Annotated in this window: 61 protein-coding genes and 1 riboswitch (1 of these 62 cut by a window edge); of the genes, 39 read left to right on the forward strand and 22 right to left on the reverse strand. The window is 37.7% G+C overall.

The window, feature by feature from the left end:
* Nucleotides 1-98: 98 nt before the first annotated feature.
* From BMW36_RS11340 to BMW36_RS11365, 6 genes are all read right to left on the reverse strand, one after another.
* Nucleotides 99-407, reverse strand: a complete 309-nt coding sequence (locus BMW36_RS11340) for an ArsR/SmtB family transcription factor (RefSeq protein ID WP_089741170.1) — start codon at nt 405-407, stop codon at nt 99-101.
* A gap of 11 nt (nt 408-418) precedes the next feature.
* Nucleotides 419-1,339, reverse strand: a complete 921-nt coding sequence (locus tag BMW36_RS11345; RefSeq protein ID WP_089741172.1) for a cation diffusion facilitator family transporter — start codon at nt 1,337-1,339, stop codon at nt 419-421.
* Nucleotides 1,340-1,476: 137 nt separating this feature from the next.
* A complete protein-coding gene (locus tag BMW36_RS11350; protein ID WP_089741174.1) occupies nt 1,477-2,478 on the reverse strand; it encodes a TIGR00341 family protein in 1,002 nt (333 codons plus the stop codon).
* Between the two features lie 36 nt (nt 2,479-2,514).
* Nucleotides 2,515-3,237: an SDR family NAD(P)-dependent oxidoreductase gene (locus tag BMW36_RS11355; RefSeq protein ID WP_089741176.1), complete on the reverse strand. Its 723-nt coding sequence runs from the start codon at nt 3,235-3,237 to the stop codon at nt 2,515-2,517.
* Nucleotides 3,238-3,243: 6 nt separating this feature from the next.
* A complete protein-coding gene (locus BMW36_RS11360) occupies nt 3,244-4,644 on the reverse strand; it encodes an ATP-binding protein (RefSeq protein ID WP_089741178.1) in 1,401 nt (466 codons plus the stop codon).
* Nucleotides 4,631-5,338 carry a response regulator transcription factor gene (locus BMW36_RS11365; protein WP_089741180.1) on the reverse strand — a complete coding sequence of 236 codons (708 nt, stop codon included), beginning with the start codon at nt 5,336-5,338 and terminating at the stop codon, nt 4,631-4,633. Before BMW36_RS11365 ends, BMW36_RS11360 begins: the two co-directional genes overlap by 14 nt.
* Nucleotides 5,339-5,599: 261 nt before the next feature.
* Between BMW36_RS11365 and qoxA the strand changes: the two genes are divergently transcribed.
* From qoxA to qoxD, 4 genes are read left to right on the forward strand one after another with little or no spacing between them, the layout of a single operon-like run.
* Nucleotides 5,600-6,598, forward strand: coding sequence for a cytochrome aa3 quinol oxidase subunit II (gene qoxA, locus BMW36_RS11370; protein ID WP_175480434.1), 999 nt, complete (start codon nt 5,600-5,602; stop codon nt 6,596-6,598).
* Between the two features lie 20 nt (nt 6,599-6,618).
* On the forward strand, nt 6,619-8,565 hold the full coding sequence (qoxB, locus tag BMW36_RS11375) for a cytochrome aa3 quinol oxidase subunit I (protein ID WP_089741182.1): 1,947 nt from the start codon (nt 6,619-6,621) through the stop codon (nt 8,563-8,565).
* Nucleotides 8,562-9,158 (forward strand): cytochrome aa3 quinol oxidase subunit III, encoded by a 597-nt coding sequence (gene qoxC, locus BMW36_RS11380; protein WP_089741184.1) that lies wholly within the window; start codon nt 8,562-8,564, stop codon nt 9,156-9,158. The genes qoxB and qoxC overlap by 4 nt, the downstream gene beginning before the upstream one ends.
* A gap of 1 nt (nt 9,159) precedes the next feature.
* On the forward strand, nt 9,160-9,468 hold the full coding sequence (gene qoxD, locus BMW36_RS11385; protein WP_089741186.1) for a cytochrome aa3 quinol oxidase subunit IV: 309 nt from the start codon (nt 9,160-9,162) through the stop codon (nt 9,466-9,468).
* Nucleotides 9,469-9,507: 39 nt separating this feature from the next.
* Here qoxD and BMW36_RS20740 read toward each other — a convergent pair whose 3' ends face one another.
* Complete coding sequence (locus BMW36_RS20740) at nt 9,508-9,642, reverse strand: hypothetical protein (protein WP_281243037.1); 135 nt, start codon at nt 9,640-9,642, stop codon at nt 9,508-9,510.
* Between the two features lie 447 nt (nt 9,643-10,089).
* On the opposite strand from BMW36_RS20740, the gene BMW36_RS11390 reads away from it, so the two are divergent.
* From BMW36_RS11390 to BMW36_RS11425, 8 genes are all read left to right on the forward strand, one after another.
* The gene (locus tag BMW36_RS11390) at nt 10,090-11,094 is read left to right on the forward strand and encodes a DoxX family membrane protein (protein ID WP_089741188.1); all 1,005 of its coding nucleotides are present in this window, start codon (nt 10,090-10,092) and stop codon (nt 11,092-11,094) included.
* An 88-nt stretch (nt 11,095-11,182) separates the two neighbouring features.
* Nucleotides 11,183-12,025: a DegV family protein gene (locus tag BMW36_RS11395; RefSeq protein ID WP_089741190.1), complete on the forward strand. Its 843-nt coding sequence runs from the start codon at nt 11,183-11,185 to the stop codon at nt 12,023-12,025.
* Nucleotides 12,026-12,136: 111 nt separating this feature from the next.
* Entirely contained in the window at nt 12,137-13,273 is a 1,137-nt protein-coding gene (locus BMW36_RS11400) for a trans-sulfuration enzyme family protein (RefSeq protein ID WP_089741192.1), read from the forward strand.
* A gap of 12 nt (nt 13,274-13,285) precedes the next feature.
* Nucleotides 13,286-14,044: an SDR family NAD(P)-dependent oxidoreductase gene (locus BMW36_RS11405; RefSeq protein ID WP_089741194.1), complete on the forward strand. Its 759-nt coding sequence runs from the start codon at nt 13,286-13,288 to the stop codon at nt 14,042-14,044.
* A gap of 83 nt (nt 14,045-14,127) precedes the next feature.
* Entirely contained in the window at nt 14,128-14,232 is a 105-nt protein-coding gene (locus BMW36_RS11410) for a YjcZ family sporulation protein (RefSeq protein WP_089741197.1), read from the forward strand.
* Nucleotides 14,233-14,434: 202 nt separating this feature from the next.
* On the forward strand, nt 14,435-15,196 hold the full coding sequence (gene map / locus BMW36_RS11415) for a type I methionyl aminopeptidase (RefSeq protein WP_089741199.1): 762 nt from the start codon (nt 14,435-14,437) through the stop codon (nt 15,194-15,196).
* An 11-nt stretch (nt 15,197-15,207) separates the two neighbouring features.
* Nucleotides 15,208-15,921: an AzlC family ABC transporter permease gene (locus BMW36_RS11420; protein WP_089741201.1), complete on the forward strand. Its 714-nt coding sequence runs from the start codon at nt 15,208-15,210 to the stop codon at nt 15,919-15,921.
* Nucleotides 15,918-16,211 (forward strand): AzlD domain-containing protein, encoded by a 294-nt coding sequence (locus BMW36_RS11425; protein ID WP_089741203.1) that lies wholly within the window; start codon nt 15,918-15,920, stop codon nt 16,209-16,211. The genes BMW36_RS11420 and BMW36_RS11425 overlap by 4 nt, the downstream gene beginning before the upstream one ends.
* A 106-nt stretch (nt 16,212-16,317) precedes the next feature.
* On the opposite strand, the gene BMW36_RS11430 is transcribed toward BMW36_RS11425, so the two are convergent.
* Nucleotides 16,318-17,190 carry a cation diffusion facilitator family transporter gene (locus BMW36_RS11430; RefSeq protein ID WP_089741205.1) on the reverse strand — a complete coding sequence of 291 codons (873 nt, stop codon included), beginning with the start codon at nt 17,188-17,190 and terminating at the stop codon, nt 16,318-16,320.
* Nucleotides 17,191-17,419: 229 nt separating this feature from the next.
* Here BMW36_RS11430 and BMW36_RS11435 point away from each other — a divergent pair, with 229 nt between their 5' ends.
* The 6 genes from BMW36_RS11435 (at nt 17,420) to BMW36_RS11460 (ending at nt 21,766) form a co-directional block, all read left to right on the forward strand.
* Nucleotides 17,420-17,665: an IDEAL domain-containing protein gene (locus tag BMW36_RS11435; protein WP_089741207.1), complete on the forward strand. Its 246-nt coding sequence runs from the start codon at nt 17,420-17,422 to the stop codon at nt 17,663-17,665.
* Between the two features lie 97 nt (nt 17,666-17,762).
* Entirely contained in the window at nt 17,763-18,695 is a 933-nt protein-coding gene (locus tag BMW36_RS11440; RefSeq protein ID WP_245711662.1) for a D-alanyl-D-alanine carboxypeptidase family protein, read from the forward strand.
* 98 nt (nt 18,696-18,793) lie between these two features.
* Nucleotides 18,794-19,636, forward strand: a complete 843-nt coding sequence (yabG, locus tag BMW36_RS11445) for a sporulation peptidase YabG (RefSeq protein WP_089741400.1) — start codon at nt 18,794-18,796, stop codon at nt 19,634-19,636.
* Between the two features lie 114 nt (nt 19,637-19,750).
* A complete protein-coding gene (gene fumC, locus BMW36_RS11450) occupies nt 19,751-21,136 on the forward strand; it encodes a class II fumarate hydratase (protein WP_089741209.1) in 1,386 nt (461 codons plus the stop codon).
* Between the two features lie 92 nt (nt 21,137-21,228).
* Nucleotides 21,229-21,432 carry an alpha/beta-type small acid-soluble spore protein gene (locus BMW36_RS11455; RefSeq protein ID WP_089741210.1) on the forward strand — a complete coding sequence of 68 codons (204 nt, stop codon included), beginning with the start codon at nt 21,229-21,231 and terminating at the stop codon, nt 21,430-21,432.
* 76 nt (nt 21,433-21,508) lie between these two features.
* Entirely contained in the window at nt 21,509-21,766 is a 258-nt protein-coding gene (locus BMW36_RS11460) for a hypothetical protein (RefSeq protein WP_175480436.1), read from the forward strand.
* A gap of 41 nt (nt 21,767-21,807) precedes the next feature.
* On the opposite strand, the gene BMW36_RS11465 is transcribed toward BMW36_RS11460, so the two are convergent.
* The 4 genes from BMW36_RS11465 to BMW36_RS11480 all read right to left on the reverse strand — a co-directional run bounded on the left by BMW36_RS11465 (nt 21,808) and on the right by BMW36_RS11480 (nt 26,351).
* Nucleotides 21,808-22,908 (reverse strand): ABC transporter ATP-binding protein, encoded by a 1,101-nt coding sequence (locus tag BMW36_RS11465; RefSeq protein WP_089741212.1) that lies wholly within the window; start codon nt 22,906-22,908, stop codon nt 21,808-21,810.
* A 165-nt stretch (nt 22,909-23,073) separates the two neighbouring features.
* Complete coding sequence (locus BMW36_RS11470) at nt 23,074-23,979, reverse strand: PucR family transcriptional regulator (protein WP_089741214.1); 906 nt, start codon at nt 23,977-23,979, stop codon at nt 23,074-23,076.
* A gap of 836 nt (nt 23,980-24,815) precedes the next feature.
* Entirely contained in the window at nt 24,816-25,001 is a 186-nt protein-coding gene (locus tag BMW36_RS11475; RefSeq protein ID WP_089741216.1) for a hypothetical protein, read from the reverse strand.
* Between the two features lie 45 nt (nt 25,002-25,046).
* On the reverse strand, nt 25,047-26,351 hold the full coding sequence (locus tag BMW36_RS11480) for a YheC/YheD family endospore coat-associated protein (protein WP_089741218.1): 1,305 nt from the start codon (nt 26,349-26,351) through the stop codon (nt 25,047-25,049).
* A 96-nt stretch (nt 26,352-26,447) separates the two neighbouring features.
* Between BMW36_RS11480 and BMW36_RS11485 the strand changes: the two genes are divergently transcribed.
* From BMW36_RS11485 to BMW36_RS11515, 7 genes are all read left to right on the forward strand, one after another.
* Complete coding sequence (locus BMW36_RS11485; RefSeq protein WP_175480437.1) at nt 26,448-27,584, forward strand: DUF445 domain-containing protein; 1,137 nt, start codon at nt 26,448-26,450, stop codon at nt 27,582-27,584.
* 115 nt (nt 27,585-27,699) lie between these two features.
* Complete coding sequence (locus tag BMW36_RS11490) at nt 27,700-28,050, forward strand: YlbF/YmcA family competence regulator (RefSeq protein ID WP_089741222.1); 351 nt, start codon at nt 27,700-27,702, stop codon at nt 28,048-28,050.
* Nucleotides 28,051-28,339: 289 nt separating this feature from the next.
* A complete protein-coding gene (thpD, locus tag BMW36_RS11495; protein ID WP_089741224.1) occupies nt 28,340-29,266 on the forward strand; it encodes an ectoine hydroxylase in 927 nt (308 codons plus the stop codon).
* Nucleotides 29,267-29,437: 171 nt separating this feature from the next.
* The gene (locus BMW36_RS11500; protein ID WP_089741225.1) at nt 29,438-30,337 is read left to right on the forward strand and encodes an ABC transporter ATP-binding protein; all 900 of its coding nucleotides are present in this window, start codon (nt 29,438-29,440) and stop codon (nt 30,335-30,337) included.
* Complete coding sequence (locus tag BMW36_RS11505) at nt 30,330-31,607, forward strand: ABC transporter permease (protein WP_089741227.1); 1,278 nt, start codon at nt 30,330-30,332, stop codon at nt 31,605-31,607. The genes BMW36_RS11500 and BMW36_RS11505 overlap by 8 nt, the downstream gene beginning before the upstream one ends.
* Nucleotides 31,608-31,783: 176 nt before the next feature.
* Complete coding sequence (locus BMW36_RS11510; protein ID WP_175480438.1) at nt 31,784-33,025, forward strand: metallophosphoesterase family protein; 1,242 nt, start codon at nt 31,784-31,786, stop codon at nt 33,023-33,025.
* The gene (locus BMW36_RS11515; protein WP_089741231.1) at nt 33,022-35,877 is read left to right on the forward strand and encodes an ATP-binding protein; all 2,856 of its coding nucleotides are present in this window, start codon (nt 33,022-33,024) and stop codon (nt 35,875-35,877) included. The genes BMW36_RS11510 and BMW36_RS11515 overlap by 4 nt, the downstream gene beginning before the upstream one ends.
* A 64-nt stretch (nt 35,878-35,941) precedes the next feature.
* Here the strand turns inward: BMW36_RS11515 and BMW36_RS11520 are convergent, their stop codons facing one another.
* The 5 genes from BMW36_RS11520 to BMW36_RS11540 all read right to left on the reverse strand — a co-directional run bounded on the left by BMW36_RS11520 (nt 35,942) and on the right by BMW36_RS11540 (nt 40,287).
* Entirely contained in the window at nt 35,942-37,042 is a 1,101-nt protein-coding gene (locus BMW36_RS11520) for a mechanosensitive ion channel family protein (protein WP_089741233.1), read from the reverse strand.
* A gap of 15 nt (nt 37,043-37,057) precedes the next feature.
* Nucleotides 37,058-38,287 carry an HD domain-containing protein gene (locus BMW36_RS11525; protein ID WP_089741234.1) on the reverse strand — a complete coding sequence of 410 codons (1,230 nt, stop codon included), beginning with the start codon at nt 38,285-38,287 and terminating at the stop codon, nt 37,058-37,060.
* 57 nt (nt 38,288-38,344) lie between these two features.
* A complete protein-coding gene (locus BMW36_RS11530) occupies nt 38,345-39,358 on the reverse strand; it encodes a peptidylprolyl isomerase (RefSeq protein WP_089741236.1) in 1,014 nt (337 codons plus the stop codon).
* Nucleotides 39,359-39,474: 116 nt separating this feature from the next.
* The gene (locus BMW36_RS20580) at nt 39,475-39,654 is read right to left on the reverse strand and encodes a hypothetical protein (protein WP_089741238.1); all 180 of its coding nucleotides are present in this window, start codon (nt 39,652-39,654) and stop codon (nt 39,475-39,477) included.
* A gap of 117 nt (nt 39,655-39,771) precedes the next feature.
* Nucleotides 39,772-40,287, reverse strand: a complete 516-nt coding sequence (locus BMW36_RS11540; protein WP_245711663.1) for a DUF3267 domain-containing protein — start codon at nt 40,285-40,287, stop codon at nt 39,772-39,774.
* 256 nt (nt 40,288-40,543) lie between these two features.
* Here BMW36_RS11540 and BMW36_RS11545 point away from each other — a divergent pair, with 256 nt between their 5' ends.
* Complete coding sequence (locus BMW36_RS11545; RefSeq protein ID WP_089741242.1) at nt 40,544-40,891, forward strand: DUF1878 family protein; 348 nt, start codon at nt 40,544-40,546, stop codon at nt 40,889-40,891.
* A 25-nt stretch (nt 40,892-40,916) separates the two neighbouring features.
* Here BMW36_RS11545 and BMW36_RS11550 read toward each other — a convergent pair whose 3' ends face one another.
* Together BMW36_RS11550 and BMW36_RS11555 are read right to left on the reverse strand one after the other, a co-directional pair.
* A complete protein-coding gene (locus tag BMW36_RS11550; RefSeq protein WP_089741244.1) occupies nt 40,917-41,288 on the reverse strand; it encodes a YtxH domain-containing protein in 372 nt (123 codons plus the stop codon).
* Between the two features lie 67 nt (nt 41,289-41,355).
* A complete protein-coding gene (locus tag BMW36_RS11555; RefSeq protein ID WP_089741246.1) occupies nt 41,356-41,787 on the reverse strand; it encodes an HIT family protein in 432 nt (143 codons plus the stop codon).
* Nucleotides 41,788-41,981: 194 nt separating this feature from the next.
* Between BMW36_RS11555 and BMW36_RS11560 the strand changes: the two genes are divergently transcribed.
* Nucleotides 41,982-42,728 (forward strand): ABC transporter ATP-binding protein, encoded by a 747-nt coding sequence (locus BMW36_RS11560; RefSeq protein ID WP_089741248.1) that lies wholly within the window; start codon nt 41,982-41,984, stop codon nt 42,726-42,728.
* Nucleotides 42,721-43,938 (forward strand): ABC transporter permease, encoded by a 1,218-nt coding sequence (locus BMW36_RS11565; RefSeq protein WP_089741250.1) that lies wholly within the window; start codon nt 42,721-42,723, stop codon nt 43,936-43,938. Before BMW36_RS11560 ends, BMW36_RS11565 begins: the two co-directional genes overlap by 8 nt.
* A gap of 171 nt (nt 43,939-44,109) precedes the next feature.
* Here BMW36_RS11565 and BMW36_RS11570 read toward each other — a convergent pair whose 3' ends face one another.
* Entirely contained in the window at nt 44,110-45,285 is a 1,176-nt protein-coding gene (locus tag BMW36_RS11570; RefSeq protein WP_089741252.1) for an amidohydrolase, read from the reverse strand.
* A 112-nt stretch (nt 45,286-45,397) separates the two neighbouring features.
* Nucleotides 45,398-45,844, reverse strand: a complete 447-nt coding sequence (locus BMW36_RS11575) for a ferritin-like domain-containing protein (RefSeq protein WP_089741254.1) — start codon at nt 45,842-45,844, stop codon at nt 45,398-45,400.
* Nucleotides 45,845-45,994: 150 nt separating this feature from the next.
* A riboswitch (TPP riboswitch) is annotated at nt 45,995-46,095 on the forward strand.
* A gap of 55 nt (nt 46,096-46,150) precedes the next feature.
* Here BMW36_RS11575 and BMW36_RS11580 point away from each other — a divergent pair.
* The 7 genes from BMW36_RS11580 to BMW36_RS11615 all read left to right on the forward strand — a co-directional run bounded on the left by BMW36_RS11580 (nt 46,151) and on the right by BMW36_RS11615 (nt 51,785).
* A complete protein-coding gene (locus tag BMW36_RS11580; protein WP_089741255.1) occupies nt 46,151-46,816 on the forward strand; it encodes a thiamine phosphate synthase in 666 nt (221 codons plus the stop codon).
* The gene (thiO, locus tag BMW36_RS11585) at nt 46,800-47,912 is read left to right on the forward strand and encodes a glycine oxidase ThiO (protein WP_089741257.1); all 1,113 of its coding nucleotides are present in this window, start codon (nt 46,800-46,802) and stop codon (nt 47,910-47,912) included. The genes BMW36_RS11580 and thiO overlap by 17 nt, the downstream gene beginning before the upstream one ends.
* A 13-nt stretch (nt 47,913-47,925) precedes the next feature.
* Nucleotides 47,926-48,129: a sulfur carrier protein ThiS gene (thiS, locus tag BMW36_RS11590; protein ID WP_089741259.1), complete on the forward strand. Its 204-nt coding sequence runs from the start codon at nt 47,926-47,928 to the stop codon at nt 48,127-48,129.
* A gap of 2 nt (nt 48,130-48,131) precedes the next feature.
* On the forward strand, nt 48,132-48,902 hold the full coding sequence (locus BMW36_RS11595) for a thiazole synthase (RefSeq protein ID WP_089741262.1): 771 nt from the start codon (nt 48,132-48,134) through the stop codon (nt 48,900-48,902).
* Nucleotides 48,895-49,914 (forward strand): MoeB/ThiF family adenylyltransferase, encoded by a 1,020-nt coding sequence (locus BMW36_RS11600; RefSeq protein ID WP_089741401.1) that lies wholly within the window; start codon nt 48,895-48,897, stop codon nt 49,912-49,914. Before BMW36_RS11595 ends, BMW36_RS11600 begins: the two co-directional genes overlap by 8 nt.
* A 976-nt stretch (nt 49,915-50,890) precedes the next feature.
* Nucleotides 50,891-51,313: a disulfide oxidoreductase gene (locus BMW36_RS11610; protein WP_089741266.1), complete on the forward strand. Its 423-nt coding sequence runs from the start codon at nt 50,891-50,893 to the stop codon at nt 51,311-51,313.
* A gap of 1 nt (nt 51,314) precedes the next feature.
* Nucleotides 51,315-51,785: a thioredoxin family protein gene (locus BMW36_RS11615; protein WP_245711664.1), complete on the forward strand. Its 471-nt coding sequence runs from the start codon at nt 51,315-51,317 to the stop codon at nt 51,783-51,785.
* Between the two features lie 155 nt (nt 51,786-51,940).
* Here the strand turns inward: BMW36_RS11615 and BMW36_RS11620 are convergent, their stop codons facing one another.
* The gene (locus BMW36_RS11620) at nt 51,941-52,417 is read right to left on the reverse strand and encodes a hypothetical protein (RefSeq protein ID WP_089741267.1); all 477 of its coding nucleotides are present in this window, start codon (nt 52,415-52,417) and stop codon (nt 51,941-51,943) included.
* A 97-nt stretch (nt 52,418-52,514) separates the two neighbouring features.
* Here BMW36_RS11620 and BMW36_RS11625 point away from each other — a divergent pair, with 97 nt between their 5' ends.
* From BMW36_RS11625 to hemY, 4 genes are all read left to right on the forward strand, one after another.
* Entirely contained in the window at nt 52,515-54,692 is a 2,178-nt protein-coding gene (locus BMW36_RS11625; protein ID WP_245711665.1) for a transglycosylase domain-containing protein, read from the forward strand.
* Between the two features lie 127 nt (nt 54,693-54,819).
* Entirely contained in the window at nt 54,820-55,851 is a 1,032-nt protein-coding gene (hemE, locus tag BMW36_RS11630; protein WP_089741269.1) for a uroporphyrinogen decarboxylase, read from the forward strand.
* 21 nt (nt 55,852-55,872) lie between these two features.
* The gene (gene hemH / locus BMW36_RS11635) at nt 55,873-56,814 is read left to right on the forward strand and encodes a ferrochelatase (RefSeq protein ID WP_089741271.1); all 942 of its coding nucleotides are present in this window, start codon (nt 55,873-55,875) and stop codon (nt 56,812-56,814) included.
* On the forward strand, nt 56,811-57,671 hold the 5' portion of the coding sequence (gene hemY, locus BMW36_RS11640; RefSeq protein WP_089741273.1) for a protoporphyrinogen oxidase. The gene runs 537 nt beyond the window's last position; only the first 861 of its 1,398 coding nucleotides appear in the window; its start codon is at nt 56,811-56,813; its stop codon lies off the right edge, out of view. The genes hemH and hemY overlap by 4 nt, the downstream gene beginning before the upstream one ends.

Genomic DNA, 57,671 nt, shown 5'->3' on the forward strand with positions numbered 1-57,671 from the left:
GCTCTGAAAATTTCTGAAGCGAAGTCGTTCAACCCGGTTCCGAAAACCATCGCTCTATTTATTTTTGATGAGAAGGCATTCAGCATATACTTACTTGGTTAATGATGACAAGCATGATCAATGGATTGCTGAAGGATCTTCATTACATGCTCATCATCTTGTGAATAGTATATCGTTTTTCCTTCACGACGATATTTTACGAGCCTGAGATTTTTTAAAAAACGTAATTGGTGGGAAACATTTGACTGGTTTAAGTCAAGTGTTTCCGCGATATTTGTTACACTCAACTCCCTGTCGAACAGTAAATGAAGGATCCGAATTCGCGTGGGATCTGATAGTGCTTTAAATGTTTGGGAGACTAAAAATAATGTTTCTTCGTCAAGTGCATCGTGTTTTATTTCTGTCACAGTATTCCCTCCTAATTACAACAATCTTCCTGTTTCTCAATGTCTGCATCAATCCCTTCCACCTGGATGGTTGTATGATGAATCGAAAACTCGTCGTGCAGAACTTTAGCCGCCTTTTTGAGGATAAGATCACGATCTGTATTTTCTTCAACAACCATGTGACAACTGAATGAAGGGAAGTTCGACGTAATAGTCCATGCATGCAAATCATGAATACTGATCACTCCATCTATTTGTACCAATCTGTTCTCCATCGCTTCGAAAGACAAATTAGCTGGAATTCCTTCCATTAATATGTGTATGGAGTCCCTAGAAATTCGATAACCGCTTATTAAAATGAGAAGTGCGACTAGAATGCTGGCAATCGGGTCTGCAATATTCCAGCCGAACAATAATATCAATACACCAGCGATAATGGCACCAACAGAGCCAAGCAAATCTCCGAGTACATGCAATAAGGCGCTTCGCATATTTAAGTTATCTTCCGTATCCCCGCTGTACATCAAAATGAATGCAACAATGACATTTACAATAAATCCTATTACAGCGATCCATAACATGGTGCCATTCACATTCGGCGGCTCCAGAAAGCGATGGTAGGCTTCCCAGAAAATATATAATGAAATCCCGACAAGAGTAATACCATTAATAAATGCAGCCAATATTTCAAACCGTTTATAGCCGAATGTTTTTTGCACATTTGCAGCTTTTTCACTAAGCTTAAATGCAAACAGACTTAATCCGAGGGCAAAAGCATCACTGAACATGTGACCGGCATCTGAGAGGAGAGCCAGACTATTAGTTAATAACCCGCCGATTATTTCAACAATCATAAATATAGAAATAAACAGGAAACTGATGAAAAGGGCTTTCTTGTTATTCGTATGATGATGATGATGGTGTCCGTGATCATGATCATGAGAATGTCCCATATGAATACCTCCATAATAAATAATTATATATGAACATATATTCATATTATAATAATTAGTTATTACGTGTGCAAGCAATTCTCAAAATATCAAAAAAACAGTGATTAATCCATAGATCGCTTTTAAAAAGTAATCTGCTAAAAATTAATCACATAAATCATTACAGCCAGAATAATGATAACAATTGATACAAAAATTAAGGCATATGTTTTGGAGGTATTAGCAACCTGTATTTCACTCCAGTTAACCGGTTGTATGCCACTTGTCCAAAATACAATAATAGCAGAGAGCAATATCGCGCTAATATTTACAAGTAACAGTAGAAGTGGTGTGACTGCTTCCTTAAATTCCATTGCACCGATCATCATTCCTAGAACAATTGCTGGAGGTAATAAGGCTACGGAAACCATTACACCAACTAATGCTTCCGAAACCCGTTTGGCAAAAGACATTGCTCCGGCAGTCCCCGCAGCGATTGCAACAACAATATCCATTAATTCAATATTCGTTCTAGCTAAAAATTCATGACTGTTAACTGGTAATGGGAAGAGAACACTGAATATAATTGCAATCGCAATTGGAATTATTAGACCATATATTGATGTTATTACAGATCTTTTCATTAACTTATAATCACCTAATATGGCAGAAAACGATAAGGCTGTAAATGGACCGATTAATGGTGCGATAACCATTGCTCCTATTACGAATGCAGCACTATCCTTTACAATTCCAGCTGTTGCAACAATTGCAGAAAGAATTAACAGCCAAATGAAATTAGGGCTGGCTTGACTGGAAGACTGAACAACATTATATAATTCATGCCTGCTAGCTCTGGTAATTTCTTGTTGCTGCTCTGCTTCATCTCTCTCCTCATCTTTTTTGTCTATTTTTATTCGTGGTAAATATGTCGAGATATTATACAGAATTGCTCTTATTTCTTGTGTATGTTCATCATTCACTTCAAGAAAATCCAGAATTTCCTCCGTGTTTTTTTTATCAATTAATAATTTTACAAGTCGTTCTTCTTCTGAGATCTCTGAGTGCCATTTAGCAAGAATATTATATGCCTCAATTTCCTGTTGAAATGTTGTAAATCTTTCCGCAGGGATATATACTTCGATTAGTTGAAGCTCCATACCTTCTGTTCCCTTCTAAAGATGTCTCATGAATGTTCAATGCTCATAAATCATTTTTCTCGTCATTCCGCCGTCAATAATAAAATTCTCCCCATTAATAAAATTATTCCTCGGATCTGTTAAAAATAAACAAGCTCGTGCAATATCTTCCGGTTTCCCAACTCTTTTCGATGGATGCTGCTGATGGTCAACAGATCGTAACTGCTCATAATCCTTAGTCTCTATCCAGCCTGGGCTTATCGAGTTACTGGTTATTCCATCATCCTGCAAGGTCATCGCAAGAGCATGTGATAATGCATAAATCCCACCTTTACTAGCTGCATAACTTTCTGTGTTTGGTTCAGACATAAAGGCTCGTGTTGAGGAAATGTGGACAAGACTGCCTCCATCCGGGTTGTCCCGCATTCTTCGTGCAGCCGCCTGGGCACATAAAAATGCAGATCTTAAATTAGTATTCAATACATTGTCCCATTCCTCAATACTAAGATCATAGAATGATGAGAACTTCGAAATGCCTGCATTATTAATTAATATATCTATTTGCTTGAAGTGTTGATCAGCTTCTGAAAAAAGTTGGCTGATATCATCAGGGACACTTACATCTGTCTTAATATAATGGAGATGATCATGAATGAGATCGGGTTCTTCTTTGTCCGCAATAATAACAGAGGCACCTTCTTCAAGATACGCCTTTGATACGGCAAGTCCAATCCCATGGGAGCCGCCTGTAACGATCACTGTTTTGTCCTGAAATAACATAATTTATTATTCCTCCTTACTTAATTTTGGAAAAGTAAGTTTAACAGTCGTTCCTTTGTTTATTTCACTGTCAAATTCGATGCTGCCCTCATGCAATTCGACTAAATTTCTGACAATGGACAGTCCGAGTCCTGTACCGCCATTTGCCCTTGATCTAGACTTATCTACACGGTAAAACCGTTCGAAAAGATAGGGAATATCTTCTTTTTTGATCCCTATTCCTGTATCCTGGACAAATACTTCCACATTTGTTTCATTTTCTAAAACTTTTACACTAATTTCCCCTTCTTCGGTATACCTAACCGCATTTTCCACTAAGTTTGTTAAAATTTGTTCCATTCTGCTTTTATCTGCAGTTATTCTAGTTGGCTGCTTTGGAGTAATGGCATATAATTCTAAATCTTTCTGGGCTGCGCGGAAATGGGATCTCCTAACCATCTCCTCAGCCAGACTGTTCATATCGAAGCTTTCTTTGTTCAAATCTATTTTACCTTCTTCTATTTTAGAAAGGTCCATTAAGTCATCCATTAAATTGCTGATATGGTCTGCTTCATTTTCAATAATTTCAAGAAATTCGTTCTTCTCTTCATCAGACTGGTACATTTCATGTCGTACAGCATTAGCATATCCTTTTACATAGGTTAGTGGTGTTTTCAGTTCATGAGTGATATTAGAGAAAAATTCATTCCGGTTCGTTTGATATCTTTCTAAAGTCTGCGATAAGTCATTAATTGCTGTTGCTAAGGAACCGATCTCATCATTTGCTTTATAATTTACCCGTAAAGAGAAGTCCTTCTTCTCCGCTATTTGCTTTGCAACTTTCTCCATAGCAATTAGCGGTGCTCCCAGTTTTTTAGATATAAAAATCGTAAAGCCGATTGCCAGTGCAACTGCTCCGAGACTAGCCAGTATAACAAGAATGACAATATTATGAATCGAGTTACTAATTAAGCCAAATGAAGAAAATAAAACTACACTTGCTCTTTCCCCATCATCATCAGAAATAGGCTGGGCTACTTTCAGATAGGTAGAGCCATTATTCGTATATTCCTCAATTACCGTTTTCCCTTCAGCTAACTGCTGTTTCTGGTCATCGGTTAAAATTTGATCAGTAATACCTTCTTTCCAGTTCGTTTCTATTATCTTCTCACCGTTGTGATCAATGATAACGGCACTCGTATTTGTCATATCTGTTAAATGGTCAAGTAATTGGAAATTCTCCGGGTCCTCCAGGTGATGGACTTGTGTTGCATACTTTTCAGACAGCTGAGCTAGTTGTGTCTCTGTTTGATTGATAGAATAATTTAATAAAAGCTGCAAAATAATGTAGCCTAGCGGAATAAGAATGATTAATTGTAAGAAAAGAATGGTAGCTCCTAATTTAAAAATGACGCTATTTAATTTCATTGGCATCCTCCATTGTGAATTTATATCCAACACCCCAGATTGTTTCAATCGGCTGATGCTTAACTCCTGCTTTTTTTAACTTGTCACGAACATATCGCACATGTGAATCGACTGTCCGGATATCCACTATTTCGTTAATTCCCCAGATTTGGTCTAATAACTGGTCTCTTGTAAACACCCTGTTAGGATTAGAGGCAAATAAATAAAGTAAGTCGAACTCTTTTGGACTGTATTTCAGTTCCTTCCCATTAGCCATCACTGTTCTTGAGTCTGAATCAATAAACCAGTCACCAAAGCTTAGCTTATGTGAAGGTTCTTTGCCCACACTTGAAAAATGACGGAATTGGACACGAATTCTCGCAATTAATTCTTCGGGTTCAAATGGTTTTACGATATAGTCGTCTGCACCAATTGACAATCCTTCCACTTTATCTGAGGTACTATTTAATGCTGTAAGCAGTATGATCGGGATATTCGGATTAATTTCTTTCATTTTCTTGCAAGTTTCAATTCCGTCTAATTCTGGCATCATAATGTCCAGTAATACCAGATCGACTGGTTCCTTTGAAAATCGGTCAATTGCTTCTTTTCCGTTACCAGCTTCCGCTGTGTGAAAATCATTTCGTAAATATAACTTAAGCATTGTACGCATCTGTATTTCATCATCAACAATTAAAACAGTTTTTTCTGGCATTGTATCACTCTCGTTTATCATTATTTGTCCCTAATCAAATAGTATAGAAAATCGCAAGAATAGTAAAGGATAGGCGTTTGTCAATCAATGAGTATCACAAAGAACACCATTTTTGAACTTTTTATGACGTTACCGGTTTCATCATAATTTCATCATATTTACATGCAAAAATGGTAAGTGATGTAGATCACATTGGTTTATTTTTCATAATTAAAAGGTATTTTTTATTATACTAACAAATTGTTGGAGAGGGGTACATGTATGAAGGCGATAAAAAGAGGAGTGTTATTACTCACTTTATTAGCCATCCCACTAATTTTAGCAGGATGTGATTCAAAGCTGATTGTATTCGATCCAAAGGGTCCGATTGCAAGAAGCTTAACAGATTTGATCGTTTATTCGATTATTTTTATGTTAGTAATTGTTGTAGTTGTTTTTGTATTGTTCGGTTATATCGTCTGGAAGTATCGTGCAAAACCAGGTGATGGTAATTTTGAACCAAAAGAAGAAAAAGGAAATCATGTTCTTGAAATTATCTGGTTTGTTATACCGATTATCATCGTTATCGCATTGATGGTTCCGACAGTTAAGACAATATATGAAGTGGAAGATGTTCCCCAAGGTTACGAAGAAGAGGAGCCACTGGTTATTCATGTTACGTCGGCTGACTGGAAATGGATCTTCAGCTATCCTGATCAGGATATAGAAACAGTGAATTATGTTAATATCCCGGCAGATCACCCAGTGCAGTTTAAAATGACTTCTGCAGGAACAATGCAATCATTCTGGGTACCGGAATTAGCTGGTCAAAAGTATACGATGGCAAATATGCAGACGAAGCTCTACATGGTTGCTGATATGCCAGGATCCTATTATGGAAGAAACACAAACTTTAATGGCCAAGGATATGCTCATATGGAGTTTGAGGTTCAGGCAATGACAAACGAAGATTTCAATGAATGGGTTCAGGAAGTGAAAAATACAGCAAACGATTTAACAGAAGAAGAGTATGCCGAATTACTGGAACCAACAATCATTGGTCGGAAAACATATAATCAGACACACTTACAATGGATTGATCATGCTCATGGAGGTTCTGAAAAGTATTTGAATCCGGAAATGTATCGAATTACTCATGGCGATGAAGAGCACAGTGAGGAAGAGAATACAGATAACGAATCAGAAGATGAGCAGGCAGATATTGAGACAGAAGAAGAAGCAACTGATTCTGTTTCACATGAAGAACACGCACATCACTAATATAAAAGGCGGTGAAGAACATGTCATTAGATGAATTTTTTGTTACAGGCGACCCAATGATTCTGGCATCACAGATTGCGATAGGACTCACTATGGTCGGCCTTATAGCATTGATCACATATTTAAAAAAGTGGAAATGGTTATGGACTGAATGGTTTACAACCGTTGATCATAAAAAAATCGGGATTATGTACATCCTTGCAGGTGTATTAATGTTCTTTAGAGGTGGCGTTGACGGACTTCTTATGAAGGCACAGACGTCAAGACCGGAATTGGGGTTCCTTGATGCCCAGCACTATGATGAGATTTTCACAACACATGGTGTAATTATGATCTTGTTTATGGCAATGCCAATGCTCATAGGTATTATGAATGTTGTCGTGCCATTGCAAATTGGGGCAAGGGATGTTGCTTTCCCGAAATTAAATGCATTAAGTTTCTGGCTGTTTTTTGCCGGGGCTATGTTATTTAATGTATCTTTCGTCATTGGAGGCTCGCCAGATGCAGGCTGGACATCTTATTTTCCGCTCGCTGGTAAGGAGTTCACTCCAGGTGTAGGAAATAACTATTACGCAATTGCATTACAAATTGCAGGGATTGGTACATTAGCAACAGGGATTAACTTTGTTGTTACGATTATTAAGATGCGTGCACCAGGAATGTCCTGGATGAAGATGCCTATCTTTACATGGACGTCCCTTGTCACTTCCATTATTATCGTTGCAGCATTCCCTATTTTTACAGTTGCTTTAGCATATATGTCATTAGATCGTTTATTTGGAACACATTTCTTTACAGTTGCCGCTGGCGGGGACCCGATGTTATGGCTTAACTTATTCTGGCTGTGGGGACACCCTGAAGTATATATTGTTGTCCTGCCAGCTTTCGGTATGTTCTCTGAAGTTATTGCAACATTTGCGAGAAAAAATCTTTATGGTTACAAATCAATGGTATTTGCTGTTGCCGGTATTGCGTTCTTAAGTATGCTCGTATGGGTTCACCATTTCTATACAATGGGGAACAGTGCAGCGGTTAACTCCATATTCTCTTTAACTACGATGATGATTGCCATACCTACTGGTGTGAAAATCTTTAACTGGTTATTTACGTTAAGAAAAGGACGAATTGAGTTTTCAACTTCTATGTTATGGGCACTGGCTTTTATCCCGTGTTTTACTATCGGTGGGGTAACAGGTGTAATGCTTGCAATGGCAGCTGCAGATTATCAGTACCATAATACGATGTTCCTTGTGGCACACTTCCACTATGTATTAATTCCAGGTGTAGTATTTGCTGTATTTGCGGCACTGTACTACTGGTGGCCAAAAATGTTTGGTTTTAAATTAAATGAAAAAATTGGTAAATGGCATTTCTGGTTATTCGTTATCGGATTTAACTTTACTTTTATGCCAATGTTCTTTGTTGGTTTAGATGGAATGTCCCGTCGTATGTACACTTATTCAGAAAGTACTGGATGGGGTGCATGGCTTGGATTCTCAGCAGTTGGTTCCTTAATTATGGCAGCAGGTTTTGCAGCACTTTGCTATAACATTTACTGGAGTTTCCGCTATGCATCAAGAGATGTAGGCAGTGACCCGTGGAATGGTCGTACATTGGAGTGGGCAACAGCTTCACCTGCACCTCATTATAACTTCGCGGTTGTCCCTGAAGTCGAAAAACTGGATGACTTCTGGTATAAGAAAAAAGAGGGTAAATTAGGTTTAAAGAAATCTGATTTGAAGTCTGTTCATATGCCAAGTAACAGCTGGACACCTGTATTCCTTGGTGTAGCATTCGGTATTGTAGGTTTCTTCCTCGTATTTGAATGGTTCACATTAGCGATTATTTCTTCTGTTTTAATCGTTATAGGACTTGTTGCTAACAGTTTTGATTATGATGATGGCTACCACATTCCGGTAGATGAATTAGAGAAAGAAGAACGAGAGTGGAGAGGTGAGTTGAAATGACACAAGCGAATACGCCATTAGAATACCGCTCACAGCAGAGTCAAATGAATATACTCGGTTTCTGGATATTTTTAGGTGCTGAAATTGTGCTTTTCTCCACACTGTTTGCTTCTTACTTTGTGTTAGAGCACAATACAGCTGGAGGTCCTGCAGGTCACGACATCTTTATTCTTAAGGATGTCCTGATCGAGACCTTCCTGTTATTAACAAGCAGTTTTACAGCAGGTTTGGCGATTCACTTTATGAGAAACAATGCTAAAAATGACATGATAGTATGGACAATAGTTACTTTGTTATTGGGTGCAGGGTTCCTTTATATGGAGATTAATGAATTTATTCATTATGTACATGAAGGTGCAACAATCCAGACAAGTGGATTTACAGCAGGTTTCTTCACATTACTGGGAACACACGGAGCACACGTTACTTTCGGTATAATCTGGATCAGTTTATTGCTTGTTCAAATTTTCAGACGAGGGATTACAGAAAAGACTTCCAGTAAATTTTTCATTGCAAGTCTTTACTGGCACTTCTTGGATGTTGTATGGATTTTCATTTTTACATTTGTGTATTTGAAAGGAATGGTGGGATAAAATGAGCAGTACACACAGCAGTCGTTTTCCTTGGAATCACTTAATCGGCTTTATCCTTTCTATTGCACTAACGTTATTAGCAGTGTTCGTTAAATTCCAGACCAATTTTTCTGATAGTATTATTATGTGGATTATTGGTACATTAGCAATATTTCAGGCGATGATTCAGTTATTTATGTTTATGCACGTTACGGAAGGTAAAGAAGGTATGATCAATGTAATAAATATGATTTACAGTATTTTCTTAGCATTGGTTATTGTATTTGGTTCAATATGGGTATTAACATCAGGTCATGCTGCAATGCATTAAGAACTGATAAGAAAAAAAGCAGGGGAAACCCTGCTTTTTTCAGTTAGTTCCATTCTTAAGCAGTTTGTCCACTTCATTTATCCATTTCTCATCAGGTGTTGCAAGGATGGTTTTCCATCCAAGCTTTTCTGCCGGCAGTAAATTTTCTTCTTTATTATCAACAAACAGAACCATGCTGTCAGGTATCATCCTTTTCTTACATATATGGTAGATATTTTCATAAGGTTTCGAATATCCAACTTCAGAGGAATTGGTACTACTTGTTAACAGATGTTTAATGGGTTGAAGAATTGGGAAAATCCATTCTGAACGATGATTGCTTAAAAGATGAAGTTCTGCATAGCCCGACCAGTCATTTAGATAGTTTATCCCTTCTATTGGAGTTAAACTAGCTGTTAAGCTCTCTTTTAAATAATCTGCTTTAATTTTGGGAAAAGTATTGGTGAGCCAATACCAGAAATCTTGTTCTGTAATATTCCCATGCTATTTGTAGTTAACACACCGCCTATATCAAGTACAAGTTGTATCTTTTTCATTATTTACTGAATCCTTTCACTTCTTAAATAGTAAATATGATATAGTAACATCAGCTTGAAATTTTAACTTAAAAGGGGTTACGAAATGAAACAAGTGAAAAAAAGCATCCTGTCTTTATTCATAGCTATATTAATTGCAGCACCGGTTACTACATATGCCCATGTAAAGTGGTTCGCTGAAGTGGAGGCAGAGAAAGTTCCTATCGAACAAATACTGAGTCCGTTTTTTATCACATTTTCCCTGGTTGTTGCAATCATATTAGCAATTTTACCACAATTGATGGGATATTTACTGAAAATTCCTTATGCAAATAAGTTAGATAATTTCTTAAATGGATTTCGGAAATATTCCCGTTATATCCTTAAATACGGTACTGCTCTGGCTTTTGTCATTCAATTATTTTCGGGCACAATGTTCGCACCGGAATTTGAAATTACCGAAACATGGCAAACAGTCGTAATGGTCCTTATTATTGCAGGGCTGCTCATCCCGGTTCACTACAGTACAAAAGTAGCAGCAGCATTAATGTTCATATTGTTTATTACAGTCTGGGCTGATTTTGGCTGGTTCTACATGCTGGATTATGGTTTCTACCTTGCAATTATTTTTGTTCTGTTAATTGGGAAAACGAAAGTGGAGAATTGGGGGTTTCCATTTCTTTATTTGGGAACAGGACTCAGTTTGTGTTGGGTAGCTGTAGAAAAATGGGTTTATCCTGGAATGACCCTAGATATAGTGGCAAGTCATAATGTTCCTACTTTCGGGTTTGAGCCGGAGATTTTTATTGTTATGGCAGCGTTTGTGGAATTTGTTGTCGGTTATTTACTGGTTGTTGGTATATTGAACCGGATTTTAGGCTTAGTCGTAACAGTTATATTCATTCTGACAAGTATGCTGTTTGGAATGACAGAAATTGTTGGCCATGCAATGATTCACATTGTTTTATTAATTTTTATTATTGAAGGTGTATCATTCTATGAGCCCCCAATTAAAATTCATAAAACAAAAATTGATCAGTTTATCTTTGTATTTCTAAACTTCATTTTTGTATTGGCAACATTTATTCTTATTTATTACCGCTTTGCATAATTTGTAGAAATGTAATACGCTTAATAAAACTTAAATAAAATCAGAAATAAAGAGAGGCACCAGTGTGCTGGAAATGAGGTGTTGGTCTTTGAAGAAAATAGCTTGGATTACAGACAGCTCTTCGGGTCTGTCTAAAGAATTCGCAGCAAAAAATAATGTTTTCGTTCTTCCATTGAATGTAATTATTGATGGAAAAACATACCGGGAAGATGTGGATATAACTAAGGATGAGTTTTATCAATTGCTCCAATCACATGGAAATAATGCAAAAACAAGCCAGCCGGCGTTTGGTGATTTTGTCTCACTATACGAAAAACTGAAAGAAGAATATGATGCAGGAATAGCAATACATGCTTCCAGTCAGTTAACAGGAACTTACAGCAGTTCTGTTTCTGCTTCTGAAATGGCTGACTTTCCTGTTGAAGTGATCGATTCAAAAATCGGAGATTATGCTTTAGGAAAAATGATTCAAAATGGAATCGATATGGTAAACGAAGGAAAGGAATATGATCAGGTTGTAAGTAAGCTGCGTACATTACCGGAACTTGCCCAGATGTATTTAATGCCGCAAAACTTTGAGCAATTGCGAAAAAGCGGCCGGGTAAGTACTGCCCAGTCCATCTTTGCATCACTGTTAAATATTCATTTAATATTGGGATTTGATGACGGCAAAGTAGTCGTTAAAGATAAAGTGAGAATAAAGAAAAGAGCCAAACAGAAAATGTTTCAAATACTGGATGATGCCATGGAAAAATACCATTTAAAAGAATTGTGTATTCAGCATGCTGGAGTAAAGGAGCACGCCATGCAATGGAAGGAAGAAATTGAAAGAAAACACCAGTCATTAAAAGTTAAAATCCAGACATTAGTCCCCGTTGCAGGAGTTCATACAGGTCATGGTACATTGTGTATCTCCTGGCTTAGAGATTAACATATGAAAAGGTCAGAAATTGCTGGTTCAGACAATTTTCTGGCTTTTTTTCTTTAAAATGCTCTTATATTGCGTTAAAGTATAATTAGAGTATGAGAAAGGGAGATTAAAATGGGACATGGATTTGATACAAAATCTGTACATATAACAATGAAGCGTGATGGCGGTATTCCGACAAAGGTAACACCAATCCATCAATCTTCTGCTTTTACGTTCAAGGACTTAGATGATATTGAAGGTTTTTATACAGGTGAGCGGGAGTATCTCTATACGAGAGTTGGTAACCCGAACACTGATGAATTAGGAAAAGCTGTTGCTGATCTAGAGGAGGCACCGGTGGGCATAGCTACATCCTCCGGCTTATCTGCGATTATGGTAGGTATCCTGTCGGTTGCCAAAGCTGGTGATCATGTACTGGCATCGCATGATTTATATGGCGGCACTTATGAGCTGCTGGCTAATGAATTAACGGCATTTGGAATTAAAGTCAGCTTTGTGTCATTTGAAGAAGATATTGAGCAGCACATTCAATCAAATACCGTTCTTCTCTATACAGAATCTATTACTAACCCTTTGTTACGGGTAGAGGATTTACATAAAGTAGTTCAGATTGCCGAAAAATATAAGATTAAAACAATGGTTGATAATACTTTTGCTACTTCTTATTTAGTAAGACCATACACGCTAGGTATTAATCTTGTTGTTCACAGTGCAACGAAATATATTGGCGGCCATAGCGATATAACGGCAGGGGTGTTAGCAGGCGATGAAGATTTAATTACAAAAGCACGTCAGAAGTGTGTAAACCTTGGGAGCAATTTAAGCCCATTTGAAGCATGGCTTACTGTAAGAGGATTAAAAACTTTAGCAGTCAGAATGGAACGACACATACATAATGCAGAAAAAGTGGCTTCCGCTTTAGCGAATCATCCTGCTGTTGATAAAGTGTATTACCCAGAGTATGTATCTGAAAAAGGGAGAGGCCCGATTGTTACCATTGATATTACCGAAAGGGCGGATATTAAAACATTTCTGAAGTCGCTCGACTGGATTAAAATTGTCGCAACACTAGCTGGTGTGGAAACAACCGTCTCTTATCCGTTAGGAACCTCTCATCGGAATTTACCGAAAAATGTTCAGCAAGACCTTGGCATTACAGAAGGCTTAATTCGTATCTCAATTGGTATAGAAGATGCAGATGATATCATCTCTGCTTTAAATCATGCTTTAGACTCAGCAAAAAGATAGGGAGGATCAGGTATGAAATATGCAGTAGTAACAGGTACTTCTAAAGGTTTAGGGGCATCCATTGCGAAGCTCCTGATGGAAGAATCCTTTCATGTTATCGGCTTAGCCAGGAACATTAATGAAGAACTGGCCGCAATGAAACTACCAGGTGAATATACACATATACAAGTAAATCTGTCTGATCTTGATGCAACCCAGGACACTTTTACATCAATTGTCCAAGATTTAAAGGAAAAAGAGATGGAGTCACTACTGCTCGTACAGAATGCGGCATTAGTAACTCCAATTGAACAGGCGGGAAGGCAGGATACACAGAAGCTGATTGACCATGTCCATGTTAATCTTCTTTCCCCAATGATCGTGACAAATTTGTGGCTGGATTTATTGCGTGATATGGACCTTCCGTTAGTTATCGCAAATGTTACCTCAGGAGCGGCTCAACGATCTGTCTATGGCTGGAATGCATACTGCAGTACAAAAGCAGGTCTTGACCGCTATACAGACACGGTTGCTTTGGAACAAGGCGAATTAGGGACAGGTAATAAAGTATTTTTGTTCGATCCCAGTATTATGGATACAGAAATGCAGGGAGAAATTCGTTCCGCTGATGTGACACAATTTACCGATGTAGAAAAATTTAAAGCATATAAAACAAATAACAGCTTACGTGAGACGGATGTCGTGGCAAAAGTTCTCGTTGATCGCCTCCTTGATCCGGACAATATTCAAAATGGTGAATATTATAGTGTGAAAGATGTCTTTAATAGGTGAGCACCCATTTTTATAAAATTGAATGACCATTTCTCCTCCTGTTACATACGTTATAAGTGTAAGAATTAAAGGAGGGATAAATGATGGGTGCACAACAATATGGATACGGCTCTGGATTTGCATTAATCGTCGTGTTGTTTATTCTATTAATTATTATTGGTGCTTCTTGGGGTTACGGCGGTTACTAAGATCCAAAATAAGCTTCATTGAAACTGGCAAAGGTAATCACCTTTCGCCAGTTTTTCATATTAAGTCAGCTGTTACATAGGATGAATTACGGGAACAGTAAGTTGATAAGCAGTCAGTATCTGTTGCTTTTCTAATGAATAGAAAATGTGATAAAATTGTTAGAAGTGTGAATAGAACCAGTGGTATGAAAGGAAGTTAGGTATGATTACAAGGAAAAGTAAACGTGAAATAGAAATGATGCATGCAGCAGGCAAATTACTCGCTAACTGCCATAAGGAAATCGCAAAAATGATCCAACCGGGAATTACGACAAAAGAAATAGATCAGTTTGTGGAAAAATTTCTTGCCAAACATGGGGCGACACCTGAACAAAAAGGCTATAACGGGTATGAATATGCGACATGTGCATCAATTAATGATGAGATTTGCCACGGATTTCCTCGGGATGAAAAGCTGGTTGATGGTGATATTGTAACAATTGATATGGTGGTCAACTTAAATGGCGGGCTGGCAGATTCCGCCTGGACTTATGTTGTCGGAGAATCTGATGAGAAGACAGACAAATTGCTCGAAGTAACCAAAACGGCATTATATAAAGGAATAGAACAAGCGGTAGCAGGAAATCGAATTGGTGATATTGGACACGCGATTCAACAGTTTGCTGAAGGGGAAGGTTTCTCTGTAGTAAGAGATTTTACCGGTCACGGAATTGGCCGTACGATTCATGAAGATCCTCATATTCCACACTACGGTTTACCTGGTAAAGGACCACGCCTGAAAGAAGGCATGGTTGTGACAATTGAACCAATGATTAATGAAGGTGACTGGAAAAGTAAAATGGATAGCAATGGCTGGACTGCCAGAACAGTTGATGGCGGCAGATCGGCTCAGTTTGAACATACTATAGTTATTACGGAAGAAGGTCCAATGATTTTAACAGATCAGGATGAAGCAGTTAACTAGCGGGGTAGAAAATGGAATTAGATAGTAAACAATTAATAAAAAAACAACTTAGAGACGGGCTGATCGCTGCTTCACCAATCATTGTCGGTTATTTACCAATCGCCCTCGCTTATGGGGTGCTTGCAAAACAGGCAGGATTAACATTAACAGAGTTAACGGGTATGAGTTTATTCGTTTATGCGGGAGCAGCACAGTTTATGGGAGCCAATATGATCGGACTGGGTGTGAGTGCAGCCGAAATCATTGTGGCCACTTTTGTATTAAACTTCCGGCATTTCATTATGAGCTTGTCGTTTATTAATCAGATCAAAGATTATTCAATAAAATGGAAATTACCGCTTGCAGCCGCATTAACAGATGAAACATTCTCGGTTGCTTCCATTTATAATAAACAGGTGGACAGGCAATATGGTTATTATTTTTACGGAACTATTATGCTTACATCCTATATTTCATGGGTATTAGGCTCATTGGCTGGTGGAATATTAGGTGATGTGATCCCGCCAGTATTAAGTCAAAGTATGGGAGTAGCTTTATACGCCATGTTTATTGGTCTGTTAATACCCTCGATAAAAAAATACCGCAGGATAGCAGTAATCAGTATTGCTGCAGCATTGATTAACTACATCGTCAGCCCATTAACCGGACAAGGGTGGGGGATTGTAATTGGAACAGTGTTTGGTGGATTAGCAGGTGTATTCGTTCTTGAGGAGGAAAAAGTATGATCTGGGCAATTATTATCGGGATGGCACTTGTGACGCTTATTCCAAGGATAGTCCCGGCATTCATTGTTGATCTAGTCCGGTTTCCGAAATGGATGAATAAATGGCTCCAGGCAATACCGTATGCTGCGCTTGGTGCTTTGATCTTCCCTGGAATAATGACAGTTGTGCCTGATAAGCCGTATATTGGACTAATTGCTGGTGTGGCAGCTATCATACTTGCATGGTTTAAAGTGCACGTAATTCTTGTAGTATTAGTGGCAATCGGTACGGTTTTCTTTTTATCTTTTTGAGGAAGCTGGAACAGCAAATGAGGCAAAGCAAAAAACGAACGATCATAGAGATTCGTTCGTTTTTTTGTAACATTTTGCTAATATCCCGTTTTTCCAGGCCATTCGATCAATTCTCGTCATATGGTTCGATATGAATATGAGCTCGCGGAATATCATGCTCTTCTTTTAATTTTTCCTCGATATCATCTGTAATATGATGGCTCTCTTCTACAGTCAGCTGCGGATCAACAAATATGGTTGCCTCAATCAATGCCTGGTTTCCATGAATGCGTCCCTTTACATCCTTAATTTCCAAAACATCTGGGTGGGAATGGATACTTTTCTTAATCTTTGTTAATTCTATCGGCTGGAATCCATCTGTTAATGTATGTGTTGCCTCACGGAAAATGTCCCAGGCAGTTTTACATATAATAAAACCGACAATAGCACCTGCAAGCGGATCTAACCAGTATAATTGAAATTGAGCACCAATAATACCGATAAATGCACCGATACTAACAAGGGCATCAGATTTGTTATCCTGAGCAGCTGCATGAAGAGAAGAACTGTTTATCTTTTTACTTAAGTTATAATTGTAAAAATAAACACCAAACATAATGACAGCAGATCCAAGGGCTACCCATGCTGTTAAAAGGTCTGGTTGAGTAAACTCCCTTATAATGATTGATCTGATTGTATCAAACAAGACCTGAATACCGATTGTCATCATAATAAATGCAGCTAATAATGAAGCAATCATCTCAGCTCTCACGTGTCCATAGTGATGATCCTCGTCAGGAGGTTTCCTGGAGATTCTCAGTCCGATTAGAACAGCTACGGATGCAACAATATCTGTTGCGTTATTAAGACCATCTGCCCGTAAAGCGGTTGAGTTACCAATTGCAGCAGCAATTAACTTGACTGCAGCTAAAAGCAAATAGGTAATAATACTAATCCAGGCGCCTTTTTCCCCTTCTTTATACTTCTCATATTGATTCATTTACTGATCCCGCACTTTCTAAAAATACACTAAACTGTTGTAAAGTTAGCTTATCAAACAATTGTTAGAAAAGTCTAGCCATAGTGTGTCCAAGTTATCAAAATACATCTATTACAGCTAACCAAAAAAAACAGAAATCAATCGAGCCATTAACTTCCCAATTTTTGTTTAGACAGGCACCAAAATGGGAATCGCTTAATAAACATATAGTTAAAAGGAGGCGTGCTCCATGAAAAAACAAAAGATTAGTTACCGTCTGATTCCGTTTAAAAGAAATCATAACAAAGAAATACTGGCAAGAAGGGAATTACCTTATGAAATTAAGCTTGCTTCACAGTTAATGCTAGATGATCTTTGTTTTAACTGGAACAAAGCACGCTTAGAAGAGCAAATCAATCTAGCAATAGACCAAAGTGATAAGTCAACATTCGATAAGTTAAGCAAACAATATAAGAATTACATCTGGGAGTCATAGTAATAAACCTCGTCTGAAAATAGGAGACGAGGTTTATTAATTTTTCTTAAATTGTATGTTATAGTATAGTGAGCGATTTAAGGAGAGGATTTTATACATGAGAAAAATGATTTATTTCATATTAATGGGGATAATTTTAGCTGGTTGTCAAAATGATACACAGACTAATGAACAACCGGCAAAAGATACGGGTGTAGAAGAACAAGTTACTGGAGATACCGAGGAAAATAATGATAAAGATTTAAAAGATAAAGATAGTGAACAGACTGAAAATACAGAGGAAAATGAGGAAGAAAGCATTGATAACGAAGAAACCCCAGCAGAAGCTGAAAAGGAAGAAGCACCTAATGCAGATAAACCTGCAAACAACCAAACAGATCAGGAAACAGGTGAACCGGAGAAACAGACAGAACCGGAAAATAGTCCCGCTAATGAAAACAAACTTACCGTTGTCGAGGATCCGAATAGTATAGAACTTGTTGTAAATAAACAAAGAAAATTACCTGATGGATATAAACCGCCTGATCTAGTGGAACCAAATGTTTCCTTCTATGCATCAGAAGGTGACCCGAAACGTCTTATGCGAAAGGAAGCAGCGGCTGCTCTAGAGGAATTATTTGCCGGTGCAAAACAAAGCGGATTGGATTTTGTAGCAGTTTCAGGTTACCGTTCTTATGATAGACAAAAAGTTATTTATGAAAATAATGTAGCAAATAATGGTCAGGCACATGCGGATAAATATTCAGCAAGACCCGGCACAAGTGAACATCAAACCGGTCTTGCCATGGACGTAGCTTCAGCAGCATTAGTATCTGTCCTTGAACCGAGCTTTATTCAGACAGATGAAGGGAAATGGCTTGCAGAAAATGCCCATCAGTATGGATTTGTTATTAGATACTTGGAAGGGAAAGAGCATATAACAGGATATAGTTACGAACCATGGCATATTCGTTTTGTCGGTAAAGAGAATGCAGCGGAGATTTATGAACAGCAATTGACTCTCGAAGAATTCTTTGGTCTTTATCCTTAAAGTTTACGAATCATTTCACCAATTCCTAATCTGGATCATAGCCTAATATGAGGATGTAATTGAAGGTTGGTGATTTGGTGAATAAATTGAATGCAGGGATGCTAGTTACCCGATATTCGCATGAACATGACATAGTTTTCAGGATTAAAAAAGTGGTAGGGGAAACAGTAATTCTACATGGAGAGGATTTAAGATTAGAAGCAGATGCACCGATAGAGGATGTAAGGGTTCTGCCTGATGATTTGCTTCAGGAGAGACAGGAAGACATGAAGGATAAGGAAGAATACTCTTATCGGTTATTTCGTCAAGACTATCAATTGATGAAAGATAAAAAGGAATATGAACATAAAAAAAATGAACCGAGAGATATTCAGCGATTTCAATTACCTGTGAAAGTGCTGCACATTGATGGAGACCGTCTATATTTAAAAAAATGTATTGATTTATATCATCGGCTTGGTTTGCAGGTCCACGGGGTATATGTTCAGGAAAGTGAGCTGCCGTTGGAAATTGACCATATTATTCGTAAGATTCAGCCTGAAATTCTAGTGATAACAGGGCATGACGCATACTCTGAAGCTAAGGGATCAAAAAAAGAATTAGCATCATATCGAAATTCAAAATATTTTGTTGAAACAGTCAGAAAGGCAAGAAATTGGGAACCAAACCTGGACCAGTTAATTATTTTTGCCGGGGCATGTCAATCCCATTTTGAATCACTAATTCGTGCAGGTGCTAACTTCGCAAGCTCCCCTGATCGTGTGAACATCCATGCACTGGATCCTGTCTATGTCGTCGCTAAAGTTGCCTATACGCCATTTATGGAGAAAGTGAATGTATATGAAGTACTGAAAAACACTTTAACTGGAGAAAAAGGCTTAGGCGGAATGGAAACTAAAGGACTTTTTCGCACGGGTTTACCATATGTAGAAACGAAATAGCGGCAATCAGCCGCTATTTTTTATGGAGCTTTATAAATGGGTCAGTTTTTATAATACATTTACCGCTTTTTTTGATACAATATAGAGGAATTCAGAATATAGGGGGAGATTGTGATGGGTTATCGCATAGAACGGGACACAATAGGAGAAATAAAAGTAGCAAACGACAAGTATTGGGGCGCACAAACACAGCGTAGCAAGGAAAACTTTCCAATTGGAAATGAATTAATGCCAAATGAGATTGTCGAAGGATTTGCGATTCTTAAAAGAAGTGCCGCAATTGTAAATAGTGAGCTTGGATTAATGGAAAAAGAAAAGGCTGAAGCAATTACATACGCAGCTGACAAGGTTTTAGCTGGAGAATTATTTGAACATTTTCCGTTAGTAGTTTGGCAAACGGGTAGTGGTACACAGTCTAATATGAACGTCAATGAAGTCATTGCCTTTGTAGGTAATCAGTGGTTAGAAGAAAAAGGAAGTGAATTACGATTACACCCTAATGATGATGTAAATAAATCTCAAAGCTCCAATGATACTTATCCGACAGCTTTACATATAGCTGCAGTTAGAAAGCTGGAAGATGTCGTTATACCTGCACTTCAGACACTTAAGGCAACTTTGAAAGAAAAGATGAAAGCGTTTAATGATATAGTGAAAATTGGCCGTACACATCTTCAGGATGCAACGCCTCTTACATTAGGTCAGGAAATTAGCGGTTGGCATCGCATGCTTGAAAAAACAGAACTAATGATTGAAAACAGCTTACCTCATGTTAAGGAATTAGCAATTGGAGGTACTGCAGTTGGAACTGGTTTAAATGCACATCCGGAATTTTCAGAGCGTGTGACGGAAAAAATCAGCCAATATACGGAAAAGAATTTTGTATCTGCAGCTAACAAATTTCATGCACTTACAAGCCATGATGAGTTAGTATTTGCTCACGGAGCATTAAAAGGACTAGCTGCAGATTTAATGAAAATAGCTAATGATGTAAGATGGTTAGCAAGTGGCCCGCGATGCGGTATTGGAGAGATTACAATACCGGCTAACGAACCGGGCAGTTCGATCATGCCTGGTAAAGTAAATCCAACTCAGAGTGAAGCAATTACAATGGTGGCGACACAAGTAATGGGAAATGATGCTGCAATTGGTTTTGCTGCAAGCCAAGGGAATTTTGAGTTAAATGTTTTTAAACCAGTAATTGCCTATAATTTCCTGCAGTCTGCCCAACTGTTAGCTGACAGCATGATTTCATTTAATGATCGCTGTGTTGTTGGTTTGGAGCCAAATTATGAACAAATTGAAAAGAATTTAAATGACTCGCTAATGCTTGTTACAGCACTTAATCCACATATTGGATATGAAAATGCTGCGAAAATAGCAAAGAAAGCATTTGCAGATAATTCAACATTGAAAGAAGCTGCAGTCGAATTGGATTTACTTACAGAAGAACAATTTGATGAGTGGATCAAACCAGAAGAAATGACATATCCGAAGTAAGTTGATTGGTTTGATTGTTATAAATTACTAGAGAGACTCAAGTATACAAATCATCTTTTTGTCCACAATATGTGTACAGGAGGTGATCAAAGATGGCATCAAACAACTCAAACCAATTATTAGTGCCAGGAATTGAGCAAGCACTTGACCAAATGAAATATGAGATTGCACAAGAATTTGGTGTAAACTTAGGTGCTGATTCAACATCTCGTTCCAACGGATCTGTTGGTGGTGAAATTACTAAACGTTTAGTACAAATGGCTGAACAACAATTCAATAATGGACCACAATCATAATAATTTTAAGTGAAATAAAGGAGAGACGCTCAATTGTCAGCGTCTCTCTTTCAACTTAGACTAAGAGGGGTATTTAATGTATATTTGCTATCTATGTAACGGTTTAGAGAAATTAGAAGCAAAATGTCCGCAATGCCACCATAATATGCATGATGCAGGCAAGGTTGCAGATTATTATGATGATTATGCAGCATATATAGATATACAGGATGCTCAATTAATCGATGGTGTTCCCAAATCTGAAGAAAAGCATCAATGTGTCCATCTCGGTGTTTGCTCTGCCTGTAACTATATGGAGGAGATCATCATTAACGAGAAATTAGCAAAACACTAAAAAAGCGCAAACCCAACATGGCCTGCGCTTTTTTTATATAATTATTTAATTCTTTCTTCCGTATCTTTGTCAAAGAAATGGCACTTATGCATATCAAATGCTAGATCAATTTTCTCACCGCCGTGAATATCTGTACGGGAATCAACACGTGCAACGAATTCCTGTCCATTTACTTCTGAATAAAGGTAAGATTCAGAACCCATTAACTCAGCAACTTCAATTGATGCAGTAATTTTAGCACCTGGGTTAGCATCTAAGAATACCGGCTCATCGTGAATGTCTTCCGGACGTACACCTAATACAACTTCTTTTCCAATATATCCTTGTTCACGAAGAACTTTCATTTTTCCTTCAGGTATAGATACTTTTGTATTTCCTAAAACAATATTTCCTTCTTCTAATGTGCCATTAAAGAAGTTCATTGCAGGGGAGCCGATGAAACCACCAACAAAGATATTATTTGGTTTATCATAAACTTCTTTAGGAGCACCAACCTGTTGGATAAGACCATCTTTTAATACAACAAGTCGAGTAGCCATTGTCATCGCTTCTGTTTGATCGTGTGTTACGTAAATAGTAGTTGTTTGAAGACGATGGTGTAATTTTTGAATTTCTGCACGCATCTGTACACGTAGTTTTGCATCCAAGTTTGATAAAGGCTCATCCATCAAGAATACTTTTGCATCACGTACGATCGCACGGCCTAATGCCACACGCTGACGCTGACCACCGGAAAGTGCTTTTGGTTTACGGTCTAAGTATGCTTCAAGTCCTAAGATACGAGCAGCTTCTTTTACACGACGCTCGATTTCATCTTTTTTAAATTTACGTAATTTTAAACCGAATGCCATATTGTCATATACATTCATGTGTGGGTATAATGCATAGTTCTGGAATACCATCGCGATATCACGGTCTTTAGGTGCAACTTCATTCATCAGTTTACCGTCAATGTAAAATTCCCCACCAGAGATTTCCTCAAGTCCTGCGATCATACGAAGAGTTGTTGATTTACCACAACCTGATGGACCAACGAATACGATAAATTCTTTGTCTGCGATCTCTAAGTTGAAGTTATCTACCGCTTTAGATCCGCCTTTGTCATATATTTTATCAATATTTCTTAATGAAAGTTCTGCCATTGTATTCCCTCCTGTTATTTGAAAGCGTTTCATCTATGTCTATTAGTTTACAAATAAACTGCCCAAACGTAAATAGCTATCGTGCACAAAAAATGTCGAGTCCTTTGTGCACGATTACAGAAAACGCATTCATGCTCATCGTAATTGTGAGAATTGCACAAAAAGTTAGCTTTCCTTCCATTTAGATCGCATAATTAAGCAAAGGTAAACAGTTAATGCCTCATCGAATTGTTTTACATCTATACCTGTTTTCTCGATAAACTTGTCTACTCGGTATTGCAAACTGTTACGGTGCATAAACATCTTTTTTGCGGCCAATGTAGTGTTTGAGTTTGACTCTAAAAATACTTGAACGGTTTTTAATAATTCCTTGTCTTCCTTCACCTTTACCAGGATAGAATCATAAATCATCTGCTGTTCCTTTTCGGTTAAGTCATGAAGAATTAAATAAGGTATAGCATTAGTATAGTGAATAACAGAATGGTTTAAGTTCTTCGCTATTTGATAGCATTTCTTTATCCATTGATAAAAGTCAGCAGCTTTTTTTATCTCATATATAGCAGGGCCTACGAAAAACTGTATATTCATATAAAAATCAGTTGTTAAAACTTCAATTATTTCTGAATAGGAAATCTGGTCATCTCCCATGTCATCTCCTTCGATTATCAATACACCTTCGTGATTATTCTCCCACAGAATTGGTGTTTTCCGTGGGAATAATCCGTAAATTGCTTCCCGAAAGCCGTCAGGATCGACAGTTTCATCAGAAAAAGAAAAATATACGAATTGAAATTTTTCCAGTGGCCCATCCATTAATTCCTTCGAGATCTCCTGGTGAAACAAAACATCCATCCAAAGTTTTTCCCTGTGATTAGTAGGGGGTTCATTGGCGTGATATGGTGTAAGCAGAATATTCAGCAATGCTTCTTCCCGCTGAGAAAGCTCAGACTGGGAAATTCCTATAATATCATTCTCATTGGTTAAAAACCATTTATAATCATTGGACTCTTTCAACATCCCTTCAGTGGCTTTAATAAGGTGTGGAAACATTTCCTGTAATTGTTTTAACATAACATCTAATCCTCTTTCATTCATACTATTACATATAAGTATAACAAATATCAGGGAAAAAGCTGTTACGAAATGATATGAGGGCGAACATAATGATCGCGTTCCGCATAAAGCACGATTATTCGAAAAAAATTAATGCGCATAATATTGATACTGTGCATGAAAGGTGTATTATATGATGTGTGCAAAACCGCCGCTACACCCGATTGCTTCGCTTTCCATGGGGGACGGCTTCAGCTAACTTGCTGAAGAAACCCGCTTCATCAAGTGGATCTTCAGCTCGTCCTGTTCCCATAGGAGTCTCCGCAATCGGCCTACGCTTGAATGTTGCTCTACATTTTTTATGGGATGTTGCAATAAAAGAAACTAAATAAATTCTCATGAACATTTTATAATTGAATGAATGGTTCTTGAGGATTTTTATTTTAACGTATGTTCACCCAATACAGGATATCAAACATCTTCACCAGGTGATTCAAACAGGTTTTTGTCATAAACATTCTGGAATAACACCAAAGCGGAGGCCGGCCATGAAGACCTGTGGGAAAGCGAGATCTGAAGATCCACTTCGAAAAGTGTTCTTCTTTGCAAAGTTAGCTGAAGACGAGCCCACGGTAAAGAAGACACTACGAAAGCGTATTTTGTTTGAGTAGATGTCGCACTTATGAAAGCGAAGTGGTCGGATGGAGCGGCAGTATAGCACATAATAATACCACTTCACTGCACATTATCCATATAATGTACAGTGAAATGAACAATTCATATTATTTACAGAATTCACGTCATCGTTCGGATTTTATTATTACTAATATGTTTTTGTCCCAGACTCTAAACAATCAATCTTCACTTTCAGCAGGAAACGGTTCATTCTCTTTTGGCAATTTTCTTGTTTGCTCAATTTGCATTCTGCCATGAATCGAGCTGGTTGTCCCGCCTGCCATCCCTTCATTAATCATACGGTCAACGTCAAGTTCATATTCTGCACGGGCATCTTTTTCTTTGCCTGAAGACGGTTTAGCCATTAATATCCCTCCTTACCGGAATAGTTTGCGCGCAGCAGGCTGCATTCATACTTTTTTACCTTCAAGATAAAAAGCATATTTGTATAGTAATTGAAATACTTTATTCTTCGTGTGCTGGTAAGCGGGATGATTAAAAACATTCCAGCCGGGTTTTGCATTCACTTCAAGCAGCCAGATTTTCTTTTCATGGTCAATTCCAAAGTCGAATCCAAGCTCACCAAGCTTATAGTGATAATCCTCATCAATAATTTCACTTAAAGAGATGGCTATTTTCTCCACTTTGTTGAGTAGCATTGTTGCATCTTTCTCCGAAAAAAAATCAAATAAACTAGTGATAACAGCACCTCTTGATACATGTGTGGTAATAAGATGTTCTTCCACCTGTCTTGCATAATGGAGAGACATATCCCACTTATTTTCATCATTCTTATTCGTATGAACGCGCAAGTCTATTTTTTTATTTCCTGATGTAAATAAAGGGATCGCCTCCTGGATAACATAGTTTTTAAAACCATTGGGAAAATAATTATCAATTATTGAGTCAACTGTTGAATGAATCGTCTCGTCGGCTTTCTTTTCCGTATAGTATCGGACAATATATTTGTCATTCTTTTTAAACATATGAAAAATGCCGTTTCCTTTACTGCCATAAACCGGTTTTAAATAGATATCCTTTATGTCGATCCACTCAGCAAATGTCTGGAAGGATGGTTGAAAAACAGTATGTGGCAATAAATAATGGACAGAATGGTTTTGCATGAAAATTTTATAAACTTGCCATTTGTTAAAAAAATCAGGATTAAATATAATAGAAGTTGTCTGAAGTATTTGTTTGGTCTGTTTTACGGCAGGGTGAGCTTCTAACTTCCGGTTCGGCAGCCGATTATAAATTACCTTCGGGAACGGGAGGATAGTACTTGTCCACTGGTCTTCATCAAAATAATGGCATTTTATTTTGTTTACGTTAAAGTCGATGTCTTTATAACCAAATAACAAAGTATCAAATCCATAGGATCTGCCGATTTGTGTCATTTCCTCAAATAAATCAGAATGTCTTTCGATTTGCTGCCACCCGGCTGTTAATATCCCTAACTGGTAATAAACCATACAAGAATGATTGATAATACGAAACGGATAAATTTTGTTGCTTTTAAATTGTAATTGTTTCATTAGTTCTGATGATATAAAGATGGTATGGTTATCTTTATTATGACTCAGCCAGTCACAATAAACATAATTAGGACCATTAACCATTCTGCGGACTTTTTTATAGAGAGTATATATAGAGCCAGGGACGATAATTCTGTTTCTGGTATTCGGATACTCTCTTACCTGGAGCTCGTATATCATAAAACATCCATCCTTTAGAATTTATCTCACAATTTAATCCATTCTATGCTTGAAAAAATGTTCCTATACATTGAACAAAGAAAGGGAGGTATTTACTTGAATATCTTTATTACATTATTATCAATGATTTTAATTGGCGGGTTAATTGGCGGGTTAACGAATTCCCTTGCAATCAAAATGCTTTTTCGTCCATATGAGGCGAAATTTATTGGAAAATGGAGAGTTCCATTTACGCCTGGTGTTATTCCGAAAAGAAGAGATCAACTGGCTATCCAATTGGGGCAATTGGTAGTTAATCACCTCGTTACAGCAGAGAGTCTTCAAAACAAATTGAAGGAGAAGGGAGTAAAACAACAGGTAATTCAATTATTAAACAGAGAATTCTATCATTTTCTTGAAAAACAATTCACGATAGAGCAACTTGCTCAGCAATTGGGCTTACCAATAAATAAAGAAGTGATGGAACAGAAAATTGGTGACTTTGTAATAAGTAAATACGATGAATTTATCAGGAATCATAGTAATATATCTATTGGGGAGTTATTAACGGCAGATGCAGAAGACGAGATAAATATTCAATTAGAAAAGTTGTCTTCTTATATTCATGAGCAAATAATTGATCTTATCGGACAGCCTGAGACAAAACGAAAGATTGAACGGATTATTAGTGAGTATGCCCAGACGAAAGGTTTCTTCGGCAATATGTTAATGTCGATGTTCAGTGGAGATGAATTATCAGGGAAGATACAGGAGTTAGTTATTAATTATTTGCGTACGGACGACGGCTATATGCTGTTGAAAAATGTTATTTATAACGAATGGCATCATATTAAGTCAAAAAAATTGGTTGATTTCCAGCATGTTTTGGAAAAGAGATCAGTTAAAAATATGGTTCGGAATTTCATCGTTAAAAACATTCAAGTTTCCGACTGGTTAGGCATGCCTGTCCAGACATTTATCGCTCCAGTAAAAAGTAATATGGAGACACACATCATACCCAAATTAGTTGATCTTCTACTGGATAGATTGACAGAAAAAGTTCCTCTGATGTTAGCGAAACTGGAGGTAGAAAAGATGGTTGAAAAGCAAGTGGCTTCCTTTCCGACAGCGAGAATTGAAGACATTATCTTATCTATTTCACGTAAAGAGTTTAAGCTGATTACATACCTGGGAGCATTGCTTGGTGGTATGATTGGACTAATTCAGGGAATTCTCTTTGTATTGGTTGGATAAGTGAAGAATCTCTGTTATAGTGGGAAAGTAGAGTATATAATAAGCGTCTGACTGATTATGAATGTAGGTTTTACAGTCAGCATGTAACGCGAACATTTTAGGAGGATTTATTTTTATGGCAAATATTCATGACAGTGCCCATGAATTGGAAAAGGCAATCCAGGAAAGTGATGAGTTCAAAGAGTTGAAATCAGCATATGAGAAAGTAATGAACGATCCATCATCAAAGCAGATGTTTGATAACTTTAGAAATACACAATTGGAATTACAACAGAAACAGATGCAAGGATTAGAAATTACAGAAGAAGAAGTTGAAAAAGCGAAAAGTGTTGTAGAGCTTGTTCAACAACATGAAGATATTTCGAATTTAATGGAACAGGAACAACGTGTGAATGTATTAATTAATGACATTAGCCGGATTATTACAAAGCCGCTTGAAGAACTATATGGTGCTCAGGAAGCATAATCAAATGACAGGATCAATAGCAAATAATTGCTATTGATCCTGTTCTTTTTGATGAGATCTGTTTATCACAGCTCTAAATATTTGAAGGTATGGCAGCTCGTTTACTTGTTAAAACAAGCTATTAAGCGTAAAAATTGGCAAAATCTCGTTAAAATTATCTATTTGCGATGAATTCCGTCACAATCGGCTATATACTGGCACAAGGATTGTTATCAGAGTTGTTTAATGAGTGCTAAGGGCTTATACTGATCTCGTAAAATCTAATATCTATATAAGGAGTGATCGAATAATGAAAGATTTGTATCCTTCTAGAATCAAAGGGATGCCATCCATTTTAGAAAGAAAAGATCCGATAATTCATAGCTCCACGAAGGAAGATGGTCCTTTAAAAGAAAAAGAGTTAGATTTTTATGAGGAAAATGGCTATTTATTTATGCCGAATTTCTTCTCCGAAGAAGAAGTAAATGTGCTTCAAAAAGAGTTACGCCGTAACATGGAGGAAAATAAGCAATCCAGTGAACCATTTGTGGTAAGAGAAACAGGCGGGGAAGAAATTCGCTCCGTATTCGATGTGCATAATAATGACGAGTTCTTTCATCAGTTATCTTCTAATGAACGAATTGTTCATATTGCACAACAATTACTTGGCAGTCAGGTTTACATAAACCAATCGAGAATTAATTTTAAGCCTGGCTTTAAAGGAAAGGATTTTTACTGGCATTCTGACTTTGAAACATGGCATATGGAAGATGGGATGCCAAACATGCGTGCAGTGAGCTGCAGTATCATTCTCACTGATAACTATTCATATAATGGCCCGCTATTGTTAATACCCGGTTCTCATCGTTATTTTGTCCAATGTGTTGGTGAGACACCGGAAAACCATTTTGAACAGTCTTTGAAAATGCAAAATATCGGTGTTCCTGATCATGACAGTATTAACTGGCTATTGGAGAAGGGCGGAAGAATTGATAGTGCAACTGGACCAGCCGGTTCTGTTCTCTTCTTTGAATCGAACACAATGCATGGATCTAACAGTAATATATCTCCATTGCCTCGCAGCAATGTATTCTTTGTTTTTAACAGTATCGAAAATAAACTTGTAGATCCGTTCGCCAAAACATCGCCTAGACCGGAATTTATTGCAAATCGCTCTAATATCCGGCCGATTCAGCCAAAGAAAGCAGACTTTGCTAATAAAAAGATAATGATTTAACAGAGAGAACCCTGATACCTCTTTTTATCAAAGGTATTAGGGTTCTTATTGTATATTACAGTACAAAACACTTGGAAGAACCACAACTCAGAATTCCCAGTTATGAGCATAATAGAAAAAGTGAAACTTTCAGAAAGATAAATCGTATATATAAGTAAGGAGTGATCTGAATTGACATTAATATTAGAGAATGTAAGCAAAAAATTTGGTTCGTTTACTGCTGTTGATCAATTGTCACTGGAGATTCAGGAAAACAGCATCTTTGGCTTTCTTGGGGCAAACGGTGCAGGAAAAACTACAACCTTTCGAATGATACTTCATTTAATTGATCCAACGAATGGCTCTATCACTTGGGATAAAGATAAAATTGATTATAGAAAAAGTGATTTGATCGGATATTTACCAGAGGAAAGAGGCTTATATCCAAAACTAAAAGTTCGTGACCAGCTCGTGTATCTAGGCAAGTTAAGAGGGATGACAAAAAAAGACGCACAAAAAGAGTTGAATACATGGTTGGACAGATTAAAAGTTCCTCACTATTTAGATAAAAAGGTAGAAGATTTATCTAAGGGAAATCAGCAGAAAATCCAATTTATTTCTGCAGTAATACATAAGCCGAAGCTGCTCATACTAGATGAACCCTTTTCCGGTCTTGACCCGGTAAATGTAGAAATGTTAAAAAGTGCTGTAGAGGATTTGAAAAATGAAGGTACAACCATTGTCTTTTCTTCACACAGGATGGAACATGTGGAGCAATTGTGTGAGAACTTATGCATGCTTCAGACAGGCAAACGTATTTTACATGGAAATTTACGGGAAATAAAACGGTCATATGGTAAGAAGAACCTTCGTATTGAGACAGATTTTGATATAAATTTTGTGAAACAAATTCCAGGTGTATTGAAAGTGCAGACTTATTCCTGGGGGATTGACTGTCAGATTGAGAATGAAGCAGTGTCCCAAAAAATTCTGGAGCAATTGACAGGTAAAGGCTTTATTCGGAAATTTGAGTTAGAAGAGCCCAGTTTAAATGACATCTTCATTGAGAAGGCTGGTGAATCTTATGAATAAATTTATGACAGTTTTTTTGCATACATTCCTGTCCAAACTTAAGGCAAAGTCCTTTTTGATTACGACAGTTCTATTTCTGCTATTTATTTTCATTGCTGCTAATATATCCTCGATTACAAGTTTATTCGATTCAGAGGGTGAACCAGAGGAACAGACCGTTGCAGTTATTTCGGAAGACCAGACAATATTTGAACAGCTTAGTGAAAGACTGGAGATAGGAGAATCCAACTTCCAGGTGGATGCTGTGGATACCTCCCTTGACATGGCGAAAGAGTCAGTAACAGAGGGGGCATATTTAGGGGTACTTCATATCACCATGAGTAATGAAGGTTTGCCTGAAGCAACTTATTATACTGATGATATGATGTCAATGACAGCAGAAGCGAAACTTTCACAAGAACTGGAACAAATAAAAATAGCTATGGCAACAAATCAGGCGGGTCTTGATCAGGAGATTATTTCCTCTATCTATGAACCGATGGAGTTCAACACAGAGCAGATTGCAGCTGGAGGAACAGACGGAGGCTCTATTAAAACAGAAGAAGAATTAAGTGGTGCCCGAGGGTTAGTTTACGTCATATTATTTTTACTCTATTTTGCTGTCATTAGTTATGGGAATATGATTGCAACAGATATTGCTAATGAGAAGACTTCAAGGGTAATGGAAATTTTAATCTCCAGCTCATCTCCTGTTAATCAGATGTTTGCGAAAATATTAGGAGTAGGATTACTGGGATTAACCCAAATGGCATTATTTTTAGGAGTGGGATATTTAATTCTGGTGCAAAAGCAGGAAGAATTAGTTGGAGGTTTCTTTGAAGTATTCGGTCTATCCGAAATCAGTATATCAACATTTATTTATGCAATCATTTTCTTCCTTTTAGGTTATTTCCTATATGCGACAATGGCTGCCGTGTTAGGCTCCCTTGTTAGTCGCACAGAAGACGTACAGCAGATGATGATGCCAGTTATTTTGTTAATTGTAGCTGCATTTATGATTTCCATGATCGGTTTATCGAATCCTGGGTCCCAATTTGTAACGATTTCATCTTACATACCGTTTTTCTCACCGATGACGATGTTCCTACGTGCAGGTATGTTAGATATTCCAATCTGGGAAATTGGCTTAAGTATTCTAATCTTAATTGTGACGATCATCGGTATGGCCCTTATTGGTGCAAGAATATACCGTGGTGGTGTTCTAATGTACGGATCCTCAACTTCATTAAAGGATATAAAGAAAGCACTTCAGTTATCTAAAAAAGAGTAACGGGAAAACCGGATTTGATTAAAGTAAAGGCAAGCATAGGTCATCAGCATTGATGATGATCCTATGCTTATTTATATTTTTTCACTATACATAATTGAAAAATTATTGATCTTTATATAATCGAACGTGCATTCTTATTTTGCTTTTGATAGAATGGAAGAAAGGCGGTGAAACGGTTGGAACAAAAGATTTCATTTATTCATTGTGCGGATATTCATTTAGACAGTCCTTTTAAAGGAATGAGCCATCTAACAGATCAAATCATAGATCAGGTTAGAAATAGTACGTTTGAAGCATTTGAACAACTGATCGAGCTGGCGATTGAAAAGAAAGTAGACTTCATATTAATCGTAGGAGATTTATTTGACAGGGAAGATCAGTCAATGAAAGCCCATATGACTGTGGTACGGGGCTTTCGACGGTTAAAAGATCATGGGATTCAGGTTTTTCTGTCATTCGGTAATCATGATCATATCAAAAGTCAAACATTTCCACGTAATTATCCAGATAATGTATTCATCTATGAAAAAGAACAGGTAGAAGTTATGGATTATTTAAAGAATGATCAAAGATTAGCTAAAATTTACGGGTTTAGTTATAACAACAGGGCAGTAGAGACAAATATGGTCCCGCAATTTAAACGAGAGGATGACGGTCTGTTTCATATTGCCTGTCTCCATGGGACAGCAGGTAATATGAATTCTGATCATGCCAATTATGCTCCGTTCCAATTAAATGAATTAAAACAGTTAGACTTTCATTATTGGGCACTTGGTCATATCCATAAACGTGAAGTATTGTCATCTAATCCTTTGATTGTGTATCCGGGAAACACACAAGCCAGATCTATAAAAGAAACTGGTGATAAAGGCTGCTATCATGTAGTCTTATCTGAATCTGAGGATCCTGTGATCCAGTTTTGCCGATTAGACCAAATTCAGTTTCACAAATTATCTGTTGATGCTTCCAAATGGACAGACATCACAGATGCAGTGAATGAAATCGAACGATATTTTCACAAGGTGTTACAGAAGCTTGATAAAGTTCTGATAGAGCTTAATTTTTATGGGGCAACAGATAAAGTGATAAAGTGGCAAAAAGAAGGACATCTGAATGACATGATAACATTATGGAATGAACAATACGCTGATCAGACTAATTGGATCCAAGTAATTGGAATCAAAGTAATAGAAACAAAAAAGAAAGGTGAATGGCAAGGTGGAGAACAGTTTTTGCGGCAGCTCCAGACAACCTTCCATCAAACAGCAGATATAGAAGAAATTCTGTCACCGCTCTGGCACCATGTTGATGGTAGAAAGTGGTTAGATCCTCTCGATTTAGAGGAACAGGAAGAATTGCTCTCCTTAGCGAAAGACGAGGCTTTTTACTTATTGCATAGCATGGGGGATAACGAATGAAAATAGAACATGTTCATATTTATGGTTTTGGAAAATGGCTAAACCGGAAATTTTCTTTCACCTCCTCATCTTTTCAGTATATTGTTGGAGTAAATGAAGCAGGTAAGTCCACGTTAAGACAATTTATTTTGTTTGTTTTGTTTGGGCATACATCCAGAAAACTCGAAGCTTATATCCCTAAGCATGGTGTACAGATCGGCGGGAGAATTACTATTTCCGGGATTGTAGAGGAAAATATAACAGTGGAACGGATTCATGGTAAAAGCAAAGGGAATGCAAAGATTTTTCTCGCAAATGGAGAGATAAAAGAAGAAGAATGGCTGAAGGAAAAATGGAGAGGTATTGACCGAACTCACTATGAGGCAATTTATACATTCGATGCAATGGAATTGCAAAAGATTCAGCAGTTAAATAATGAAGCTCTAAATGAAGTATTACTGGCAATTGGAATGACAGGATCTGATCGCATATATTATACCGAAAAGCAACTTGATAAACAAAGGGCTGAATTATTTAAGCCTTATGGGAAAAAACCTGTAATCAATCATTTATTTGATCAGCTTAAAGACTTGAAAGAGAAGCTAGCGGAAGCAAAGCGGGAAGAAGCAACCTATCTGAATAAATTAGAAGATATGGAAGAGTTGGAGAATTACATAAAGGAAGCAGAAACAAAACTAACCGTACTGCAAGATGAATATCAACACTATGAAAAAAAACGAACACAATATCAAATGATAGAGTCTTATTTTCTTATCAATCAGCAGTTAAAGAGACTGCAAGCACCAGAGGTCTTCCCTGTAAACGGGTTATCAAGATATAGTAAATTGAAAGAGGAACTGTTACCAATTCAAAGTGAAGAAAAAGTGCTTCAGCGGACAAAACAGGAATTAATAGAGCAAGCGGAACAAGTCAGGGAAGAATTGTTAGCAGAGGAGAAACTAAACGATCTGAAGGAATGTGCGAAACTATCAAGGGAAGCTGCTAAGCATGTGCCAATTGTTGAACAATTGGAAAAAGAAGTGAAAAAGGCTGAAGAGGAGCTGAAATCAAACCTGCAGCAATTGGGAGTTTCTTTGTCAAGTAATCAATTAGCTGACCTTCCTTTGCCGTTTCATTTAGAAGAATTATGGTCAGGATTAGCGAAACAGCAGGAACAGTTACAAATGGAAAAGCAGTATATAGAACAGGATATTCAAACAAATGAACGTATCTTAATGGAGTTAGAAGAAAGTATTGAACAAGAAAGTAAAAGACGACTTGACGACACGACTTTGACTGAATACAAACAGGATATAGAGTTATCAAATAGATATGTAGAAAAGCAAAACCAAATGCGAGATTATCAAAAACTGTCTGGGCAATTAAAGAAATGGAGCAAACTCTCTTTTTTGTTATTAATGGCAGGGACAGGTCTCACTATTTATTTATATTGGCAAGTCCGGTCACCATGGGCTGGTGTGATTGTTTTTCTGGCGGCTTTGCCATTTGCCGGTTTAAAACTTATTAGCAGTATAACGGAAAAGTGGTTTAAGCCGAAGCGGGCGCCTCATTTTAATCTAACCGAAAAAGAGCTGGAGGACAGGAAAAGGATAATCGAAGATCAGCAGGTGATTAAGGAAAGACTTAGCCAATTAGAGTCTAACAGGAAAAAGCAGACAATGGAACAGTTAAAGATAGAGGAAAGATATCATTTTGCAGAGGTAAGACTCCAGCAATTGAAACAAAAGATAAGAGACCAAATAAGAGAATATCCTTTTTTACAAACCATTCAAATTACTTACTGGCCAAAGCTGTTCCAACAGTTAGTTACATTAAAAGAGCAATGGGTCCATTTGAATCAAAAGAGGGAACGTCTCCTTTCTGAAAGACAAACCCTGGAAGAGATTGAAAATGAACTAAATGAAAAAGAAACAGGTGAACATGATTATTATACATTAATAGATGAAAATCAAAAAAGAGAGGACACCATCCAGCAATTAGAACAGCAGATAGAAAAAATCAACCTCGATATCCAGTCTAATATGGAGAAGCAAAAACCTTATTTGCTTGAGATGGATCATCTTTTCAAACAGGCAAATGTCGCAGATGAAGAGGCATTTTTTGCGAATGGGAAAAACGTGGAAGAGAAGCAGCAGTTAGAGAAAAGAAGAAATGAGATAAAAGACAGCTTATCTGTCTTATTTGATGAAAGGGAACTAGCGTTGTTTGCAGAAGGAAAATATGAAGATGATATTACCTTGAAACAAGAACTTCAGCAATTAGACAAACAAATTGTGATGCAAAAAGAAACATTGGCTGCAAACAGACAGAAATTAAGTGATATAAGAGCATCCCTGCAAGTGCTTGAATCAAAAGAAGATGCTTCCCTTCTGAAGCACCGTTATGACCAGTTGAAAGAACAAGTCAGTCAACTTGCAAAAGAATGGGCGGTAAATCAGATAGCTGCAGAGAAAATAGCGAAAGCAAAAGCTAAATATTATGCGGATTATATTCCTAAAATATTTCAATATGCTAGTGAGTATTTCGCCAAATTAACGAAAAGAAAGTATAAAGAGATTTTTGTACCAGGTCCTGATGAGTGGATTAAGGTAAGGGACACTGATGGAATGATTTATACCGTTGAAGAGCTTTCACAAGGGACGAAAGACCAATTATATATATCATTGCGCTTCGCATTAAGCAAAGTCGTTTCAACAAAAGTTAAATTGCCCTTTCTAATTGACGATGGTTTTGTACATTTTGACACGGAAAGGAAAGAATTAATGGTGCAGCTGCTTGAGGAAATATGTAAAGAACATCAAGTAGTTTATTTTACGACAAATGCGCCTTCAGAAACGGCATTGGTACTATAAAGAAAGAGACTGGGACAAAAGAATTGCCCAGTCTCTTTATGATTATCGCATCATAAGTCTTACACTATTCCTCATTCAGGGATGTGTTACTTGATGCTTGCTTATTCGCATCATCCATATAAACGGTACGGGATGGAAAGGCAACAGATACACCTTCCTCTGCAAGGATATCTAAAATTTTAAAATTGATCTCTTCCTTAATGCGTAAGTATTCTGCCCACACCGTAGTGGAGGTAAAGAAATAGAGCATAATATCTAAACTGCTGCTGTTATAGTCCGTAAAATGTACGAAGATGGTGTCTGGATGAACCTCGGGATGATTTTGCAGATAATCCCTGATCTTGTTGGTCACAGACTCCAGTTTATCTTTAGGTGTACTGTATTCTACCCTTAAATTGAAACTAATCTGCCGTTTTCCCATTTCACTCCAATTTGTTATTGGCTCATTCGATAAAGTGGAGTTGGGAATGGTAATAAGGGCATCTGAGAATGTTCGGATGATCGTACTGCGAAAGTTTATATCTTCCACAATCCCCTCAATACTGGGTGTTTGAATCCAATTCCCGATTGAAAATGGCTTCTCTGTAATAATCACCACACCACCAAAAAGGTTTTTAATTACTTCCTGTGCTGCAAGGGCAAATGCTAAACCGCCAATACCAAGACCTGCAACAAATGTTCCTACATCATAATCAAATTCCTGTGCAATGATACTTATACTAATCGCAATAATAATTACCCGGATCGCTTTTGACAGAAAGGGGATCAGTATCCGGTCAATTTCGATATTGGTGTGGGAATTCAGCTTCATAAATAAAATAGAGCTGTTTGAAGATAAGTTAAATAATCCCCAAGTTACGACAATAATATATCCTACCCTAATCAGGCTCAGCAGTAATGGATTATTCTGCTCGATATATGGAAAAAAATCAATCGCTACATACAAACCGATTAATATGAAAATCCATCTTAAAGGACGTTCAAAGGCTTCTACAATCTGATTTAAAAATTCGGACTTTGCCATTTTTGTTAGTTTCACGATTAAATAGAAAACATACTTCGTAAATAATTTTCTTAAGATTAAGAATAAGAGGACGATTCCTAATGAAATTGCTATGTTTATCCAGTCCTCTGTACTTATTCTGTTCCAGAATTGCCAGTTCAATTTCTCCAGACTCCTTTACTTTTCCTCATCTTTTTCTGTATTTTCATAACGACTATCTAAATAGTCAACAATATGGATAATATATCCTTCTAAATTCAGCGGTTTTCTTACAGCACTTCCCCATTCCGGTAAACCGTGATGACAGAGAATACAGTGTGACATAAGATGAATTGCCTCCATGCTGATTGAAATCTGATGATCCTCAATCACTTTATTTAAGAGTAAAACACCATAAGGGATATGTCCAACCATTAGACCAATCGGATCCATTGCAATCCCGGATTGTTTCCTGTCAGGCTCCTCAAATTGGGCAGTAGGATACAGGTAGTGGAATACCTCCATACTCCGGCCTGCATAATCATATTCAAGTAATTTGCCGATGTCATGGAAGAGTATGCTTGTCATTAGGGCATCATAATTTATTGATTCATATTTGTATTCAGACATACCATGTAACATACTATACAAATGATCAATGGTGCCTTTCCACACAAATCCATTTGCAGATTGATCCTGTTTAAGAGATTCCCAGATTTCCTGTTTATATTGAGTTTCTACTTTGTGAATCAGTTTGATTACTGCCTGAAAAGGATTTTCTTCTATTACAGTAATAAACCTGCAGAATCGCATAAGACCGATTGTATGTTTTAACAGGCCCCCAAGATAGTTATGATGATACCCTTTTGCAGCAGGACTTAATTTAAAGCTGTCCCACAGTCTCTCCATCGCATTAAGCGCAATAGATTGATAGGGCTGTTTCAGATCATAAATATACGCAAATAATTCACATGTGAGCTCATCAAGGTCCTGCCTCGTATATGCAAGTAGTTGAAAGGGGTCTATCTCTTCACTGCATGGTGAAATACTGGACACTGTTAAGCTCTTAAATCCATTGTATTCATCCACCTGCCCCTGTATATCAAATACACCTGACTTCTCGAGCAAAGGTACAGTCATTTCCACTGAGTTATTATTGTCCCACATTTTAGCAGGGATATTTCCTGCCTGATTACTAAAGGTGATTTTTAAAAATGATTTATTGGTTTTTGTTTGCTTTATCTCAAAGTCATTTAGCAGGACCCGAATTTTAACAGACATCCCTCTTGTTGCTGATTGTAAGTTAAATGCAGGTTCAGATGTTGGCAGTGATGGTGGAGAGTATGTAGTGAGAATATCTTTTTTTTGCTGATCTGTTAAAGAATATTCAACAGGGATCATTTCATAAAAATAAGTATGGTTTGCCATTTTTTCACTCCTTTAATGAAAAACCCTATCTCCTGTAAACAAGAGATAGGGAATGGTTTATTCTTCTGTAGACTCGTCTGCTCCTGCATTCTCTTCTGTATCAGCAGGTTCTTCTGTTTGAGCATTTTCTTCTGTATCTGCAGATTCTTCTGTGCCACTCTCTTCCGTTGGCTCTTCTGCTGTATCTTCACCAGCTTCCTGTTCTGTTGCACTTTCAGCTGGTGCAAATAAGTCACTATATTGTTCGATCTTCACATCAATTTCTGCATTGTCAATTAAATCCTGCATTTTCGTTTGAATTGTAGTGTTATCTACTTTAGTCATAGCAATCTGTCTTCTGATTTGATCTTTTATATCTTCCAATGGTTTTACATCTTCCACTTCCACACGATCTGTTACCTTAATAATGTGATAACCGTGTTGTGTCTGAACAGGTTCACTAATTTCATCGATTTCCAGCGCATATGCTGCATCTTCAAACTCAGCTACCATTTTACCAGGTCCAAATTGTCCAAGATCACCGCCGTTTGCTGCACTGCCTGTATCTGTGGAATATTCCTGAGCCAATGTTGCAAAATCTTCGCCAGCATTCAATTTATCAAGTACTTCATTTGCTGTTTCTTCATCTGCTACAAGGATATGGCTTGCAACTAATTCTGTTTGCATTCTTTCATAATGTTTATTGATTTCTTCTTCCGTAACTTCAATGTCTTCAGTTATCGCCTTTTCCTGAAGAATGTTTCTTTTTAAATCTTCTTTAAAGTCATCTTCATCTGCATAACCGCTGCTTTGAAGAATCATTTCCCACTGTTCACCGTACTGAGACTTATATGTTTCAATTTCTGCTTCAACTTCTGCGTCTGACACTTCATATTTATCTTCTAGGATGGTATTAATAACCATATCCTGAATTACCGGTCCACCATTTGCTTCCAACAATTCTTCATAAAGAGCTTCTTTCGTAATGTTACCAGAACCTGTTTCCACTACAGTTTCAGACTCATCTGAAGAACATGCGGAAAGTGCTGCAATACTTGCTGCAACTGTTACTGTCATTAATAATTTTTTCATCTACATACACTCCTACTATTTGCTAATGCTATTTTTTTACTCTTGCAATAATATAACATACTTTTAGAGAAAAAAAACAGCTAAATAAGATATTCCTCTTTTTTTACATATTTTCATTACGTATAAATTACTTCAACATAAGAAGATATTAATAATATTGTTATAAGGACATTGATGGTTCTGAATACATTCGGCTGCTTTTCTTCGCCCATCTCTGTCTGCATACACAATCTATAAGTTAAAGAGTTAAAAATAAATAAAACAAAAATTGAAAAAACTACAAACACCAAAAGCATGAATCTACCTCCTTATATTCATGTATTACTTTAACAAAAAAAAGAAGTTTTGAACAGTATGTCTCATTGGTTTTTGTTTTAACAACAAGAAAAGACAAGGAAATGAGTCCCTTGTCTTTAGCGCTGGATTAAAATGTCGTAGCCTTGGTCATCGTTTGATATAATGCATTTTTTTGGTGCTTTCCATACATGTCTGACATAAATAAAATCCACATATGAAAGGCTTAAATTAACCGCACCAAATAATAGAAAATAAGGATAATAGCCTGAATACATATATCCCGCAATAATACACGGAATAGTAATAAATAGAGTCGGTGATAATAATGCAAAAAGCAAAATTGGTTTCGAGGTTTTCGTATTTGAACAAACTTTAAAGTTTGGAATTAAGTTGAGCACAAAAGACCAAGATAATTTCAACCCCGTATCAGCACATTTTAACGGAATTACATGGAGCGTTTTGTGCAGCAACGGCAACAATGCTAAACCAGCTATTATTGGTAGAAATCCATTATCCTGAATTGCTGCTTCCGGATGAATAAAGGTAAATGGTAAATATAAAGTTATAAATGACAATAATCCAAAAATAAATGATAGTATAATTAATCGGGTAATACCGAGCTTTTTTTTCACGTTTATAGAATCCCAACAATTCATGGAATCACCTCTGTTATCACAATGTTAGTTATTATTTTCAGTGTAGAATATGCTTCATTTAGAAGCCCTTCATGACTATAGTATGATTTATAATAAAAATCAATAGGTTTTTCAGAAAAAATAAAATGAAAGCGATCTCTTTTCAAAATCTTGACTAATACTATAAATAAAGAGTATAAATAAAGAAGAGTAGCATATATTTTAAAATAATAGAAAGGTTGTCTTTCATTATATGGAGATGGAGAGGGAGTTAAAGAAACAGCAATTTCATATTCATTTGTTACTTTCTATTAGTGATATTGATACACATCCATTAGTGCGCTTATTAGTGGAGTCAGGAGTATCAGAAACAGAATATCAGATGCTGCTCAAATTATTAGATGAACTGGAACGTACTTTCTTTGAATGGAAAGAAGAAGGGTACCTGAATTTTGAAGCGTTACTAGTGCGCTTTGCCGGTGGGCTATGTGAAAAACTGGATCCCGAGCGAACGATGCTTGCATTAAGGGAAGAAGGAATGTACATAGAGTTAGTGGAAGAATTCATAAAAATTCATTTTAAATACAAAAAGAACGACTAGCTTCAGTCGTTCTTTGAATAGCTGATCAGGCTTCTTCAGTTTGCTTCTTTGTTTTTTCCTCTAATTCTTTCAAGCTTTTTTCAATTTGATTTAAATACTTTTGAATATTTTTCTGGTGTGGTTCCACAGTTTGCTTCCATGATTCGATTGATTGTTTCACATCTGCTGACAGGTCCTTGATTAAAGCTGCACCTTCTTTAGAAGTTTTTGCAATTTGGTCTTTTAATTCAACACCATCTTCTTTAAAGTGTTTAAACGCCTGAATCGCCTCATCGCCTTTATGTTTTACATCATAGCGAAATTCTCTGCCAGGCTTAGGCGCGTTTAATAACGTCGCAGTTGCACTTATTGCTCCACCAACAACAATTCCAAATAATAGTGATTTTGCATTAATCATATGAAACACTCCCTTTTATAACATATTATTCACTTTTTTCCATGGAATAAAACTACTTTTATTAGGCCTAGCGAATTTGTTTATTTATTGATCCGGCAATTTCTGCTAAGTCGTTTGAAGAATATTCCTTTTCGTGTGTAATCCATTTTGTGCCAAATCCATCTTCTTTACCGTAACGCGGTATAATGTGGAGATGCAGATGAAAAACAGATTGACCTGCCGGCGCTTCATTATTATTCAGTATATTTATGCCGTTGGGCTGAAATGACTCTTTTAGAGCTCTCGCTATCTTTGGAACTCTGCTAAATAGTTTGGCTGCAGTTTCATCGTCTGTTTCATAAATATCTTTTGAATGTGTTTTGGAAATGATTAATGTATGTCCTTTAGTAATCTGGCTTATGTCAAGAAATGCATAAACGTGATCATCTTCATACACTTTCGCTGAAGGAATATCTCCTGCGATAATTTTACAAAAAATGCAATCATTATGTACTGTCATTGGACATGCTCCTTTACAATGTTTTTTTTCGTTCTTTACAGTGTATAAATCTATTGTATAAATATTTGAATCGAAGCGCAACAATGTGTTACTAAGCGTAGGAATTCAGATTATTTTTTGGCAACTCCAACTTAAAATGTTAAGATTTAAAAAATGACACTAATTAGTGGAAAGAGACAGGAAGGAAGAGTGGGATGGAACCATTATTACATATTGATAACTTAGAAGGGGGATATACCCATCGTAATGTACTTCACGGAATCTCTTTTGAGGTATTCCCTGGTGAAATAGTTGGTTTAATTGGATTAAATGGCGCAGGGAAAAGTACAACAATTAAACATGTAATAGGTCTGATGCAGCCAAAGAAAGGAACTGTATCTATCAATGGGAAAACTTTTGATCAGGCAGAGGAAAGCTATCGCGCCCAATTTAGCTACATTCCTGAAATGCCTGTTCTATATGATGAATTAACATTGGAAGAACATCTGCGTCTAACTGCTATGGCTTATGGGTTAACGGAAGAAACCTTTCAGTCACGTGTCGCCCCACTATTAAAAGAATTCCGTCTGGAAAAGAAATTAAAAGCATTTCCCATTCATTTTTCCAAAGGGATGAGACAAAAAGTAATGATTATGGCAGCATTTCTTGTAGAGCCGTCATTGTATATTGTAGATGAGCCTTTTGTCGGTTTGGACCCGCTCGGGATTCAGTCATACTTACAGTGGATGAATCAAATGAAAGAAAATGGAGCAGGTGTTCTAATGTCTACACATATTCTGGCAACTGCTGAACGTTACTGTGACAGGTTTGTTATTCTGCATGAAGGTAGTATCAGAGCAAAAGGGACACTAACTGAACTGAGACAGGAATTCGGACAACCTGAGGCAACCCTGGATGATCTGTATATCCAATTGACAAAGGAAGCAGATAGTTATGCTTAATCCACATACGCTGTTTACAGAACGTTTAAAATCCCATATGAAAGAATTGAATCGTTATCTAAAATATATCCTGACAGGACACCTAGCCATCGCTATGTTCTTTATTTTTTCGGCTTTAGCTGTATATTATCAGAAATGGCTGGAACAATTACCTGCTACGTTTCCTGTAGCACTCATTATTTCCCTTCTTTTAGGATTAGTAGCAACACATAGTCCTATTCAGACAATGCTCAAGAAAGCTGATATTGTTTTCCTTATTCCGGCAGAGTACCGATTGAAAGGGTACTTCAGACGTACACTTATATACAGCTATATTACACAGATTTACTTATTCCTGTTTGTTTATGCAGCATTAGCACCCCTTTATTTAACCGTATATGAAGGGAAAACTTATGGCTTACTTTTCCTGGTGCTTCTTATTATAAAGGGATGGAGCCTTGTTGCTAACTGGTGGATGTTGAAAGTCCGTGATTCTTCTATGAGGGCAGTTGACGTGATTGTACGTTACTTTCTGATAAGCGCAATTATCTACTTTTTCATCAAACAGGAACTGATACTACTGCTAATGGTGACCGTTATGTTGATTGGATTACTTATTTATAATTTCAGTCTGTCAAAAAGACAAAAGGCGATAAATTGGGAAGTACTGATTGAGCGGGATTATGTAAGAATGCGTTCCTTTTACAGGTTAGCAAACATGTTTACCGATGTTCCCCATTTAGAAACGTCTGTAAAGAAACGGGCAGTGATTGCCAGAGTATTAACTGGTGCCATACCATTTCAACAAAACAGCAGCTACACTTATTTATATCGATTGACAACTGCAAGAAGTGGTGAGTATTTCGGGATATATTTACGTTTGCTGGTAATAGGAGCATTGCTTATTCTATTTGTCCCTAATGTATGGCTGAAGCTTATTTTTGCTATTTTGTTTAGTTACATGACATTTATTCAGTTAATGCCATTATGGAAACACCATACGACAATCATATGGCTGGATCTATACCCTGTTGCAAACAACGTGCGGCAAGAGTCCTTTATAAAATGGCTGCAACAGTTAATGTTTGTTCAGATGCTGCTGTTTGCAGTCTTTCTGTTAATAATAGAAAGCTATATAACTGGAGGATTAATGGTAATTGCAGCGGTTACCTTCACATTTTTGTTTGTACCTAGATATGTGAGTGCAAAAATTAGTGGGAAAAAAACGTAACAGGAGAGATATAGAAAAAGTAGACAGAGGGGACATACCCTTTAAATTCTACCCAATGACCGCTTCGGCCGATTGTTCCGCTTTATTTCTAAGTGAAATTATCAAGGCCATTCAATGCGTATATTGAATGGCCTTTCGCAATTTATTTTGAGTCAATAATTTTGTCTATTATTACAGGCTGAGTTGATTAGCATTGATGACCGTACTGATTAATGTCTTGGCAGCAATTTTCATTGCTCTTTCATCGAAATCGAACAATGGATGGTGGTGTGGGACAAACTGATTTTCCTTCTGTGCACCTGTAAAGAAGAATGCGCCAGGTCTTTCTTCTAAATAGTAAGCAAAATCTTCACCTGTCATACTCGGGGAAATCATTTCTGCTTTTTCTACTTCCTTCACCTTTTCTGCTGATTTAATAATTAACTCTGCGTGTGTGGAGTGATTGACAACAGGACGATAGCCTTTCTGATAATCAAATGAATAATCAGCACCATAGCCGTGACACGTCCCTTTAATAATCTTTTCCATTTCCGCTATTATACATTGCTGTAATTCAGGATTGAACGTTCTCACTGTTCCTTCTATGACTGCAGAATCGGGAATAACATTATAGGCATTGCCAGCATGGAACTTGCCAATTGACAAAACAGCGGTTGCCAGTGGATCTATTTTTCTGCTCGATATATGTTGCAGGCTAGAAATCAATTGAGAACCAATTAAGATTGGATCCTTTGTCTGATGGGGGATCCCTCCGTGACCGCCTTTTCCTTTTATATGTATCGTGAATTTATCTGCGGCTGCCATAAAGTTCCCAGGGGCAGTCTGGATGACACCATACGGAGTGTTTGTCCAAAGGTGCGTTCCGTAAACATAATCCACCCCTTCAAGAATACCATCCGCTATCATTGGTTGAGCGCCCCCTGGTGCAACTTCTTCTGCATGTTGGTGAATAAATAAAATGTTTCCGGAAAGTTGTTCTCTGTATGTATGGAACACTTTTGCAACAATTAATAATGTCGCCGTATGGCCATCATGGGCACATGCATGCATCACCCCACGATTTCTTGACCGGTAAGGAACATCTTTTTCGTCTTCTATTGGTAGAGCATCAAAATCAGCTCGTAGTGCGATCGTTTTACCAGGCTTGTCACCTTGAAGTTTGGCCACAACACCATTTCCGCCAACATTCGACTGATATGGAATGCCTAATTTTTTATAATACTCCTGAATAAACTGAGCTGTTTTTTGCTCCTGGAAGGAAAGCTCTGGATTTTGATGTAAATGTCTCCTAATCTCAATCATTTCATTGTAATGATTCTCGACTTCTTCAAACAAATTGTGAAGCATTGTTTTCCCTCCTCTTTATCTGTAATTATAACATAATCACGAAACAAAACAGACTCCCGAAAACGGGAGCCTGTCTCTATCTTATATATTTTAAAGAGAGGGGGTTAATGAATTAATTGGAAAATGATTTATCTGCAAGCAGCCGTGCTGTTTCTTCTTTATGGTGAGTTTCATCTGCGATCATATCTTCCAGTTTTACAACAAGCTCAGTGAAACCTAATTCCTCAGCTTGCTTTTTGCGTTTTTCATATCTTTCAATTGTTTCTGTTTCCGCTTTTAAAGTAGCCTCTAACATGTCTTTTACATCAGTTAGCTGTTCTACTTTTGCAGGAGTAGTTGTAGGGGTACCACCTAATGTTTTAATCTTGTCAGACAAATATAAGGCATGTCCGATTTCGTCATTAATTTCATCTTCGAAAAACGGCTTTAACAGCGAGCGGTACAGTCCTGAAACCACCGATGCATGGTAAGTATACATTATAGCCGCAGCATATTCGTTTGCTAAATCTTCATTTAATCCATCTAATAATTCTTGTAATTTTTCCTGGTCTTTTGCCATAAGTGATAACATCCTTTCCTAATGATCTTCCACTATATGTCTACCCTTATTCTCAAAAAAATAAACATTTCCTTTAATTAAATATTGGCGTAATTTCAAATTTATGTTATTCTTTACATGTGTAAGCGATAATATCAAATTAAATACTTGATTGAACACTAGGGGAGCCTTTACCGGCTGAGACGAATGTTTTCGGACCCTTTGAACCTGATCTGGTTAACACCAGCGGAGGGAAGTGGTGGAATAAGTGTATGTTTACTTAATTCATTCTAAAGCCACTCTTCTTTGCTGGAAGGGTGGCTTTTTGTGTTTTCATTACATATGAATGGAAAGCGGGTTGCTAGAATGAGAGGAATTCACCTAATTACTAATGGTATATCGACAAATGAGGATCTAAAGAAACTGGCAAATATCCATAACTACTTTCATTTTATTCACTTGAGAGAAAAGACAAAAACAGCTGCTGAGCTGTTAGAGATGGTTGAATTCATCCAAATGCTCGGTGTCCCGTTATCGAAAGTAATTATTAATGACAGGGTGGATATAGCGGTATTGAAAAAATGTGGTGGAGTTCAACTTGCCTATCACAGCCTACCTGTAACACTTGTAAGAAGCCAGTTTCCTGATTTGAAGATCGGCAAATCCGTTCATACAGTGAAAGAAGCGATGACAGCAGAAAGTGATGGATCAGATTTTGTTTTATTTGGACATATATACAGAAGCCAATCAAAGCAGGGGTTGCCCCCAAGAGGTATTTCTGCTTTACATAAATTAGCAAAATCGATTTCTATACCAGTTATTGCTGTTGGCGGCATTAAACCAGATCATGTGGAGGAGGTTCTTGAATCAGGTGCGAAAGGAATTGCAATGATCTCTGCCATTTGGGAAGCTTCCGTTCCTGAATACATAGCAAAGGAATATTATGACAGGTTCAATCAATGGGAGGAGGAACATCATGAACGGTCACTATGATCAGATTGTGGTTGGAGGTGGAGTGATTGGATGTTCGGTCGCATATCAATTAAGCAAGAGAGGGTACAGAGTACTTCTTATTGAAGGTGATGCAATAGGCAGCGGAGCATCCAGTGCAGCAGCAGGCATGCTGGGGGCACAGCTTGAGTTTTCTTCAGATAGTATTCTTTTTCAGTTTGCAAGAGAAAGTCGAGCCCTTTTTCCTGAGTTATCGAAAGAGCTGAAGGAAGTAAGCGGAATAGATACAGGGTTCATTCAAAAAGGAGTTATGAAATTAGCCTCAACAGAACAGCAATTGATTAAATTAAGGGAAATCGCAAATTTTCAAAGATCTGCTGGTGAATCAGCTATTATTCTGTCTCAAAAGGCTGTTTCGCTAAAAGAAAGAGAATTAGCAGGTGATTTTCTGGGTGGTCTTTTTTTACCGGATGATGGCCAGGTATCTGCACCGTTGCTCACCAAAGCCTTTGCCAAAGGAGCTCAGGAAAATGGAGCAGTATTGTTGGAAAATACTCCAGTTACTGAATTACTAGAACAGAAAAATGGTTTGAATGGTGTGAAAACAACCGATTCTCTTTTTTATTGTGATCAGCTTGTGATTGCAACAGGAAGTGATTCAAAATGGCTGCCTGTCGATGTGTCAATTACTCCTGTTAAAGGAGAATGTGTCTCTGTCAGACCGGATCAGCCATTGATCGAGAGTACCATTTACGCTGATGGTTGTTACCTTGTGCCAAAATTTGATGGTCGAATTATCATAGGAGCTACATCGCTGCCAGGTATGACTGATAAAAGAGTGCGGGTGAAAGGTGTACATCATTTGTTGACAAGAGCTCAGCAAATTCTCCCTGCTCTAGAATATGCACAACTGGAGCATTTCTGGGCAGGAATTCGTCCCCAAACGGCTGATGGGTTTCCTTATATAGGAAAAGTTCCGGGCAAGCAGGGGATATATGCTGCAACAGGCCATTACCGTAATGGCATCCTGTTATCACCACTAACCGGTATTATGATGGCGGATTTGCTGGAAGGGAAAGCTGACAAAAAATATGTAACAGGTTTTGCTCTCGATAGAAAAAAACATGCATTGGTATGAAGGATGTGTATAGATGAAACTGATTATTAATGGAGAAGACCTGGAATTAAACGAGGATGTAAAGAATATTGAAGAGCTGATCACTGTACTTGGCTTGACTGATAAATCACTGATAGTAGAACACAATCAATCGATTTTAAAGAAGCAGGAGCATTCAGTGACAGCAGTGACAGATGGAGATCAATTAGAAATTGTACATTTTGTTGGAGGAGGATAATGATGTTAAAAATTGGTGATTTTCAATTTCATTCAAGGTTATTGTTAGGTACAGGAAAATACCCGGACTTTGATGTACAGAAGCAGGCAGTAGAGGTGTCAGAGACGGAGGTATTAACATTTGCTGTTAGAAGAATGAATATATTTGATCCGGTGCAGCCAAATTTTCTGGAAAAAATTGATCTGCAGAAATACCGCTTTCTTCCAAATACTGCAGGTGCGAAAAATGCGGAAGAAGCTGTCCGTATTGCTAAGTTAGCAGATGCATCAGGCTTGTGTGACATGATCAAGGTGGAGGTAATTGGCTGTGATAAAACGCTATTACCAGACCCTGTCGAAACATTAAGAGCTACGGAAATGTTACTGGAAGAAGGATTCACCGTATTGCCATATACCTCTGATGACGTCGTATTGGCAAGGAAGCTGGAGGAGCTGGGGGCCCATGCAATTATGCCAGGTGCCTCCCCGATTGGTTCCGGACAGGGAATTATTAATCCATTAAACTTAAAATTTATTATTGAACAGGCAGATGTGCCAGTTATAGTTGATGCAGGAATCGGTTCTCCTTGTGATGCTGCCTATGCTATGGAATTAGGGGCAGATGGCGTGCTATTGAATACAGCAGTTTCCGGTGCAAAGGATCCGGTGAAAATGGCAGAAGCGATGAAGCTGGCAATTGAAGCAGGAAGACTGGGGTATGAAGCTGGACGAATTGGAAGGAAGCAGTATGCTGCAGCAAGCAGTCCTAAGGAAGGGATTAGTGTTGTTGAATAATCGTTACCATAGACAAATATTATTTGAACCAATCGGAAATAAAGGGCAGGCTAGGGTAGAGAATAGTCATGTGTTGATTATCGGAGTCGGGGCTCTTGGATCAAGCAGTGCGGAAATGCTTGCAAGGGCAGGGGTAGGGAAATTAACATTAATTGACCGTGATTATGTGGAAGCAAGTAATCTGCAGCGACAGCAACTGTTTACAGAAAATGATGTGAAACAGAAAACTCCAAAAGCTATTGCAGCGAAACAAAGGCTTAGAGAGGTGAATTCGAGTATTATCATCGAGCCATTAATAAAAGATGCAGGAGCAGAGGAACTGGAAGAGATTGTTCCGCAAGTTGATCTGATTATTGATGCGACAGATAACTTTGATACACGATTAATCATAAATGATATCGCTCAAAAGCATAAAAAACCGTGGATCTATGGAGGATGTGTAGCAAGCTATGGTGTTACTTTTACTGTTATCCCCGGTGTAACGCCATGTTTTCACTGCTTGCTTGATCATATACCGAACGACGGTGCCACATGTGACACTGTAGGAATCATCAGCCCGACTGTACAAATGGTTGTTGCACACCAAATGACAGAAGCACTTAAAATTTTAACTAACCATCCTGAAGCATTATCCGGGAAGTTAATCGGGTTTGATTTATGGAAAAATGAACGGATGGAGATAGAAGTCAGTCGATTGAAAGATGATCAGTGTCCTTCCTGTGTGAAGGAAGAGTATCCATATTTGGCATTTGACGCACAAATGAAAACAGCCGTTTTGTGTGGAAGAAATACTGTCCAGATTAGAGCGAAACATCGAGGAGAAATGGATCTGGAGCAATTGGCAGGCCATATTAAACGGAATCCGCAGATCACTTTATTGAAAAACCCTTTCCTTCTTTCATTCGAACTAGAAAACTACCGGATCGTTATCTTTAAAGATGGCCGTACTTTTATCCATGGTACGAAAGATATCGTGGAGGCGAAAAAGATTTATCATCAGTATGTAGGATAAGAGGAGTCTGGGACAAAAGCATATTAGTTATAATAAAATCCGAACGATAAGATGAATTATGTGTATAGAATTCATTCCACAGAACTCTATTTTCCATTTTTAATACACATAATATGGATAATGTGCAATAATCAGAAGAGAGTAACTTTGAAATATTTAGAGTGAAATACCAGCGCTTCGGCCGATTGCTTCGCTTTCACCCAAGGGCATAAGTGCGACATCTACTCAAGCAAAATGCGCTTTCGCAGTGTCTTCTTTACCATGGGGACGGCTTCAGCTAACTTGGTGAAGAAACCCACTTCACCAAGTGGATCTTCAGCTCGTCCTGTTCCCATAGGAGTCTCCGCAATCGGACTACGCTACCCATGAACATTCTATGCTTGAATTGTTCATGGGAATTTTTATTTTAACGTATGTTCACTCAATACAGGATACCCAACATCTTCACTGGGTGATTCAAACAGTTTTTTTGTCACAAATATTGTGGAATAACACCAAAGCGGAGGTCGGCCACGCAGACTCCTGTGGGACAGCGAGATCTGAAGATCCACTTTGCAAAGTGTTTTTCTTTGCAAAGTTAGCTGAAGACGAGCCCACGGTAAAGAAGACACTTCGAAAGCGTATTTTGCTTGAGTAGATGTCGCACTTATGCCCTTGGGTGAAAGCGAAGCGATCGGCCGAAGCGCTGGTATTTCACTCTAAATATTTCAAAGTTACTCACTTCTGGTTATTGCACAGTATCCCTATTATGTGCATCAATTTTTTTCTAATATCCGAGTTTTTTGTGGAACATGATCGTTATGTCTCATCCTCTATTTTTGTCTGAAGTTATCTCCGTAAATATGAATGCCTGCTAATTTGAAATCTCCCTTTATTTAAATTTTACGAAAATGTGAAACATATAAGTTTAATGTCTCATATGTTTGTTTTTACAATCGATCTATGTATAATAAAATGGTGGAGGAGAGGTGTATAAATGGACAAGAAAAAAGAGACATTACTGTTTATCGCATGGGCCCAGAGCCTTGTGGCGATGTTAGGCAGCTTGTTCTACTCAGAAGTTCAAGGCTATGTACCATGTGAACTATGCTGGTATCAAAGAATATTAATGTATCCACTTGTATTAATTTACGGTTATGCAATTTATAAAAAGGATATTCGTTATGCATTTCCCGGCCTTATCATGAGTGGTATCGGCATCGGTGTATCCACCTATCATTATCTCATACAGCAAGTGCCGAGCATGGCATCAGCCGGTAATGCTTGTGGACTGGTTCCATGTAATGGAATTTACGTGGAGTTCCTTGGTTTTATAACAATACCGTTTCAGGCACTTATCGCATTTATCGTGATTTTTGTTATACACCTTGTCATAATCGTACAACAAAGGAGAGTTTAATTTGAAAAAGATGATCGTCTTTGTACTGGTGCTTGTAGCAATTTTCGGAGCACTATGGTTTGTCGTAAACTATCAGAACCAGAAAGCATCAGAAGGAAATCCATATAATAAATCTTCACTGGAACAGGCAACAATTGATCAATTGGATGATCCATTGTATCAAAATCAAATTTTGCCTGAAGAACTTGAAGAAAAGTTAGAAAACGGAGAAGATGTAACGGTTTATTTCTATAGTCCGACTTGTATCCATTGTCAACGAACATCACCTGTTGTTGTACCTATGGCTGAAGAGTACGGGATAGATTTAGTGAAAATGAATCTTTTGGAGTTTGAAAATCAATGGCAAAAGTACGGTATTCAATCAACTCCAACAATCGTTCACTACGAAGCGGGTGAAGAGTCTGCACGAATAAATGGTGAACGACCACAACAAGATTTTGAAGACTTTTTTGAAACAGAAGTACTAGAATAGAAGAAACCGGCTGAACAGAAGAATTTTTGCTAATGAAGAAACCGAACTGGTCGAATTTCTATTATTCGAAGCAGTTCGGTTTTTCTTATCCCAGATGGTATAATAGAAGATGCGCTGCCTAAAGCTACAGAAACATACTTCCATTTCAACCTCAACTAATCTTCTTCCAATTCACCGACATTATATGTCATTGTATAGCTGTCACCTGCCATATATGGACTTTTCTTTTGTATGACTACTGATTCTTTGTTCGCCTGATAAGCTTCATTGTCCGTCCACTCTGTAAAAATAATGTACTCTCTTCCTTTGAACGGACGCAGCACCCTCACTGCAGTCACTCCTCTTAATTGAGCAATATCTGTTACTTTCTCTTTCCATTCGTGTTCAAATAATGGACGTCCTTCAGACGTGATAGGCAAATGCAAAATGGACGAATAACCTTCTTCAGATAAATTTCCTGCTTCTGCAATAACCTCGTAGTTACGGCTTGTTTGAAAAATAGATGGTCCATTGCTTTCATAGTAGGCAATTGCTTTTTCTCCGTTATGCATGATAAGAAACGGAGTGATTTTATGCTCATCTTTCAATTTTTCTAAAAATGCGTAAGTTCCATTGGTCATAAAAGCTTTCATTATCTTCATTCCTCCATCCTGTTTCTAAAGTATTTGCAAACTAATTATGGTAAAATAGAATTAGTGTGCTTTTTTTCATAGAAAGGTGTGTAATAGTTTGGAACAATATAAACAATGGCTGAATAAAGGCATCCAGTGGATTAAACGTTTTAAATGGATTGTCATTATTATCTGTTCCATGTTTTTTTTAGCAATCGCAGGTTACTTATTCATCATTTTTGGCGGCCGTTTTGTCTTTGACGAGAAATCAGTCATCCTGCCGACAGCCTCCACCGTAGTAGCAGAAGACGGGACTGTGCTTGGTAAGTTATATACAGAAAATCGGGATTATGTGACGATTGAGCAAATTCCGGACCATGTGGAGGATGCATTCCTCGCACTGGAAGATCAGCGTTTTTACGACCATGCTGGTATATCCTTCCCTTCTGTAGCAAGGGCTGTTTACCGTGATATCCTGGCAATGGCCAAAGTAGAGGGTGGCAGTACCATCACCCAGCAACTCGCGAAAAACCTTTTCTTAGTTAATGATAAAACATGGATGCGAAAAACGAAAGAAATAATGGCATCTGTTTATTTAGAGAGAAATTACAGCAAGAAGGATATTTTAGAACTTTACTTAAATGAAGTGTATTTTGCTCATGGAATATACGGCGTAGGAACAGCAGCAACTTATTTCTTTGACAAAAATATAGAAGATTTAACAGTTGAAGAAGGTGCATTGCTCGCTGCAATGGTGAAAGCACCAAATACTTACTCCCCATATATAGATACTGAAAAAGCAAAACAGAGGCGGGATTTAGCATTACAGCAAATGGTTGAATTCGGATCAATCTCTACAGAAGAAATGTTAAGCCTGCAGGCAAAAACTATCAATGTGCAGTCACAGGAAGAAAGAAGTGATCCATGGCTTGACGATTACTTTGCCCACGTATTAGAGGAAATAGAAACCGTTTATGGATTATCAAGGGATGCTTTAAAACGCGGTGGATATACTGTAGAAGTATATATGGATCCGATGATGCAGAAATTAGCATATGAAAGCATGCAGCAGGATCAGTACTTTCCATCTGCTAGCGGGGAAGCAGAGGGTTCATTTGTTTTAATGGAGCAGGATACCGGATACTTAAGAGCATTAATTGCAGGCAGACAGTTTGAACTGAACAATGTCAATCACCTTCATGTCCCTAAGCAGCCGGGATCTCTTATGAAGCCAATAGCTGTCTATGGACCTGCTATGGAATTACAAGCATTCCAGCCATATGACTTTTTGTCTGATCAGGATATTGACTATAATGGCTACAGGGTGAACAATGCAGATGGAGTCTTCTCAGGAGAGACTACGATGTATGAAGCTATTGTGAAGTCCAAAAATGCACCAGCTGTATGGACTTTAAATGAAGTAGGAATACCTTACAGTAAGTCAATGTTAGAGAAAATGAATATTATATTAGAGGATAATGGTCTGGCAATCGCATTAGGAGGACTGGAATATGGGCTTACTCCAATACAAGTAACGGAAGCTTACCGAACTTTTATTCATAATGGGGAATGGGTGGAATCACGAAGTATTCAATCTATTACGGATAGACATGGAGAAAAAGTGCCCAGTGTGAAATCCAAAACAAATCAAGTGTTTCGTCCACAGGTGGCATGGGATATGCTAAGAATGCTTGAAGCAACTGTTGACAATGGTACAGCACAGGCAGGGGAATATCCCGGTGCACTGGCGGGAAAAACAGGGTCAACTGAGCACCCGTTAGTTGCCGGTGGGATAAAAGATGCCTGGTTTGCCGGATTTACACCGGAATATGTGACAGCAGCTTGGATCGGCTTTTCAGAAGTATCTGAGCAGAATTACTTATCAACGGGCAGTGAGGCACCAACTAAATTAACGAAAGCCATTTTATCTGAGATTGATAAACAAAAGCAGTTAGAAGAGAATTTTCAGATACCGGAGGATATAACTGATCTAGAAAATCCAATTGAGCTGCCAACCATTACGGATGTTAGCGGCACATTTAAACTTGGCGGATTTTCTATTTTCCGGGGGAAACTGTCATGGACAGCAGCTGAGGATAAACGGGTGATTTACCGTATTTACCGGCAGCTGGAGGGTGAAGATTTATTGATAGGTGAGGTAGAAGGTAAAGGACAATTCACCATAGATCAAACTAATGTGTTCAACAGCGGCAAATACTATGTGGTGCCATATAACAGGCTGACAGATAAAGAAGGAGAACGTTCGAATATCACCTCTTTATCGTTTGACTTTTAAAAAGAATTTAATTAAAATTGTTTTTTAGTTATAATAATTACAATTTAGTGAACATTGTTTTAAAAAACTATACAGAAACCGCTAAACATTCTATAGTAGAGTGGAATGGACAAAAAGGGTGAAAATAATGAAAAAATTAAATGATACGATTTTAAAAGCATTTAGAGGAGAAGAAACGGATTATACACCAGTATGGTACATGCGCCAGGCTGGACGGTCACAAAAAGAGTATCGGGAATTAAAAAAGAAATACTCTTTATTTGAAATTACTCATCAGCCGGAACTTTGTGCATATGTAACGAGATTACCTGTTGAAATGTATAATGTCGATGCAGCGGTTCTGTATAAAGACATTATGTCACCTCTTCCGGCAATAGGTGTGGATGTAGAGATTAAATCAGGAATCGGACCTGTAATTGATAATCCGATTACTTCACTAAAAGATGTCGAGAAATTAGGATCAATTGACCCGGAGAGCGATGTACCTTATGTACTGGAAACAATCCGCATACTTACTCAGGAACAGTTAAGTGTGCCGCTGATCGGTTTCAGTGGGGCACCTTTCACACTGGCTAGCTATATGATTGAGGGCGGTCCATCAAAGAACTATCATAAAACAAAAGCATTGATGTACAGTGATTCAAAAGCATGGTTTGCCTTAATGGAGAAATTAGCTGATATGACGATTACGTATGTTGAGGCACAAGTAAAAGCAGGAGCACAGGCAATTCAGATCTTTGACTCATGGGTTGGTGCATTAAATGTTGCTGATTATCGTTATTATATAAAGCCAGTTATGGAGCGGATTTTCTTTGAATTAAGGAAAAATAATGTACCGCTAATCATTTTCGGGGTGGGAGCGAGTCATTTAATCAGAGAATGGAATGATCTTCCTGTTGATGTAATCGGGTTGGACTGGCGTATGTCAATTAGCGAGGCTAGACAGTTAGATGTAACAAAGGCACTCCAGGGGAACCTTGATCCAGCATTTTTATTATCGGATTGGAGCATCGTAGAAGAGAAAACAAAACAAATCATTGATGAAGGAAAGCAGCATCCAAGTCATATTTTTAACCTTGGACATGGTGTTACACCGGAAATCAGTCCAGACAGGCTGAAGAAATTAACAGAATTTGTTCACAGTTATTCGGGACGATAAGAGAGAAAGGATGTCTAACAAATGGCAAAGAAAAAAGTAGGATTGCTAGTTATGGCTTACGGGACGCCATATGAAGAAGCAGATATTGAACGTTATTACACACACATCCGACATGGCCGCAAGCCATCTCAGGAAATGCTGGATGATCTGACAGAGAGGTACCGTGCGATTGGCGGAATCTCTCCACTTGCCAGAATTACGAAAGAACAAGCACATGCGCTGGAAAATCGTTTAAATGAAAGACAGGACGAAGTGGAATTTGTTCATTATTTAGGATTAAAACACATTGAACCATTTGTAGAGGATGCAGTGAAGCAAATGGCAGATGACGGGATTAAAGAAGCGATCTCGATCGTACTCGCTCCGCATTACTCTACATTTAGTGTGAAATCATATAATGGACGTGCCAAAGAAGAGGCAGAAAAGTATGGTTTAACCATTCAATCTGTGGAAAGCTGGTATGATGCTGAGGGTTTTATCGACTACTGGAAAGAAGCTGTCTTGGGCGAGTTTAACAAAATGAACGAAGCAGAAAAAGAAAAAGCAGTTCTGATTGTTTCTGCCCACAGCTTGCCAGAGAAAATTTTACAGAATGGAGATCCTTATCCGGAACAGTTGAAAAAAACAGCAGACCTGATTCAGGAAAGAGCAGGTATCCGTAATGTGGAAATAGGCTGGCAAAGTGAAGGGAACACGCCTGATCCATGGTTAGGACCAGATGTGCAGGATTTAACACGTGACCTTTTTGAACATAAAGGGTATCGTTCCTTTGTATACGCACCTGTAGGTTTTGTTGCAGATCATTTAGAAGTGCTTTACGATAATGATTATGAGTGTAAAGTAGTCTGTGATGATATTGGAGCAGATTATTATCGACCTGAGATGCCAAATGTTCATCCAAAGTTTATTGACACATTAGCAACGGTTGTTCTGGAAAAACTCCAAAGTACTGATCAATCATGAAAAGAATAACAATTATAGGTGGCGGTATTTCTGGGCTTACTGCTGCCTATTATTTAAATAAACAGATAAAAGAACAGAACTTACCCTATCAGATCACTTTACTGGAAGCTGGTGAGCGCTTAGGCGGCAAAATTAAAACCGAACGCAGAGAAGGATTTACGATCGAGAGAGGACCTGATTCATTTCTGATAAGGAAGCAATCAGCGGAAAGGCTGGCTCGTGAAGTAGGTCTGGGTGATCAATTAGTAATGAATGGAACAGGGAAATCTTATATCCTCGTTGACGGAAAGTTACATAGCATGCCACAAGGCTCATTTATGGGAATACCGACACAGGTAAAGCCATTTCTGTTTTCAGATCTATTTAGTTTGTCAGGTAAAATCAGAGCAGGATTTGATCTGCTTTTACCTAAAGGCGAACCGAAGAAGGATCAATCATTAGGGAAGTTTTTCAGGAGAAGGTTCGGTGACGAACTTGTAGAAAATTTAATCGAACCACTGCTTTCGGGGATTTATGCGGGTAATATTGATGATTTGAGTTTGATGGCGACATTCCCCAATTTCTATCAACTAGAGCAACATCATCGCAGCCTAGTCAAAGGCTTACAGAAAACAATGCCAAAACCTAAGACTGGTCCAGGTAAAAAAAGAAGTATGTTTTACAGCTTAAAGGATGGTTTACAGTCACTCGTGGAAGCGATAGAAGCGAATCTGGATGCTGAAATCGTCCGGAAAGATACGGCGGTTAATCATATTAAGAAAGGGCCTAAACAATATACATTAACATTATCAGATGGTTCAGTCATCCAGTCTGATGCTGTAATGATAGCAACACCATTCAATACTATGAAAAAAATG

The sequence above is a fragment of the Gracilibacillus ureilyticus genome (assembly GCF_900111195.1).
GTDB lineage: Bacteria > Bacillota > Bacilli > Bacillales > Amphibacillaceae > Gracilibacillus > Gracilibacillus ureilyticus.

Coding starts and splice junctions, on each gene's coding strand:
- BMW36_RS11345 (WP_089741172.1), bottom strand. CDS start 1,339: ATGGGACATTCTCATGATCATGATCACGGACACCATCATCATCATCAT.
- BMW36_RS11350 (WP_089741174.1), bottom strand. CDS start 2,478: ATGGAGCTTCAACTAATCGAAGTATATATCCCTGCGGAAAGATTTACA.
- BMW36_RS11355 (WP_089741176.1), bottom strand. CDS start 3,237: ATGTTATTTCAGGACAAAACAGTGATCGTTACAGGCGGCTCCCATGGG.
- BMW36_RS11360 (WP_089741178.1), bottom strand. CDS start 4,644: ATGAAATTAAATAGCGTCATTTTTAAATTAGGAGCTACCATTCTTTTC.
- BMW36_RS11365 (WP_089741180.1), bottom strand. CDS start 5,338: ATGCCAGAAAAAACTGTTTTAATTGTTGATGATGAAATACAGATGCGT.
- qoxA (WP_175480434.1), top strand. CDS start 5,600: ATGAAGGCGATAAAAAGAGGAGTGTTATTACTCACTTTATTAGCCATC.
- qoxB (WP_089741182.1), top strand. CDS start 6,619: ATGTCATTAGATGAATTTTTTGTTACAGGCGACCCAATGATTCTGGCA.
- qoxC (WP_089741184.1), top strand. CDS start 8,562: ATGACACAAGCGAATACGCCATTAGAATACCGCTCACAGCAGAGTCAA.
- qoxD (WP_089741186.1), top strand. CDS start 9,160: ATGAGCAGTACACACAGCAGTCGTTTTCCTTGGAATCACTTAATCGGC.
- BMW36_RS20740 (WP_281243037.1), bottom strand. CDS start 9,642: ATGGTTCTGTTTGTTGATAATAAAGAAGAAAATTTACTGCCGGCAGAA.
- BMW36_RS11390 (WP_089741188.1), top strand. CDS start 10,090: ATGAAACAAGTGAAAAAAAGCATCCTGTCTTTATTCATAGCTATATTA.
- BMW36_RS11400 (WP_089741192.1), top strand. CDS start 12,137: ATGGGACATGGATTTGATACAAAATCTGTACATATAACAATGAAGCGT.
- BMW36_RS11405 (WP_089741194.1), top strand. CDS start 13,286: ATGAAATATGCAGTAGTAACAGGTACTTCTAAAGGTTTAGGGGCATCC.
- BMW36_RS11410 (WP_089741197.1), top strand. CDS start 14,128: ATGGGTGCACAACAATATGGATACGGCTCTGGATTTGCATTAATCGTC.
- map (WP_089741199.1), top strand. CDS start 14,435: ATGATTACAAGGAAAAGTAAACGTGAAATAGAAATGATGCATGCAGCA.
- BMW36_RS11420 (WP_089741201.1), top strand. CDS start 15,208: ATGGAATTAGATAGTAAACAATTAATAAAAAAACAACTTAGAGACGGG.
- BMW36_RS11425 (WP_089741203.1), top strand. CDS start 15,918: ATGATCTGGGCAATTATTATCGGGATGGCACTTGTGACGCTTATTCCA.
- BMW36_RS11430 (WP_089741205.1), bottom strand. CDS start 17,190: ATGAATCAATATGAGAAGTATAAAGAAGGGGAAAAAGGCGCCTGGATT.
- BMW36_RS11435 (WP_089741207.1), top strand. CDS start 17,420: ATGAAAAAACAAAAGATTAGTTACCGTCTGATTCCGTTTAAAAGAAAT.
- BMW36_RS11440 (WP_245711662.1), top strand. CDS start 17,763: ATGAGAAAAATGATTTATTTCATATTAATGGGGATAATTTTAGCTGGT.
- yabG (WP_089741400.1), top strand. CDS start 18,794: ATGCTAGTTACCCGATATTCGCATGAACATGACATAGTTTTCAGGATT.
- fumC (WP_089741209.1), top strand. CDS start 19,751: ATGGGTTATCGCATAGAACGGGACACAATAGGAGAAATAAAAGTAGCA.
- BMW36_RS11455 (WP_089741210.1), top strand. CDS start 21,229: ATGGCATCAAACAACTCAAACCAATTATTAGTGCCAGGAATTGAGCAA.
- BMW36_RS11460 (WP_175480436.1), top strand. CDS start 21,509: ATGTATATTTGCTATCTATGTAACGGTTTAGAGAAATTAGAAGCAAAA.
- BMW36_RS11465 (WP_089741212.1), bottom strand. CDS start 22,908: ATGGCAGAACTTTCATTAAGAAATATTGATAAAATATATGACAAAGGC.
- BMW36_RS11470 (WP_089741214.1), bottom strand. CDS start 23,979: ATGTTAAAACAATTACAGGAAATGTTTCCACACCTTATTAAAGCCACT.
- BMW36_RS11475 (WP_089741216.1), bottom strand. CDS start 25,001: ATGGCTAAACCGTCTTCAGGCAAAGAAAAAGATGCCCGTGCAGAATAT.
- BMW36_RS11480 (WP_089741218.1), bottom strand. CDS start 26,351: ATGATATACGAGCTCCAGGTAAGAGAGTATCCGAATACCAGAAACAGA.
- BMW36_RS11490 (WP_089741222.1), top strand. CDS start 27,700: ATGGCAAATATTCATGACAGTGCCCATGAATTGGAAAAGGCAATCCAG.
- thpD (WP_089741224.1), top strand. CDS start 28,340: ATGAAAGATTTGTATCCTTCTAGAATCAAAGGGATGCCATCCATTTTA.
- BMW36_RS11505 (WP_089741227.1), top strand. CDS start 30,330: ATGAATAAATTTATGACAGTTTTTTTGCATACATTCCTGTCCAAACTT.
- BMW36_RS11515 (WP_089741231.1), top strand. CDS start 33,022: ATGAAAATAGAACATGTTCATATTTATGGTTTTGGAAAATGGCTAAAC.
- BMW36_RS11525 (WP_089741234.1), bottom strand. CDS start 38,287: ATGGCAAACCATACTTATTTTTATGAAATGATCCCTGTTGAATATTCT.
- BMW36_RS11530 (WP_089741236.1), bottom strand. CDS start 39,358: ATGAAAAAATTATTAATGACAGTAACAGTTGCAGCAAGTATTGCAGCA.
- BMW36_RS20580 (WP_089741238.1), bottom strand. CDS start 39,654: ATGCTTTTGGTGTTTGTAGTTTTTTCAATTTTTGTTTTATTTATTTTT.
- BMW36_RS11545 (WP_089741242.1), top strand. CDS start 40,544: ATGGAGATGGAGAGGGAGTTAAAGAAACAGCAATTTCATATTCATTTG.
- BMW36_RS11550 (WP_089741244.1), bottom strand. CDS start 41,288: ATGATTAATGCAAAATCACTATTATTTGGAATTGTTGTTGGTGGAGCA.
- BMW36_RS11555 (WP_089741246.1), bottom strand. CDS start 41,787: ATGACAGTACATAATGATTGCATTTTTTGTAAAATTATCGCAGGAGAT.
- BMW36_RS11560 (WP_089741248.1), top strand. CDS start 41,982: ATGGAACCATTATTACATATTGATAACTTAGAAGGGGGATATACCCAT.
- BMW36_RS11565 (WP_089741250.1), top strand. CDS start 42,721: ATGCTTAATCCACATACGCTGTTTACAGAACGTTTAAAATCCCATATG.
- BMW36_RS11570 (WP_089741252.1), bottom strand. CDS start 45,285: ATGCTTCACAATTTGTTTGAAGAAGTCGAGAATCATTACAATGAAATG.
- BMW36_RS11575 (WP_089741254.1), bottom strand. CDS start 45,844: ATGGCAAAAGACCAGGAAAAATTACAAGAATTATTAGATGGATTAAAT.
- thiO (WP_089741257.1), top strand. CDS start 46,800: ATGAACGGTCACTATGATCAGATTGTGGTTGGAGGTGGAGTGATTGGA.
- thiS (WP_089741259.1), top strand. CDS start 47,926: ATGAAACTGATTATTAATGGAGAAGACCTGGAATTAAACGAGGATGTA.
- BMW36_RS11595 (WP_089741262.1), top strand. CDS start 48,132: ATGTTAAAAATTGGTGATTTTCAATTTCATTCAAGGTTATTGTTAGGT.
- BMW36_RS11610 (WP_089741266.1), top strand. CDS start 50,891: ATGGACAAGAAAAAAGAGACATTACTGTTTATCGCATGGGCCCAGAGC.
- BMW36_RS11620 (WP_089741267.1), bottom strand. CDS start 52,417: ATGAAAGCTTTTATGACCAATGGAACTTACGCATTTTTAGAAAAATTG.
- hemE (WP_089741269.1), top strand. CDS start 54,820: ATGAAAAAATTAAATGATACGATTTTAAAAGCATTTAGAGGAGAAGAA.
- hemH (WP_089741271.1), top strand. CDS start 55,873: ATGGCAAAGAAAAAAGTAGGATTGCTAGTTATGGCTTACGGGACGCCA.